Here is a 54,548-nt window from a genome sequence, read left to right as displayed (position 1 = left end):
CGTCGCGACGCTTGATGCGGCCGAGTCCGCTCACGCTTTCCTCCAGTTCGGGCGTTCCGAGGTACTCGACGATTCCCGCGCCCGACAGGCTGACGCGCAGCGACTTCTCGGCGTTCACCACGACGCTGCCGGCACCCGACACGTCGACCCGCGCCGACAGGCTCCGGAGGCGGGCCCCGCGCACGGTGCCCGCGCCCGACAGGCTGATCGACTGCTCGGTCGCACGGCCCGCGAGATCGGCTTCGACGGCGCCCGAACCGACGAGCCGCAGCGATTCGACGTCGAGGGAGTCGATGCGGATGCTCGTGGCGCCCGATGCGTCGATCCTGAACGCGGGCACCGACAGAGCCTTCGCGGTGAACTTCACGGCGCCCGAGAGATCGACCGCCTCGATCGAGGGGGCGCGCACGACGACGCGCAGGTCACGGTCGACCCCGTCCCTGCCCCGGCGCCCGCCCGCCGCCTTGGCCGTGATCCGGAGCGTCCGGCCGGAAACCTCGGTCCGGACGCGGGCCGCCTCGCCGGGGGCGGCCTCGACGACGACTTCGTAGCGGTCGGCCTGGACGATCTCGAGCTTCAGGTGGCCGGAGACGTCGAGCTTCGCGAACTCGCCGACCGCGCGCGTCTCGGCGACCGGCGGCCCCGCCGGTGCCCCGGACGTCGCGCGGAACATCCGCCCGACGACGAGCCATGCGAGCACGGCGGCCACGATCGCGCAGGCGACGACCACGACGGGCAGGGCGGATCGGCGCATCACGAACTCCGGACAGGTCGGACCGAGGTTGGATGCGCCGGGAGCCGGTTCCGGTTTCGCGCGCGACGGGCCGAGGCCGGCAGCGCTGCTGCCGCGCCCGGGCCTCAGCGGTTGGGATCGCGCGGATCGGCCGCGAGGCCCCGGCGGTACCGGGCGCCTTTCTCGACGTAGCCGTCGGCGGCCCGCCGCAGCATCGCGACGTCGTCGTCGGTGAGCGTCCGGACGACCTTCCCCGGACTCCCGAGGACGAGCGAGCGGTCGGGTATCGTCTTGCCCTCCGCGACGAGCGCGTTGGCGCCGATCAGGCACTCGCGACCGATCGTCGCGCCGTTCATCACGACCGCCTTGATGCCGATGAGCGAGCCGTCGCCGATCGTGCAGCCGTGCAGCATCGCCTGATGGCCGACGGTCACGCCGCGCCCGATCGTGAGCGGAAACCCGGGATCGACGTGCAGCACGACGCCGTCCTGGAGGTTGGTCTCGTCGCCGATGACGATCGGTTCGTTGTCGGCGCGCGCGATCGCGCCGAACCAGACGGTCGCCCGGTCTCCCAGGACGACGCGCCCGATCAGTACCGCGCCGGGCGCGACGTAGTGGCCGCCGCCGCGCAGTTCGACGCCTCGATCCTCGAACGAGTAGAGCGGTCCCGCGGACGTCGCATTCATCGCGGAACCCCCCGCCGGGGCCGGGCCGCGCCCCGCCTGGCGTGAACCGTCGACGCGCCGGTGCCGCTGCGGAGCGCGATGGAGACCCGGTTCATGGTGCAGTGAGGGAGATGTCGCCGAACCAGGCTTCCGCGCGCGTTCCGGTGTTGTCCGAGTCCGAGAACGCGGTGATCGACGTGAGCGTGCCGGGGTCCTCGCTGAACGCTTTCCGGTAGTCGTCGCGCAGGTTGCGCTTCACCGACTGCCACTTGCCCGCGTCGCCGTTGCCGCTCGCCACGACGATCATCTTGATGCGTCCGGTGTGCGGATTGGCGATGACGGTACCGACCGGCGCACTGCTCGCCCAGATGTACATCAACGTCGCGTAAGGCAGTTCCTGCGAATAGACGCTGCTCGCGAGCCTCATCGTCGTGCGATCGCCGAACGAGAGCTTGTCCTTGTCGCCGTCGAACGCGAGCACGATGCGCGCCGCTGCGTCCTCCTTGCTCGCGACCGAGTTGTCGGCGCCCTCGACGACGCCCGCGATCTTCCAGCGCCACGCGAGCATCGGCGTCTTCGAGGCGTCGAGCGCGGTGCGCACGCCGATGCCGCTCGCGCCCGCGTCGGACTTCGCGTGCAGCACGACCTTGCCGCCGTCCTCGACCATGTCGAAATCCGTGAGCCTCTTGCGCTCGTTGACCCGGACGATGATCCAGGGCGACTGCGGCGCGCCGACCTTGCCGGCCGAGAACGGGGGGATCGTCGCGGCGTCCTTGATCTCCCGGACCTGTGCCGTCGCGGCGGACGGCGCCGCGAGCGCGAAGCAGAGGACTGCGGTCGAGACGGCGGCGGGACGGCGCATGTCGGACCTCGTTTCGGGCGGTGTCGTGGTCGGGGGGCGGACGCGGCGGCAAGTATGCCGCGCCGCGAGCGCCTTGTCGCGCCCCCGGCGGCGGGAAGTGCCGCCGCTATAATCGGCCGCGCCCCCTCTCGCGAGCCCCTCCGATGAGCCTCGAGTCCGTACCCGCCGGCAAGGACGTCCCGCACGACTGCAACGTGATCGTCGAGATTCCGATGCGCTCGGATCCGATCAAGTACGAGGTCGACAAGGACACGGGCGCGGTGTTCGTCGACCGGCTGATGTGGACGGCGATGCACTATCCGTGCAACTACGGGTACATCCCGCAGACGCTCTCGCTCGACGGCGACCCCTGCGACGTGCTCGTGCTCTCGCCGATGCCGTTCATCACCGGCGTGGTCGTTCGCTGCCGGCCGATCGGCATGCTGAAGCTCGACGACGAGGCGGGCGGCGACGCGAAGATCCTCGCGGTGCCGGTCGACGAGCTGTCGCCGCTCTACACCAACGTGAAGTCGCCGCGCGACCTGCCCGAGGTCCAGATGCGCCAGATCGCGCATTTCTTCGAGCACTACAAGGACCTCGAACCGGGCAAGTGGGTGCGCGTCGGCACCTGGGTCGAGGCGGAGGACGCCCGGCGCGAGATCGTCGAGTCGGTCGAGCGCTACCGCAAGGCGAAGCTCCGCGCGCGCAAGGCCGCGACGAAGGCGCGCTGACCGTGCCTCGGCCCGGCGCGGCCTGGCTGCCCGCGCTGTTCGTGCTCCTGTGGAGCACCGGCTTCGTCGCCGCGAAGCTGGGGCTGCCCGACGCCCCGCCGTTCTCGTTCCTGTTCGTCCGCTTCGTGTGCGTCGCCGCCCTGATGGCGGCGGTGGCGCTCGCGTCGGGTGCGCGCTGGCCGTCGCGCGCGCAGGCGGTGCACGTCGGCATCGCGGCGCTCCTCGTGCACGGGCTCTACCTCGGCGGGGTGTTCCACGCGATCGCCGGCGGCATGCCCGCGGGCACGATCGCGATGCTCGTGGGCCTGCAGCCGATCGTCACGGTGGCCATCGCGCGCTCGTGGCTCGGCGAGGCGGTCGTCCCCCGCCAGTGGATCGGGCTGGTGCTGGGTTTCGTCGGCGTGGGGCTCGTGGTGCGCAACAAGCTCGGCTACGCCGGAGAAGCGAGCGGTCTCGTCGCCGCCGCGATCGCGCTCGCCGGCATCAGTATCGGAACGCTCTACCAGAAGCGCCACGGCGGGGGCGTCGACCTGCGGTCGGGCGCGGTGATCCAGTTCTCGGTGTGCGCGATCGCCTACGCGCCGCTCGCGATGCTCGAGTCGGAGTCGATCCGCTGGACGCCTGCGTTCACCTTCGCGCTCGGGTGGTCGGTGCTCGTGCTGTCGGTCGGCGCGATCAGCCTGCTCTTCGTGCTGCTGCGTCGCGGCGCCGCCGCCGGCGTGGCGGCGCTCTTCTACCTCGTGCCGCCGGTGACCGCATGGATGTCCTGGCAGTTCTTCGGGGAGACGCTCGACGCCGCGGCGCTCGCCGGCATGGTCCTGATCGCGGTCGGCGTCGCGCTCGCCCGCGCCCAGGCGCCCGCCCAACCGGATTGAGAAGCCGTGACGGCTTGTCGCCCTGCGCGAACCCCGTCAGGCGGAAGCCCGGCCCGCATTGACGTGCGGCGCGCCGAACGTCGCACCCAGCGCGGCCGCAGCCTCGCGCAGTGCGGGCACGTGCGCGAGCGCGCGTTCCAGCGGCATGCGTGCGACCGGCGCGTGTACGGCGACGCACGCGACGTTGCGCCCGTCGGGTGAGGCCACCGGCACCGCGACGCACACGAGTCCCGCGAGGTATTCTTCATTGTCGGTCGACAGGTCGTCGCGTCGGATCGCGGCGAGTTCGGCGCACAACGCGTCGCGGTCGGTGATCGTGTGGTCGGTGAAACGCGCCAGCGAGAGTTCCTCGACGATGCGCCGCCTGCGCGCCGCGGGCAGCAGCGCGAGCAGGAGCTTGCCGCTCGCGGTGCAGTGGAGCGGGACGTGCGACCCCGGCTGCAGGGTCATGCGAAGCGGCCACTCGGTCTCGACGCGGTCGAGGTAGACGACCTCGCTGCCGTCGAGCATCGTGAGGTTCACGGTTTCGCCGAGCGTCTCGGCGAGCCGCTTCAGGATCGCGTGCCGCGGGGCGCGCACGGTCTCCGCGAGCTGCACGTCGAGCGCGAAGCGCACGAGCCTCGGTCCCGCCGCGATGCGGCGGCCGTCGGGTTCGCGGGTGACGAGCCCGGCCTCCTCGAGCGTGGCGAGCATCCGGTAGACCGTCGGCTTCGGCAAATCCGCGTCCGAAGCGAGTTCCTGCAAGCCGACCGGACCGTTCGCCCGGGCCACGCGTTCGAGCAGGCCGAACGCCCGGAGCAGCGGCGGAACGCGGTCGCGCTTCGAGGCCATGCGCTGACGATATATCGGAAAATGAAATGTCACAAGCCATTTTTCGATTGAGAGCTTGATGCAGGCACGGAGCTGTGGAACACTTCGACTTCTCGCGCCATTCGCGCGAGTTTCGGAGGATTCGCCATGAACAAGCCCGCCGACCTGCCGACCCCGGTCGCCGCCCCCGTGACCGGCCGCCAGAAGATGACCCCCTCCGAGGCGTTCGTCGAAACGCTCGTCGCGCAGGGCGTGAAGGACGTCTTCGGGATCGTGGGCTCCGCGTACATGGACGCGCTCGACCTGTTTCCGCTCGCCGGCATCCGCTTCATCTCGGTCGCGCACGAACAGGGCGGCGGTCACATGGCCGACGGGTATTCGCGTGTGTCGGGACGTCACGGCGTGTGCATCGCGCAGAACGGTCCCGGCATCACCAACTACGTGACTTCGGTCGCGGCCGCGTACTGGGCGCACTCGCCGGTCGTGTGCATCACGCCGGAGACCGGGTCGATGACGCTCGGGCTCGGGGGCTTCCAGGAAACCGAGCAGTTGCCGATCTTCACCAGGATCACCAAGTACCAGGCGCACGTGAACAACAAGGCGCGCATGGCCGAACTCACCGGCCGCGCGTTCGACCGCGCGCACCTGGAACTCGGACCGACGCAGCTCAACATCCCGCGCGATTTCTTCTACGGCGACATCGAGTGCGAGATCCCGCGCCCGATCGTGATCGAACGCGGCGCGGGCGGCGAGAAGAGTCTGGACGAAGCGGCCGCGCTCCTCGCGTCCGCGAAGTTCCCGGTGATCCTCGCCGGCGGCGGCGTGATCATGGCCAACGGGCAGCGCGAGGCGATCGCGCTCGCCGAACTCCTGCAGGCGCCCGTCGCGGTCTCCTACCTGCACAACGACGCTTTCCCGGCGAAGCACGCGCTGTGGTGCGGGCCGCTGGGCTACCAGGGCAGCAAGGCGGCGATGAAGCTCATCAGCCAGGCCGACGTCGTGCTCGCGCTCGGCACGCGCCTCGGCCCGTTCGGCACGCTGCCGCAGCACGGCATCGACTATTGGCCGAGGCAGGCGAAGATCATCCAGGTCGATGCGGACCCGAAGATGCTGGGCCTCGTGAAGCCGATCACCGTCGGCATCTGCGGCGACGCGAAGGCGGCCTCGCTCGCCCTCGCGGCGCGCCTCGAGGGCAAGTCGCTCGCGTGCCACGCCAACCAGGCGGACCGCCTGGCGAAGGTGAAGGCGGAGAAGGCGGCGTGGGAGTCCGAACTCGACGGCTGGACCCACGAGAAGGACGCCTGGTCGCTCGAGCAGGCGAAGGGGAGCGCGCACATGCACCCGCGCCAGATGCTGCGCGAGCTCGAGCGGGCGATGCCGGAGGGCGCGATGGTGTCGACCGACATCGGCAACATCTGCTCGGTGTCGAACAGCTACCTGCGCTTCGACCGACCGCGCTCGATGTTCGCCGCGATGAGCTTCGGCAACTGCGGCTACGCGTTCCCGACGATCATCGGCGCCAAGGTCGCGGCGCCCGACCGCCCGGCGATCGCTTACGTCGGCGACGGCGCGTGGGGGATGAGCTTCGGCGAGATCCAGACCTGCGTGCGCGAGGCCATCCCGGTCACCGCGGTCGTGTTCAACAACGGCCAGTGGGGCGCCGAGAAGAAGAACCACGTCGACTTCTACGCGAACCGCTTCCTCGGCGTGAACCTCGACAGGCAGCCGTCGTGGGCCGCGGTCGCGAAGGCGATGGGCGCGGAGGGCGTGCGCGTCGAGAAGCTGTCGGATGTGGGGCCCGCGCTGCGAGCTGCGGCCGCCGCGCAGAGGGACGGCAGGACGACCGTGCTCGAGATGATGGTGACGCGCGAGCTGGGCGACCCCTTCCGGCGCGACGCGCTCGCGCTGCCGACGCGCCACCTCGCCAAGTACAAGTCGACCGAGGCTCCGCGGCGCTGACCGGTTGCGGGCCGGCGCTCCCGATCCGCGCCGCGCGCCCCCGCCGGGAGCGTGCGGCGGCGAGGGGTTGACGGGAAGCGCGGCACGGCGATACTCGCCTGCCCCGTCCATGGACAGGAAGCCGCAGTTGGAGGCAAGCCCGCGCAAGACGGGCTCACCGCTGGAGGAGACGTCATGCCAAGGTACCGCCGCACCACCGCCCTCTCGTTCGCGCTCGCGCTCTGCGCAGGCCTCGCACAGGCGCAGGACTGGCCGTCGAAGCCGATCCGGATGATCGTCCCCTATCCGCCGGGAGGCGGGACCGACGTCGTCGCCCGCATCGTCAACGAGAAGCTCTCGCCGGAGCTCGGAGCGCCGATCGTCGTCGACAACAAGGGCGGCGCGGGCGGCAGCGTCGGCACCGAGCTCGCCGCGAAGGCGCCGCCGGACGGCTACACGGTGCTGATGACGCTGTCGTCGCACACGATCAACCCGAAGCTCTACCCGAAGCTCGCCTACGACGTCGAGCGCGACTTCATCCCGGTGAGCCTAGCGGCGATGATCCCGCAGATCGTCGTCGCGCACCCCTCGGTGCCGGCGAGCAACGTCCAGGAGCTCGTGGCGCTCCTGAAGGCGAACCCGGGCAAGTTCAACTACGCATCGGTGGGCATCGGCTCGCCGGGACACGTCGCGGGCGAGCTGTTCAAGCTGAAGACCGGCGTCCAGATGACGCATGTCCCCTACAAGGGAGGCGGCCCGGCGGTCGCCGACACGATCGGCGGTCAGGTGCAGCTCCTGTTCGTGTCGATGCCCGCGGCCTGGCAGCACGTGAAGGCCGGCCGCCTCAAGGCGATCGCGGTGACGAGCGCGAAGCGCAGCATCGCGGCGCCCGACCTGCCGACGATCGCCGAGCAGGGCGTGCCGGACGTCGTCGTCGACTCGTGGTACGGGCTGCTCGTGCCCGCGAAGACGCCGCAGCCGGTCGTCGCCAAGCTCAACGCGACGATGGTCAAGGTGCTGCAGATGCCCGAGGTGCGCGAGAAGCTGCTCGCGCAGGGCGCCGAGGCGGCGTCCAACTCGCCGGCGGAATTCGACGCGCTGATCCGCGACGAGCTGAAGAAGTGGGACTACGTGATCCGCGAGGCGAAGATCACGCCCGAATGAACGGCCGGGATCCGGATGCCGCGCGCGTTCGCGGCGAGGTGGCGGCGCTCGTCGGTCGCGCGCGCGCCGCGCAGCGCGCGATCGACGCCTGCGACCAGTCGCGCGCGGACGAGCTCGCGGTCGCGGCCGCGTGGGCGATCGTCGAGCCGTCGCGCAACCGCGCGCTCGCCGAGCTCGCGGTGCGCGACACCGGCATGGGCGACGTCGACGACAAGATCGCGAAGAACCGGCGCAAGACCATGGGCCTGCTGCGCGACCTCGCGGGCGCGCGCACGGCCGGCGTGATCGCCGAGGATCCCGCGCGGGGCCTGGTCGAGATCGCGAGGCCGGTCGGCGTCGTCGCCGCGATCACGCCGTCGACGAACCCCGGCGCGACGCCCGCCAACAACATCGTCAACGCGCTGAAGGCGCGCAACGCGATCGTCCTCGCGCCGTCGCCGAAGGGCGCCTCGACGCTCGCGCTCCTGATCGGCTTCGTGCACGCCGAGCTCGACCGGATCGGCGCGCCCCGCGACCTGGTGCAGATGCTGCCGATGCCGGTGTCCCGCGAGCACACGCGGGAGCTGATGCGCCAGGCCGACCTCGTCGTGGCGACCGGCTCGCAGAACAACGTGCGCGCCGCGTACGCGAGCGGCACGCCGGCGCTGGGCGTGGGCGCGGGCAACGTGGCGGCGATCGTCGACGAGACGGCCGACGTGGCCGACGCCGCGGAGAAGATCGCGCGCTCGAAGACGTTCGACCACGCGACCAGCTGCTCGTCGGAGAACAGCGTGATCGCGGTCGACGCGGTCGCGGACGCGCTCGTCGCCGCGCTCGCGCGGCACGGCGGCGTCCGGCTCTCGCGCGACGAGTCGGCTCGCCTCGAGCGGGCGATGTTTCCGGACGACAGGCTCGCCCCCGCCTTCGTCGCGCAGTCGGCGCGGGCGATCGCCGCGCTCGCGGGGCTCGACCGGGAGGCCTGCCGGTCGGCGCGGTTCCTCGTCGTCGACGTCGACGGCGTCGGGCCGGACGCGCCGTTCTCCGGCGAGAAGCTCTCGCCGGTGCTCGCGTTCTACCGGGCGCCGACCTTCGACGCGGCTGCCGCGCGGGCGGAGGCGCTCCTGCGCTTCCAGGGCGCCGGTCATTCGGTCGGCCTCCACTCGAAGCTCCCCGAGCGCGCGACGCGGCTCGGGCTCGCGCTGCCGGTGTGCCGCGTCATCGTCAACCAGGCGCACTGCTTCGCGACCGGCGGGAGCTACGACAACGCGCTGCCGTTCTCGCTGTCGATGGGCTGCGGCAGCTGGGGCGGCAACAGTTTCTCGGACAACCTCAACGTCCGCCACTTCATGAACGTCACGCGCGTCGTCCACCCCCTTCCGCCGGAGCGCGTGCGCGAGCCGACCGAGGACGAGCTCTTCGGCGACTACCGGCGCAGGCACGGCATCTAGCCTCGCATCCGTGGACGCCACCGGAGACTTCCGCGCCGTGCTCGAGGCGCGGGCCGCCGCCGCGCCCGACGCGCCGTTCCTGTGCTCGCCCGAGTCCGGCGCGGTGCTCTCCTACGGCGGGCTCGGGGCGAAGGCGGACGCGCTCGCCGCGCGGCTCGACGAGCTCGGTGCGCCCGAAGGCGCGCGCGTCGCTTTCATGCTGCCCAACGGAATCGCGGCGACCGCGGTGTTCGTCGGCACGATGGCGGCGGGCCGCATCGTCGTGCCGGTCAACCTGCTCGCGCAGGACGCGCACCTCGACCACACGCTCGCGCACTCGGAGCCGTCGGTGGTGTTCGCGTCGGAGGAGCACGCCGCGCGCGTGCGCGAGTCGCTGGCCCGCATCGGGTCGTCGCCGGTCCTCGTCGTCGTGGTGGCGGATCGGCTCGACCTGCCGGAATCGCCGCCTCCGGCGCTCGCGAGCCGCGATCCGGCGCGACCGTCGATGCTGATGTACACGTCGGGGACGACCGGCCTCCCCAAGGGCGTGCTGCTGTCCCACGCGAACATGCTGCACGCCGGCCGCACCGTGGCGCGCCACCACGGCCTGCGCGCCCGCGACCGCGTGCTGTCGTCGCTGCCGCTCTACCACATCAACGGGCAGTGCATCTCGACGACCGGCACGCTGTGCTCGGGCGGCAGCATCGTGATGCCGCACCGGTTCTCGGTGTCCCGCTGGTGGCCGATGGTCGCGCAGTGGCGGCCGACCTGGCTCAACCTGGTGCCGACGATCGTCGCCTACCTGCTCAACGCGCCGGACCCGGCGCCCGCCGAGCGCGATGCGATGCGCCGGGTGCGATTCGCCCGCTCGGCCTCGGCGCCGCTGCCGCCCGGGCAGCAGCTGGCGTTCGAGGAGCGTTTCGGCATCCCGATCGTCGAGGCGATGGGCCTCACCGAGTGCGCGTCGGTCGCGTTCTGCAATCCGATGGCGCTGCACGAGCGCCGCGTCGGCAGCCCCGGCCGCCCGCTGGGGATCGAGGCGCGCGTGGTGGACCGAGAGGGGCGCCCGCAGCCGGACGGCGAGCGCGGCGAGATCCAGCTGCGCGGTCCGGGCGTGATGCTGGGCTACTACCGGGCGCCGGAGCTGACGGCGTCGGCGGTGTCCGCCGACGGCTGGCTCTCGACCGGCGACCTCGGTTACCGCGACCCGGACGACTTCTACTACATCACGGGACGCCTCAAGGAGCTCATCATCAAGGGCGGCGAGAACATCGCTCCGCGCGAGATCGACGAGGCGCTGCTCAAGCATCCGGCGGTGCTCGAGGCGGCGGCGGTCGGCGTGCCCGACCGCGACTACGGCCAGGAGATCCTCGCGTGCATCGTCGTCAAGCCCGGGCGGACGCTCACGCGCGACGAGGTGGATCAACACTGCCGGCGCGAGCTCGGGCGCTACAAGGCGCCGCGCTACGTGCGCTTCGTCGACGCGCTGCCCAAGGGGCCGTCCGGCAAGGTGCAACGGATGAAGCTCGCCGAGGGCTTCGCACCCTGACCGTTGCGGCGCGCCGCGCGGCGGCGGGCGGTCACCGTGCTTGCGGTTCGCCCGGCGTCGCCGCGAGCGAGCCCGGGTAGAGTCGGTCGAGCGTCTCGCGCGCCGCACCGGCGAGCCATTCGGCGAGCTCGCCGGCGATGCGCTCGCTGTCGCAGGCGGGCTCCCGCGCCGCCCAGATCGCGTCGAGCGCGGCGCGGCGCTCGCCGACCACCTCGGCGACGAGCGGCGGCCAGAACGGCGGGTACTCGGTCTCGGTCCAGTCGCCGCGCCCCCGGCCGTAGTGCGCGACGGCGAGGTAGCGCAGCAGCGCCGACGCGGCGAGGCCCGACAGGAACGCGTCGTCCCAACGGAGCGACGTTCCCGACTTGCCTCGCGCGAGGTTCACCCCCCGCGCGATGCCGACGCCGCCCAGCGCGCCCAGCACGGCGCCTGCGAGCATGCCCGCGCCGAACGTGAGCCCGCCCGCGGCGAGATCCGCCGCGAGGCCCGTGAGCGCCCCGGACACGACGCCGCCCATCATCGCGGCCTTCCCTTCGTCGACCGGCGCATCGACCGACACGCCCGCGGCGAGGCGCGCGAGCACCTCGCCCTTCGCGCGGCCGTCCAGGCCATGGAGCGCGATCAGCCGGTCGGTGCCTGCGCGCAGCGACTCGTCGAGTCGCGCCGCCAACGCCTGCGACGCGCGGGCCTTCGCGTTCTCGGCGTCGTCGCGGCCGATCCCGAGGCTTCGGCCCAGGCCGCGCAGCGCGCCGCCGAGGCCCGCGTCGGGCAGCGGCTCGCGGTCGCAGGCCGCCTGGGCGATCGGCTCCGCGAGCGCGGCCATCGCCCGCTCGAACTGCGCGAGGCGCCGGGCCTGCCACGCGTCGGCGAGCCGCCGGAACGGCGCGCGACGCTCCGCCGGCAGCGCGTCGCCGACGAGGTCGAACAACGCGATCTCCTGCACCCAGCACCGCGCGAACGCGTCGAGCGTCGTCACGGCGCGGATCATCGGGCGCGCGGGTGTTCGCCCCGAGGCCTGCTGCGCGAGCTTCTCCCTAGCGGGCGCCACGCCTTCGGGACGGCCCGTCAGACGCGGCCCCAGCGCCTCGCGCCAGCGCGCTTCCTCGGCGGCTTCCTCGTCGCGGGGACGCGGTCGGCCGGTCTGGTTGAGCAGCACGATCACCGGCTTGCCGATCCACTCGAGCACGGCCATCTCGGGCGCGAGGTAGCCCGCGTCCTGGGGCGCCTCGGACGCGTTGACGAGGTAGAGCACGACGTCGGCCTGCTCGCGGACGTTGCGCACCGCCATCTGCGAGAGCCAGAACGCGCGGTCGCGGAAGCGGTCCCACACCTGCGTCAGGAACCAGCCGACCGGGTTCCCCTGCTGCGCGAGCCGGCGCGCGAGCCGCGCGCTGTCGCCGAAGCCCGGCGTGTCCCAGAGCACCAGCGCGTCGCCCTCCGGCGTGTCGACGAGCGGGTAGGCGGTGGCCTCCTGCGTCACGTGCTGCGCGTCGCGCACCTCGCCGACGTCGCGCCCCACGAGCGTGCGCGCGAGCGTCGTCTTGCCGGCGTTCGTATGCGAGATCAGCGACAGCGCGATCGCGGCGGCGCTTCCCATGCTCCGGGTCACGTCGACCGATCGCCGATCGCGGCGTCGAGCGCGGCGTCCGTGGCGGCGAGGTCGGGATTCGCGAGGTCGACGAACACGACGGCCACGCCGGCTTCGCCGCACAGCTGGCGCCAGGCGCCCCGCCGCTCCTCGATGCGCGCGGGCTCGCCCGCGAAGCGCGCCGCCCACGCTCCCTCGTCGACGATCGCGAACAGCGCGTCCGCCTCGCTTCGCCGCTTGGCGAGCTCCGCGAGGAACGCGCCGTGGGCCTCGCGCTCCGGCGTCGCTGCGGCGCTGAACAGCGCGACCAGGGTGTTGCCCGCCGCGCCCTCGATGGCGGCGGCGAGCGCCTCGTCCTCGCCGTACGCGAGCGGCGCCGAGACCAGCAGCGCGGCGCTCCCCCCGAACGAGCGCGCGACGATCGCCTCGAGCCCCGCGGCGGCCGGGGCCGGGACCGCGTAGCTGTACGGGATCACCCGCACGCGCGCCGCGCCGCCGCGGTAGCCGCGCAGCAGGCGCTGGAAGTAGGGCTCGTCGAGCCGCAGCGGGAAGCGCGAGGCGCGATGGCGCTCGACGAGCCCGGCGGCGAGCGCGAGCAGCAGACGCGGCAGGATCGCGACGGCCGCCACGGTCGCGGCCATCAGGTGCAGCCAGCGCGCGGCGTTCTCCCCCGCCGGGGCGCGGATCGCCGCGACGTCCTCGACCGACGGCACCGGGATCCCCGTCAACGCCGCCCCCGGCCAATAGGTCCACGAGGCGATCGACCGCACGGCCGCCGCATCGAGGAACGTGCTCTCCCAGCTCGCGCGGTACTCGAGGGCGAGCCCGCGCAGGTAGAGGCCCGCGAGCACGCCGGCGGCGAGCGCCGCGGCGGCGAAGTGCAGGATGCGCGACGCCCGCATCGCGTACAGCGGCGTCGCGCGGCGTGCCCAGTCCTCGCCGAACGCGACGACCGCGTCGTTCACGCCCGCGCTCCCGCGCGGGCGACCGAGGCCGCCGGCGAAGCGCACGATGCCGGCGCGCAGCGGACCCGGCGGCGCCGGCTCGCCGAAGCGGACGACGTAGCCCACGGCGATGGCGACGTAGACCGCGACGTTCCAGACGAGCAGGCCGAGCACCGGCGGGGCGAGGATGTCGACCCGTTGCGCGCCCCCCAGCTGGTCGAGAAACGCGCCGAGGGCGAACGCGAGTCCGACGACCGCGGTGCCGACCCACGGCCGCCACTCTAGCGACCGCAGCGCGCGGGGCAGCGCGGCACCGCGGCCGGCGATCCGCTCGATCGCCAGCGCCGCGCGGCGCGCGAGGAACGCGTCGGGACTCGCGTCGGCGCCCACGGTCTCCGCCGCTGCCCGGCTCGCCCACGCGCGGTCGGCGTCGGTCCAGTGCTTGCGGGCGGCGTCGACGGTCTCGACCGCCCGCACCGCGACGACCTTCATGGCGGCGGATTCGTCCATGGCGCCGCCGATTCTACGCGGCGGGGAGCCCGCCGTGCCCGGATCGGGGCCGGCGTACGGGTCGCCCGCGGCCGGTGCCGGCGCCGCCTGCCTCAGGGCCGCGGCGCGCGATGCAGGGCGGACATGCCGGCAACACGGCGAGGGCTCGCGGGGCGGACCGATGCCGACGACGAGACGTTACGGTGGCGCAAGTGCCTGATCGGAAAGGAGCCGCCGATCCGCCGCCCGGTGCCCGCTGTCATGGCCGGTCACCGCGACGTCACGGTCCTGTCACACGGACCCCCTAGCATTCACGCATCGGCAATCCCTTTGAGGAGCAACCCATGCGATTCAAGCCCCAGATCCTCGCCGTCGCGCTCGCGGCGGCCGTATCCGCGCCCGTCTTCGGCCAGGGCACCCTCGTCAAGATCGACGGATCGTCGACCGTCTATCCGGTCACGGAAGCGGTAGCCGAGGAGTTCCAGAAGGCCGAGAAGAACGCGATCAAGGTCACGGTCGGCATTTCCGGCACCGGCGGCGGCTTCAAGAAGTTCTGTCGCGGCGAGATCGACGTCAGCGGCGCTTCGCGCCCGATCCTCAAGTCGGAAATGGAGCAGTGCGCGAAGGCAGGCATCACCTACTACGAGCTTCCGGTGGCCTTCGACGCGCTGACCGTCGTCGTCAATCCGCAGAACAAGTTCCTCGACAAGGGCATCACGGTCGAGCAGCTGAAGAGGATCTGGGAGCCTGGCGCCCAAGGCAAGGTCACCCGGTGGAACCAGGTCGATCCGTCGTGGCCCGACGCGCCGATCAAGCTGTTCGGCGCGGGCGCCGACTCGGGCACGTTCGACTACTTCACCGAGGCGATCGTCGGGAAGGCGAAGTCCTCGCGCGGCGACTACACGGCGTCCGAGGACGACAACGTCCTGGTGCAGGGCGTCCAGCGCGACGTCAACGCGATCGGCTACTTCGGCTTCGCCTACTACGCGGAGAACCAGGGCAAGCTCAAGGCGGTCCCGATTGTCGAGAAGGCCGGCAGGCCGGCCGTGTCGCCGTCGATGAGCTCGGTGATCGACGGGAGCTACCAGCCGCTCGCGCGCCCGATCTTCATCTACGTCAACGCGAAGTCGCTCGAGCGTCCCGAAGTGAAGAAGTTCGTCGACTACTACCTGACCCACGGCGCGAAGCTCGCGAAGGAGGTCAAGTACGTGCCGCTGCCCGACAAGGCGTACACGCTCAACAGGGAGCACCTCGCCAAGGGCAAGAAGGGGACGGTGTTCGGCGGCGTGGCGGAGGTGGGCGTCAGGATCGACGACCTGCTCGCCCGCGAGGCGAAGCTCTGACCGGCTCGCGGGCGGCGCGGTCCGGCCTCCGCGCCGGTGTCGCGATGGGGACCCGTATAATGGATTCGTCGACAACGCTGCGCGCGCCCGCCGGGGCGTCGTTCACCACCGTGGTCAGCGAGCGCCTCGCGAGGAAGTTCACGCGCAACCTCAAGGAACGCGCGATCGAGGCGGTGCTGCTCCTGGCCGCGCTCGTCTCGGTCGGCACGACGCTCGGGATCGTGTACATCCTCGTGAAGGAGAGCGTCGTCTTCTTCGCGGCCGTGCCGGTCTGGCAGTTCCTCACCGACACGCAGTGGACACCCCTCTTCGACGACGCCCACTTCGGGATCATGGTGCTCCTCTCGGGCACCATCACGAGCTCGCTCGTCGCGCTCGGCGTGGCGATCCCGCTGGGCACGACGATCGCCGTCTACCTGTCCGAATTCGCTTCGCCGAGGGCGCGCGAGATCGCCAAGCCGATTCTGGAGTTGCTCGCCGGGGTCCCGACGATCGTCTACGGCTACTTCGCGCTCCTGTTCGTCACGCCGCTGCTGCAGGCGCTGATCCCGTCGGTGCCGGGCTTCAACCTGCTCTCGGCCGGCATCGTGATGGGCATCATGATCGTTCCCACGGTCGCGTCGATCTCGGAGGACGCGATGCGCGCGGTGCCGATGTCGCTGCGCGAGGGCTCGTTCGCGATGGGCGCGACCCGTCTGCAGACCGCGGTCAACGTCGTCGTCCCGGCGGCGCTCTCGGGCATCGCCGCCGCGTACATCCTCGGCATCTCGCGGGCGGTGGGCGAGACGATGATCCTCGCGGTCGCCGCGGGCATGCAGCCGAACCTGACGTTCAACCCGACGGAGCCGGCGGCGACCATCACCGCCTACATCGTCCAGGTCGCGCTGGGCGACCTGCCGCACGGCAGCGTGGGCTACCAGACGATCTTCGCCGCGGGACTGACGCTGATGCTGCTCACGCTGTTCTTCAACCTGATCGGGTTCTGGATGCGCAGGCGGTTCCGGGAGGCCTACTGACATGGCGGGCAACGCATCCGGGTCGACGCCCCCGGCCGCGCCGGCCGTCAGAGGGGCGACCGGGGACATCCGCAGGCTCATCGCCAGGGCGAAGCGCTGGGACGTGATCTTCATCGTCCTCGGCGTCCTCGCGCTCGGCGTCGGTTTCCTCACGTTCCTCGCCCTGTTCGTCGACATGCTGGTCGACGGCTGGGAGCGTCTGCGGCCCGAGTTCTTCACGCAGTTCCCGTCGAGGCGCGCGGGACAGGCCGGCATCCTGTCCGCGTGGGTCGGCACGACGCTGGTGATGATCGTCACGGCGGCGGTCGCGGTGCCGCTCGGCGTGGCGTCGGGCATCTACCTCGAGGAGTACGCGCCCAGGAACTGGGTCACCGACGTGATCGAGATCAACATCACGAACCTCGCCGGCGTCCCGTCGATCGTCTACGGCCTGCTGGCGCTCGGCCTGTTCGTCTACGCGTTCGGACTGGGACAGAGCGTCCAGACGGCGGGCCTCACGCTCGCCCTGCTGATCCTTCCCATCGTCATCGTCTCGACGCGAGAGGCGATCCGCGCGATCCCGGCGATGATCCGCGAGGGCGCGTACGCGGTCGGCGCGACCCGCTGGCAGACGGTGAGGGACCACATCGTCCCGTACTCGATGCCGGGCATCCTGACCGGCGTGATCATCGGCCTGTCCCGCGCGATCGGCGAAACCGCGCCGATCATCACGATCGGGGCATTGACGTTCATCGCGTTCCTGCCACCCGCGCCGCTGACCGCCGACTTCCCGTTCCTCTCGTTCGAGTGGCTGCGCGCGCCGTTCACGGTGATGCCGATCCAGATGTTCAACTGGACCTCGCGCCCGGACGAGGCGTTCCACGCCAACGCGGCGGCGGCCGGCGCGATCCTCGTCTTCATGACGCTGACGATGAACGGGCTCGCGATCTGGCTGCGCTACCGGTTGCGCAAGAACATCAAATGGTGACCCCGATGGAACCCCGCACGCAGCCCCGATCCCGCGCGACGATGCTCGGTGCCGCGTCCTCCCCCGGGGCCGCGCCCGCGCTCGCCGCGGAGCCCCTGCCGCCGCTCAAGGCCGAGACGCGCGGGCTGCACTTCCACTACGCGAAGTTCCATGCGCTCAAGGGCATCGACATGCCCGTCTACGAGAACAAGGTGACGGCGCTGATCGGTCCTTCGGGCTGCGGCAAGTCGACGCTGCTCCGCTGCTTCAACCGGATGCACGACCTCTACCCCGGCAACCGCTACGAGGGCCAGATCGTCCTGCACCCGGACAACACGAACCTGCTCGCGGACGACGTCGACCCCATCGAGGTCCGGATGCGCGTCTCGATGGTGTTCCAGAAGCCCAACCCGTTCCCGAAGTCGATCTACGAGAACGTCGCGTACGGCCTGCGGGTCCGCGGCGTCAAGGGCAAGAACGCGCTCGACGAGAAGGTCGAGGAGTCGCTCAAGGGCGCGGCGCTGTGGGACGAGGTCAAGCACCGGCTGAACGAGGTCGGCTCGAACCTGTCGGGCGGGCAGCAGCAGCGCCTCTGCATCGCCCGGGCGCTCGCCACGGACCCCGAGATCATGTTGTTCGACGAGCCGACCTCCGCGCTCGACCCGATCGCCACGGCGAGCATCGAGGAGCTCGTCACCGAGCTCAAGAAGAAGGTCACGATCCTGATCGTCACCCACAACATGCAGCAGGCGGCGCGCGTCTCGGACTACACTGCGTACATGTACCTCGGCGAGCTGGTCGAGTTCGGGCAGACCGATCACCTCTTCTTCAAGCCGAAGAAGAAGGAGACGGAGGACTACATCACCGGGCGCTTCGGCTGACGCCGGGCGCGCCGACGGAGACAGGCTGATGAGCGACCACACGTCCAAGCAGTTCGACGCCGAGATGGAGGCGCTGCGCAGCGGCGTGCTCTCGATGGGCGGCCTCGTCGAGAAGCAGCTCGCGCGCGCGATCGAGGCGCTCGGCGAGGACGAGGACCCAAGCCTGATCGACGCCGTAGGCGCGGACGAGCGGGTGATCAACCAGGCCCAGGTCAGCATCGACCAGCTCTGCGCGCAGATCATCGCGCGGCGGCAGCCGACCGCGGTCGACTTGAGGATGGTCCTCACGGTCAGCAAGATCGTGAACGACCTCGAGCGCATCGGCGACGAGGTGAAGAAGGTCGCCTACAAGGCCGCGACGATCCGCGGCAGCGAGCGCCTGGCGCGCACGCGCTACTTCGACGTCGCGCGCATGGCGACCGCCGCGCAAGGCATGCTGCACAAGGCGCTCGACGCGTTCGCGCGGCTGGACGTGAGCGCGGCCGCCGAGGTGGTCGACGAGGACGACGCCATCGACCACGCCTTCAACGCGATCATGCGCCAGCTCATCAGCTTCATGATGGAGGATCCGCGCACGATCTCGAGCGCGCTCGAGGCCGTGTTCATCGCGAAGTCGATCGAGCGCATCGGCGACCACGCGAAGAACGTCGCCGAGTCCGTGGTGCAGGTGGTGAAGGGCAAGGACGTCCGGCACGCGTCGGCGGATCAGATCCGCGCCGAGGTGGCGGGCGAATGATGCCCACGATCCTCGCCGTCGAGGACGAGCCGGCGATTCTCGAGCTGCTCAAGGTGAACCTGCACGACGCCGGCTACGAGGTTCGCACGGCGCCCGACGCCGAGACCGCTCAGCGGCAGCTCCGCGAATCGCTGCCGGACCTGCTGCTGCTCGACTGGATGCTGCCGGGCCAGTCCGGGCTCGCGCTCGCCAAGCAGCTGCGCGCGGACGCGAGGACGCGCGAGCTGCCGATCATCATGGTGACCGCCCGCACCGACGAGGCCGACCGGGTCGCGGGGCTCGAGTCGTGGGTCGACGACTACGTGACCAAGCCGTTCTCGCCTCGCGAGCTCAAGGCGCGGATCAAGTCCGTGCTGAGGCGGCGCGCGCCGGAGGCGGCGCAGGAGCCGCTCCAGGTTGGGGTGCTTGCGATGGATCCGGCGACGCACCGCGTCACGGCCGGCGGGACGCCGGTGGCGCTCGGTCCCACGGAGTTCCGGCTGCTGCGCTTCTTCCTCGCCCGGCCCGAACGCGTCCACTCGCGGGCGCAGATCCTCGACCACGTCTGGGGCGATCACGTCTACATCGAGGAGAGGACCGTGGACGTCCACATTCGCCGGCTGAGGCTCGCGCTCGAGCCGCACGGCCTGGGCTCGATCGTCGAGACCGTACGGGGGAGCGGCTACCGCCTCGCCGTTCCGCGATGATCGCCGCCGGGCCGTCCCAAGGCGGCGACCGACGGGCCGCCCCGAGGTCGCCGTGCCCCCTGGGGGGAGGCGAACGCCGTTCGCTTCGGGGGGATCCCGTCCGCCCTGTCCATCAGGAGGGGGTGTGCGAAGCTGCGAAGCAGGGAGCCTGGGGGAGGTCGTTTTTCGATGCCGCCGGGACGCGCCGAACGCGCGGCGCCCGCCGCGACGAGGCGAGCGATGTTCACGTCGCGGGGATCTCGTCGGCGAGAGAGCCATGGGAGGTTGCCGGGTGACGCACGCGTTCCGGAGCGGGCTCGTCGCGCCGGCCGGCGTCGCAGTCGCCACGCTGGTCGTCTGGGCGGTCGCCGGCCCCGTCTGGGCGCTCGCCGTCCTCGGGGCCGGCGCGCTCGCGATCATCGCCTTCCACCTCTGGAACATCGAGCGGGTGACCGAGTGGGCCCGGGGCCCGCTCGACGCGCTTCCGCCGGAAGGGCGCGGCCCCTGGGCGGAGGTCTGCTCGGCGATCTTCCGCAGGACGCGCCTGCGCACCGCCTACCAGCACGACCTCAAGCTGACGATCGACCGGTTCCGGAAGGCCGCGGAGGCCATTCCCGACGGGGTCATCGTGCTCGACGCCGCCGGGCGCATCGAATGGGCGAATCCCCGCGCCGAGGAGCAACTCGGCATCGACCTCGCGCGCGACCGGGGCCAGCCCGTCGTCAACCTGATCCGCCAGCCCGAGTTCCACCGCTACCTCGAGGCCGGCGACTACGGCGAGAGCGTGCTGGTCGAGTGGTCGCGGGGCGGCGCGCGCCGCGCGCTCGCGCTGCAGGCCGTCCCTTTCGAGATCGACGAGCGCCTGCTGCTGTCGCGCGACGTCACGCAGATCGAGGCGGTCGCGCGCATGCGGCGCGACTTCATCGCGAACGTTTCGCACGAGCTCAAGACGCCGCTCACGGTGATCGCCGGCTTCGTCGAGACGATGCAGGACCTGGACCTCGACGACCGCCAGCGCGCGCGCTACCTCGGCCTCATGCAGGAGCAGGCGCGCAACATGCAGCGGCTCGTCAACGACCTGCTCACGCTGTCGGCGCTCGAGAGCGAGAACAGCCCGGCCGGCGAAGAGCGCTTCGCGGTGCTGCCGCTGCTGCTCGAGGTGTCGGCCGACGCGAAGGCGCTGTCCGGCGGGCGCCACGCGGTCGAGCTCGACGTCGGGGTGCCCGCGACGATCACGGGCAGCCGCGACGAGCTGCGCAGCGCGTTCTCGAACCTCGTGTCGAATGCGATCCGCTACACGCCGTCCGGCGGCCGCGTCGCGCTCTCGTGGCGCGTCGAGGCGTCGGGCTGCGGCGTGTTCGCGGTGGCCGACACCGGCATCGGGATCGCGAACGAGCACCTGCCGCGCCTGACCGAGCGCTTCTACCGCGTCGATCGCTCGCGCTCGCGCGCGACCGGCGGCACGGGGCTCGGGCTCGCGATCGTCAAGCACGTGCTGCTGCGCCACCAGGCCGACCTCGGCATCGAGAGCGTGCCTGGCGAAGGCAGCGCGTTCTCGGTGCGGCTCCCCGCGAAGCGGGTGCGCCCCGAGCCCGTCGGCGACGCGGTCGGGTCCGACGCGGCGGCTACCAGTAGCGCAACGCCGCCCGGAACAGCGTCCTGAGCTCTTCGCGCCCGATGTCGACGGGCGCGTTCTTGATGACCCGGTACTGCGGCTCCGCGCCGGTGGCGAGCGCGTCGACGTGCGACTCGTCGAAGCCGAGCGCGGCGAGGCCGTTCGGCATGCCGGTCGCGCGCATCAGCGAGACGACGCGCGAGGCGAGCGCCTCGCCCGCGAATTCCGGCCCCGCGCCGCGCACGTCGGCGCCGAGGCACTGCGCGCAGTGCAGGTGCCGTTCGGGGCTCGCCGGCGCGGTGTGTCGCCAGACGGACGGGTTGTTGAGCACGACGGCCATGCCGTGCGGCACGAGCGACGCGCCTTCGGGGTAGCCCGGCACGTGCCAGTCCTTCGTGAGCCCCGACACCGCGTAGGAGAGCCCGTGCGGCAGGTGGCAGCCGGCGGCGTTGAACGCGATGCCCGCGAGCATCGCCGCATACATCATCTCGGTGCGCGCCTCGGTGTCGGACGCGTCGCGCACCGCGCGCTCGAGGAACGCGCCGACGAGCTTCAACGCCTCGGTCGCGAGCATGTCGGAGAAGGCGTTCGCGCCTTGCGACACCGGGCGCAGCACGCCCTTCGCCGGATTGAGCCTGCGCGGGAACGCGCGCGCGGTGATCGACTCGAGCGCGTGGCTCATGCAGTCGAAGCCCGTCGCGGCGACCGCGGCGCCCGGCAGCGATCGTGTCACGTCGGGGTCGACGAGGGCCACCGAGGGAATCAGCCGCCGCGAGATGATGCCGGTCTTCGCGTTGATCGAGCGCAACGTGAAGATCGCGATGCCGGTGGTCTCCGAGCCGGTGCCCGCCGTCGTCGGGCAGGCGATGTGCGGACGCACCGCGCCGGGTACGCGGCGTCCCTCGCCGATCGGCGCGTTCACGTAGGCCATGAATTCGGCCGGGTGCTCGGCGTAGAGGTTGGCCACCTTGCAGGTGTCCATCACCGAGCCGCCGCCGACCGACACGTACCCGTCGAAACGCCCGTCGGCCGCGAAACGCGCGGCGTCGCGGAACGAGGCGTCGTCGGGCTCGATCTTCACCGCGTCGTAGACCGCGACGTCGACGCCCGCCGCGGAGAGCGACGCGCGCACCTTCGCGACGTGCTCGCCTCCCGCGAGGCGCGCGTCGGTGTAGAGCGCGACCCGACGCATGCCGAGCTCGAGCGCGTTGTCGCCGGCCTCGGCGAGCACGCCGGACCCGAACGTGAACGTCGGCATTCCGACGGTGAATCCGCGATCGCCGCCCTCGACGAGCGCGAAGTCGGCATGGCAGCAACGCATCGGCCGGTCTCCCGATCCCTGGTGACGGCCCGATTATGCCGTGCGCCCCGCGGGCCGCACGCGCCCGCCGCGGGGGGACGCGCCTCGGCGGCGGCGAGTCGGGTGGCGAAGGGGGCGGACGACACTGGCGGCCGGACCCTCCGCCGGTCGAGTCGGCAACCCCTTGATTGCAAAGGAGACGCTGGCGCGGTGGCCGGCGGCGTCGCGAGTCCGGCGCGGTTTGACGGCCCCCGCGTCCGGCTGCTAGAATTTCGAGTTTCGCGGAGGGGTTCCCGAGCGGTCAAAGGGAGCAGACTGTAAATCTGCCGGCTCTGCCTTCGAAGGTTCGAATCCTTCCCCCTCCACCATTCAGGAGTCAGTTGTCAGTTGGCAGTTGGCAGTAAAGGCGCGGCGGGTCGGCGCCGATTGCCTGGGCTGCGGTGCGCAGTTACTGCCAACTGTCAACTGACAACTGTCAACTGAACCGCGGGTGTAGCTCAATGGCAGAGCAGAAGCCTTCCAAGCTTACGACGAGGGTTCGATTCCCTTCACCCGCTCCAGTCCGCGCAGGCGGGCGCGGAGCGGACCCGGCGAGGTGATGGTCGCCGGCGAAGGAGGATCCCGCCGCGGCGGCGAAGGCAGGACAGGGACGCGCCCCGACGGGCGTGGCGTGCGAGACGACGACACGCCCATGTAGCTCAGTGGCAGAGCACTCCCTTGGTAAGGGAGAGGTCGCGCGTTCAATCCGCGCCATGGGCACCAGGTAGCGCGGCCGGGAGCAAACCCCAGCTTCCGGCCGGGAAAGCCGCCCCGGGGACCGCCGGCGAGGCGCCGCGGGCCCTGGAGAGAGTTCAACGCAGGAGCGAGTCGGAGAGACAGCGATGGCAAAGGGCAAATTCGAGCGTACGAAGCCGCACGTGAACGTGGGGACGATTGGTCACGTGGATCACGGGAAGACGACGTTGACGGCGGCGATGACGCTGGTGCTGTCGAGGAAGTACGGAGGAGAGGTTCGGGCGTACGACCAGATCGACAATGCGCCGGAGGAGAAGGCGCGGGGGATCACGATCAACACGTCGCACGTGGAGTACGAGACGGAGAAGCGGCACTACGCGCACGTGGACTGTCCTGGGCACGCGGACTACATCAAGAACATGATCACGGGTGCGGCGCAGATGGACGGAGCGATTCTGGTGGTGTCGGCGGCGGACGGTCCGATGCCGCAGACGCGGGAGCACATTCTGCTGGCGCGTCAGGTGGGGGTGCCGTACATCATCGTGTACATGAACAAGGCGGACATGGTGGACGACAAGGAGCTGCTGGAGCTTGTCGAGATGGAGGTGAGGGAGCTGTTGTCGAAGTACCAGTTTCCGGGGGACAAGACGCCGATCGTGATTGGTTCGGCGAAGCTGGCGCTGGAAGGGGACAAGGGGGAGATGGGGGAGGGGTCGATCTACAAGCTGGCGGAGGCGCTGGACAGTTACATACCGGAGCCGAAGCGGGCGGTGGACGGTCCGTTTCTGATGCCGGTGGAGGACGTGTTCTCGATTTCGGGCCGCGGGACGGTGGTGACGGGCCGGGTGGAACGCGGGATCGTGAAGGTGGGCGACGAGCTGGAGATCGTGGGGCTGAAGCCGACGGCGAAGACGGTGTGCACGGGGGTGGAGATGTTCCGCAAGCTGCTCGATCAGGGGCAGGCCGGGGACAACGTCGGGGTGCTGCTGAGGGGCACGAAGCGTGAGGAGGTGGAGCGGGGGCAGGTGCTGTCGAAGCCGGGCTCGATCACGCCGCACACGAAGTTCAGCTGCGAGGTGTACGTGCTGTCGAAGGACGAGGGAGGCCGGCACACGCCGTTTTTCCCGGGGTACCGGCCGCAGTTCTATTTCCGGACGACGGACGTGACGGGGAGCTGCGAGCTGCCTGCGGGGACGGAGATGGTGATGCCCGGGGACAACATCGGGATGGTGGTGACGCTGATTGCGCCGATCGCGATGGAGGAGGGGCTGCGCTTCGCGATCCGCGAGGGTGGCCGGACGGTGGGCGCCGGGGTGGTGGCGAAGGTCATCGAGTGACAGTTGGCAGTTGACAGTTGGCAGTTGGCAGCAAGAGCGGCGCAGCGGCGTCGCGACTGACAACCGACAACTGACAACTGGCTCCTGAACAGGCCAGTAGCTCAATTGGCAGAGCGGCGGTCTCCAAAACCGCAGGTTGGGGGTTCGATTCCCTCCTGGCCTGCCACGACGGATGTCAGTTGTCAGTTGACAGTTGACAGCAGTGGGGCAGAGCGAAGCACGGCGTCGGCAAGCGTCGATGGACTGACAACTGACAACTGACAACTGACAACTGACGACTGAATGGACAAGGCAAAGATCGCGCTGGCGTTCGGGTGCGTCGTGCTGGGCGTGTGGGGCTACTACGCGTTCCCGGACCTCGCGCTCGTGCTTCGCGTGCTGATGGTGTTCGCGGGCCTCGCCGCGGCGGCCGGCGTCGCCTGGCTGTCCGCGCCGGGCAAGGCGTTCTTCGCGTTCGCGCAGGAGTCCTGGCAGGAGGCCGGCCGCGTGGCCTGGCCCTCGCGCAAGGAAACGACGCAGATGACGCTGGTCGTGTTCGTCTTCGTCGTCGTCATGGCGCTGTTCCTGTTCTCGGTCGACACGCTGCTCGCGTGGATCGTGAAGCTCGCGACCGGAAGGGGCGCAGGATGAACGCGAGGAAGTGGTACGTGGTGCACGCCTACTCGGGCTTCGAGAAGAGCGTGCAGCGCACGCTGGCCGACCGGATCAAGCGCTCGGAGATCGCCGACCAGTTCGGTCAGATCCTGGTGCCGGTCGAGGAAGTGGTCGAGATGAAGGGCGGCCAGAAGGCGACCTCGGAACGGAAGTTCTTCCCCGGTTACGTGCTCGTCGAGATGGAGATGACCGACGACTCGTGGCACCTCGTGAAGAGCACGCCGAAGGTGACGGGGTTCGTCGGCGGCACGGCCAACCGGCCGACGCCGATCACCCAGAAGGAGGTCGACGCGATCCTGCAGCAGGTGCAGGAGGGCGCCGAGAAGCCGCGTCCGAAGGTGCTGTTCGAGGTCGGCGAGGCGGTGCGCGTGAAGGACGGCCCGTTCACCGACTTCCACGGCAACGTCGAGGACGTGAACTACGAGAAGAGCAAGCTCAAGGTGTCGGTGTCGATCTTCGGCCGGTCTACGCCGGTGGAACTGGATTTCGCGCAAGTGGAAAAGGCGTAAAGGCGGGAAGGGAGAAGAGGGAAGGGAGAAGGGTGCATCGAGTCGGATCGGACACCCTTCCCCCTTCGCTCTTCCCCCTTCTCGGCATCAACCGGGGAGGGCGCGCGTCGCGCCCGCTAGCACCCGCAGGAGACGAAAATGGCGAAGAAAGTCGTCGGATTCATCAAGCTTCAGGTGCCGGCCGGCAAGGCGAACCCCTCGCCGCCGATCGGTCCCGCGCTCGGCCAGCGCGGACTCAACATCATGGAATTCTGCAAGGCGTTCAACGCCCAGACGCAGAAGCTGGAAGCCGGGCTGCCGATCCCGGTCGTGATCACGGCGTACGCGGACAAGAGCTTCACGTTCGTGATGAAGACGCCGCCGGCCACCGTGCTGATCAAGAAGGCCGCCAAGGTCGAGAAGGGCAGTTCCAAGCCCCACATCGACAAGGTCGGCAAGCTGACGCGCGCGCAGGCCGAGGAGATCGCGAAGACGAAGACGCCGGACCTGACCGCCGCCGACCTCGACGCCGCGGTCCGCACGATCGCCGGCAGCGCCCGCTCGATGGGCATCACGGTCGAAGGGGTGAAGTGATCATGGCCGAACAGAAGACTCCGCGCTTGTCGAAGCGCATGAAGGCGGTCCGCGGCAAGGTGGACCGCAGCAAGGCGTATCCGGTCGACGACGCGCTGAAACTCGTCAAGGAGACCGCCGTCGCCAAGTTCGACGAATCGGTGGACGTCGCGGTGAACCTCGGCGTCGACGCGAAGAAGTCCGACCAGACCGTCCGCGGCTCGGTCGTGCTGCCCGCCGGCACCGGCAAGAAGGTGCGCGTGGCGGTGTTCGCGCAGGGCGAGAAGGCGAAGCAGGCGACCGACGCCGGCGCCGACATCGTCGGTTTCGACGACCTCGCCGCGAAGATCAAGGAAGGGTTCATGGATTTCGACGTCGTCATCGCCTCTCCGGACGCGATGAAGGTCGTCGGCCAGCTGGGCCAGATCCTCGGTCCGCGCGGGCTCATGCCGAACCCGAAAGTCGGTACGGTGTCGGCGGACGTCGCCCTGGCCGTGAGGAACGCGAAGGCGGGCCAGGTGCAGTACCGCACCGACAAGGCCGGCATCGTCCAGTGCACGATCGGACGCGCGTCGTTCACGCCCGACCAGCTCAAGACCAACCTGACGGCGCTGATCGACGCCCTGTCCAAGGCGCGCCCGCAGGGGACGAAGGGCATCTACTTCAAGAAGGTCAGCATCAGCTCGACGATGGGCGCCGGCGTGCGGGTCGATCCCGTCAGCCTCAACATCGCGCAGAGCGTGGCGCACTGATCAGGAGTCGGTTGGCAGTTGACAGTTGGCAGTGCATGCGGGCGTCGGTGGTGATGTCGCATGCCTGCGCAGGATTGAGGGAAGGCCGTTTCGACGCTGGAACGGCCTGCCGTCAAAGACCGCCGGGGCGAAAGCTCAAAACGGGACGATGGTGTGGAGGTCGGAGTTTCTGACTCCTGTCCTCTGACTCCTGGCCCGGCGCAGATGGTGCCCTCGCAGAACAGGACATTCCTGGACTCGATGGCCACCGCAACAAGTGCGAGGGCGCTGTTCGCCGAGCACACGGGCCGAAGCCGGCTCGCCATGGAGGCGGGTGGGTTGCAGTGGGTCGTGACTGACCTCTGTTACCTGTTGCCTGTCTCCTGAAACGGAGGTGAACTTGAGTCTCGATCTGCAGAAGAAGGAAGCGGTCGTCGCGGAAGTCGCCGGTCAGGTGGCGAAGGCGCAGGCGATCGTGCTCGCCGAGAATCGCGGCATGCCGGTCTCCGACATGACGCAGCTTCGCGCGAAGGCACGGGCGTCCGGGGTCTACTTCAGGGTGGTCAAGAACACCCTGGTGCGCCGCGCGGTCGCCGGCACGCCGTTCGAGAAGCTGTCCGACAGCATGGTCGGGCCGCTGACCTACGGCATCAGCAGCGACCCGGTCGCCGTGGCGAAGGTGCTGAACGACTTCGCCAAGGGCCACGAGAAGTTCGTGATCACGGCGGGCGCGATGCCGGGCCAGATGATGTCTCCGAAGGACATCACGGCGCTGGCGGCGCTGCCGTCGCGCGACGAGCTGATCGCGAAGCTGATGGGCACGATGCAGGCGCCGGTGGCCAAGCTGGTCCGCACGATGAACGAGGTCCCGGGCAAGTTCGTCCGGACGCTCGCCGCCGTGCGCGACGCGAAGGCCGCGGCCTGACGCCGTCGCTGCGCCGTTTCCACGACATTTTCACGAATCCACGAAAACCAGGAGTCCACGATGTCCGCTGTCCAGACTGAAATCCTCGACAAGATCGCTTCGATGACCGTGCTCGAACTCTCCGAGCTCATCAAGGCGATGGAAGACAAGTTCGGCGTGTCGGCCGCTGCCGCCGTCGCCGTCGCCGCGCCGGGCGCGGGTGGTGCCGCCCCGGCGGCCGCCGCGGAAGAGAAGACCGAGTTCACGGTCGTCCTCACCGCCGCCGGCGAGAACAAGGTCAACGTCATCAAGGCGGTCCGCGAACTGACGAGCCTCGGCCTCAAGGAAGCCAAGGACCTCGTCGACGGCGCGCCGAAGCCGGTCAAGGAAGGCGTCTCGAAGGCCGACGCCGAGGCCGCGAAGAAGAAGCTCGAGGACGCCGGCGGGAAAGTCGAAGTCAAGTAAGAAGGCGCGCAAGGCCTGACGGCCGCGCGCCTTGGAAAAATCACGACGCTGAGAGCCTGACGTAGAGGCTGAAGCGGCGGAATTCGCGGGCGGAACCCGTCGATTTCCGGAGGTACGAAGTACCGGGCGCGGGGCGGGCGGTTCGCCCTGTCGCGCGGTCGGCGCTTTCATGATTGGAGCGTCCCGGGGCTGCCTGCCCGGGATGGAATGGTGGACGGATCGGCCGCATCCAGACCGGTTCGGCGCGTCGCTCCCTCGGTGACGAGGGGGCGAAGCACAGGACGTTCCGCGCGAGCGCCCTGTGCTTCGTCTTCCGACGCGACTGCGGAAGACGGGTTTGGTCGGGCGCGCCTCCCCGGTGCGTCGTCCGCCAGCGGCTGGTAGAGGCCAGCCACCAGGCCAGGGGCGCAACGCCCCCGGACAGTCCGAGCGCGGCCCGGGATGGGCCGTGCGGCATCGCATCTCGAGCAACGACCGCAACCAAGGATCGACCCCGGCCATGGCGACCAACCCGACCCATTCCTACACGTTCACCGAGAAGAAGCGCATCCGCAAGAGCTTCGCGAAGCGCGCGAGCGTGCTCCGCGTCCCGTTCCTGCTGGAGACGCAGCTCGCGTCCTATCGCGCGTTCCTGCAGGAGCACTCGCCGGCGGACGCGCGCAAGGACGAAGGCCTGCAGGCCGCGTTCACGTCGATCTTCCCGATCTCGAGCCACTCGGGCAACGCCCGCCTCGAGTTCGTGAGCTTCTCGCTGCTTCCGCCGGCGTTCGACGTCGTCGAGTGCCAGCAGCGCGGTCTCACCTTCTGCTCGGCGCTGCGCGCCAAGGTGCGCCTGATCCTGCTCGACAAGGACGCGCCGCGGGACGCCGGCAAGGAGGTCGTGAAGGAGGTGAAGGAGCAGGAGGTCTACATGGGCGAGATCCCGCTCATGACCGAGAACGGCTCGTTCATCATCAACGGCACCGAACGCGTGATCGTCTCGCAGCTCCACCGCTCGCCGGGCGTGTTCTTCGAGCACGACCGCGGCAAGACGCACAGCTCGGGCAAGCTCCTGTTCTCCGCCCGCGTGATCCCGTACCGCGGGAGCTGGCTCGACTTCGAGTTCGACCCGAAGGACTTCCTGTTCTTCCGCGTCGACCGTCGCCGCAAGATGCCGGTGACGACGCTGCTCAAGGCGATCGGGCTCAACAACGAGCAGATCCTCGGCACCTTCTTCGACTTCGACACGTTCCACTTCGGCACGCGCGGCATCGAGCTCGACTTCGTGCCCGAGCGCCTGCGCGGCGAAGTCGCGCGCTTCGACGTGCTGGGCAAGGACGGCAAGGTGGTCGTGCAGAAGGACAAGCGGATCACCGCGCGCCACGTGCGCGAGCTCGCCGAAGGCGGGGTGAAGCGCATCCTGGTGCCGGCCGACTACGTCCTGGGCCGAACGCTCGCCACCGACGTCGTCGACAAGTCGACCGGCGAAGTGATCGCCAAGGCCAACGACGAGCTGACCGAGGAGCTCATGAAGAAGCTCGCCGACGCCGGCGTCGCCGAGGTGAGCACGATCTACACCAACGACCTCGGCCAGGGTCCGTTCATCTCGCAGACGCTGCGGAGCGACGACACGCCCGATCCGTACGCGGCGAAGGTCGCGATCTACCGGATGATGCGGCCGGGCGAGCCGCCGACCGAGGACGCGGTCGAGACGCTGTTCCACGGCCTGTTCTTCTCCGAGGAGCGTTACGACCTGTCGGCGGTCGGCCGCATGAAGTTCAATCGCCGCGTCGGCCGCGACGAGCTCAAGGGCCCCGGCACGCTCACCAACGAGGACATCATCGCGGTCATCCGCATCCTCGTCGACCTGCGCAACGGCCGCGGCGAGATCGACGACATCGACCACCTCGGCAACCGCCGCGTGCGTTCGGTCGGCGAGCTGGCGGAGAACCAGTTCCGTTCGGGCCTCGTGCGCGTCGAGCGCGCGGTGAAGGAGCGCCTGGGTCAGGCGGAGAGCGAGAACCTGCTGCCGCACGACCTGATCAACGCCAAGCCGATCTCGGCGGCGATCAAGGAGTTCTTCGGCTCCTCGCAGCTCTCGCAGTTCATGGACCAGACCAACCCGCTCTCCGAGATCACGCACAAGCGCCGCGTCTCGGCGCTCGGGCCGGGCGGCCTGACGCGCGAGCGCGCGGGCTTCGAGGTCCGCGACGTGCACCCGACGCACTACGGGCGCGTCTGCCCGATCGAGACGCCGGAAGGCCCGAACATCGGCCTCATCAACTCGCTCGCGCTCTACGCGCGCACCAACGAGTACGGCTTCCTCGAGACGCCGTACCGCAAGGTGGTCGACAGCCGCGTCACCGACGACATCCAGTTCCTGTCGGCGATCGAGGAGTCGCAGTACGTGATCGCGCAGGCGAACGCGAAGGTCGACGGCAAGGGCAATCTGGTCGACGAGCTGGTCAGCTGCCGCAACCGCAACGAATTCATGCTCGCGACGGCGGACAAGGTCCAGTACATGGACGTGGCCCCCGCGCAGATCGTCTCGGTGGCCGCGTCGCTGATTCCGTTCCTCGAGCACGACGACGCGAACCGCGCGTTGATGGGCTCGAACATGCAGCGCCAGGCGGTTCCATGCCTTCGTCCGGAGAAGCCGCTCGTCGGCACGGGCGTCGAGCGCACGGCCGCGGTCGACTCCGGCACCGCGGTGATGGCGCGCCGCGGCGGCAAGGTCGACTACGTCGACGCCAGCCGCATCGTCGTCCGCGTGAACGACGCGGAGACGGCGGCGGGCGACGTCGGCGTCGACATCTACAACCTGGTCAAGTACAAGCGCAGCAACCAGAACACCAACATCAACCAGCGTCCGCTGGTGGAGATCGGCGACCAGATCGCCCGGCACGACGTCATCGCCGACGGCGCGTCGACCGACCTGGGCGAACTCGCGCTCGGGCAGAACATGCTCGTCGCGTTCATGCCCTGGAACGGCTACAACTACGAGGACTCGATCCTGATCAGCGAGCGCGTGGTCGGCGACGACCGCTACACCTCGATCCACATCGAGGAGCTGTCGATCGTCGCGCGGGACACCAAGCTCGGGCCGGAGGAGATCACGCGGGACATCAGCTCGCTCGGCGAATCTCAGCTCGGCCGCCTCGACGAAGCCGGCATCGTCTACATCGGGGCGGAGGTCGAGGCCGGCGACGTGCTGGTCGGCAAGGTCACGCCGAAGGGCGAGACGCAGCTGACCCCGGAGGAGAAGCTGCTCCGCGCGATCTTCGGCGAGAAGGCCTCCGACGTGAAGGACACCTCGCTGCGGGTACCTTCGGGCATCAGCGGCACGGTCATCGACGTGCAGGTGTTCACGCGCGAGGGCATCGAGCGCGACAAGCGCGCGCAGCAGATCATCGACGACGAGCTCAAGGGCTACCGCAAGGACCTGAACGACCAGCTCCGCATCGTCGAGAACGACCAGTTCGCCCGCATCGAGAAGATGCTCGTCGGCAAGACGGTGAACGGGGGGCCGAAGCGGATCGCCAAGGGCACGAAGATCACGAAGGAGTACCTCGAGGGCGTGAACCGGCATGACTGGTTCGAGATCCGTCTCGCCGGCGAGGACTCGGCACAGCAGCTCGAGGCGATGAAGGACTCGCTCGCGAAGCTGCGCGAGCAGTTCGACGCGATGTTCGAGTTGAAGAAGAAGAAGCTCACGCAGGGCGACGAGCTGCCGCCGGGCGTGCAGAAGATGGTGAAGGTCTACGTCGCGGTGAAACGCCGCCTGCAGCCGGGCGACAAGATGGCGGGCCGCCACGGCAACAAGGGCGTCGTCTCGAAGATCGTGCCGGTCGAGGACATGCCCTACATGGCCGACGGCATGCCGGTGGACATCGTGCTCAACCCGCTCGGCGTGCCGTCGCGGATGAACGTCGGCCAGATCCTCGAGGTGCACCTGGGGTGGGCGGCGAAGGGCCTGGGCCGCAGGATCGACGAGGTGCTGAAGGCGCAGGCGAAGGTGGCCGAGGTCCGCGAGCTCCTCGAGGCGGTCTACAACTCGGAGGGGCGGCACGAGGCGCTCGACGCGCTCGACGACGCCGAGACGATGCGGCTCGCCGCGAACCTGCGCGGCGGAGTGCCCTTCGCGACGCCGGTGTTCGACGGCGCGACCGAGGAGGAGATCAAGTCCATGCTCTCGCTCGCGGGCCTGCCGTCGTCCGGCCAGGTCAGGCTGCACGACGGGCGCACCGGCGAGGCGTTCGACCGCGAGGTGACCGTGGGCTACATGCACATGCTGAAGCTCCATCACCTGGTCGACGACAAGATGCACGCGCGCTCGACCGGCCCGTACAGCCTCGTCACGCAGCAGCCGCTGGGCGGCAAGGCGCAGTTCGGCGGCCAGCGCTTCGGCGAGATGGAGGTCTGGGCGCTGGAGGCCTACGGCGCCGCGTACACGCTGCAGGAGATGCTGACGGTCAAGTCCGACGACGTGAACGGCCGGACCAAGGTCTACGAGAACATCGTCAAGGGCGAGCACAAGATCGAGGCCGGGATGCCGGAGTCGTTCAACGTGCTGGTGAAGGAGATCCGCTCGCTCGCCATCGACGTGGACATGCAGCGCGACTGATACGGCAACGACCAAGGGGAAGGGGGGAGAGGGAAGAGGGAAGGGTGAAGAGGGAAGAGGGAAGGGTGACGCGAATCGGCACGTACACCCTTCTCCCTTCCCCCTTCTCCCTTCCCCGAACTCCTTTCCCCTTCTCCCTTCCCTCCAGGAAACAACGACGAGGTAAGCGCACATGAAAGCACTGCTCGATTTGTTCAAGCAGGTCACGCAGGAAGAGGAATTCGACGCGATCCGGATCGGGCTCGCCTCGCCCGAGAAGATCCGCTCCTGGTCGTACGGCGAGGTCAAGAAGCCGGAGACGATCAACTACCGCACGTTCAAGCCGGAGCGGGACGGACTCTTCTGCGCGAAGATCTTCGGGCCGGTCAAGGACTACGAGTGCCTGTGCGGCAAGTACAAGCGCCTCAAGCACCGCGGCGTGATCTGCGAGAAGTGCGGCGTCGAGGTGACGCTCGCCAAGGTGCGGCGCGAGCGCATGGGCCACATCGAGCTCGCCAGCCCGGTCGCCCACATCTGGTTCCTGAAGAGCCTGCCGTCCCGGATGGGGATGGTGCTCGACATGACGCTGCGCGACATCGAGCGGGTGCTCTACTTCGAGGCGTTCGTCGTGACCGATCCGGGACTCACGCCGCTCAACCGCGGCCAGCTCCTGACCGAGGACGACTACCTCGCGAAACTCGAGCAGCACGGCGACGACTTCCAGGCCTCGATGGGCGCCGAGGGCATCCGCGAGCTCCTGAAGGGCCTCGACGTCAACCACGAGGTGGAGAGGCTGCGCAAGGAGCTCGAGGGCACGACCTCCGACACCAAGATCAAGAAGATCGCGAAGCGCCTCAAGGTCCTCGAGGCGTTCCACAAGTCGGGGATCAAGCCGGAGTGGATGATCCTCGAGGTGCTGCCGGTGCTGCCTCCCGAGCTGCGTCCGCTGGTGCCGCTCGACGGCGGCCGCTTCGCGACCTCGGATCTCAACGACCTCTACCGGCGCGTCATCAACCGCAACAACCGCCTGAAGCGGCTGCTCGAGCTGAAGGCGCCGGACATCATCGTCCGCAACGAGAAGCGGATGCTGCAGGAGGCGGTGGACTCGCTGCTCGACAACGGCCGTCGCGGCAAGGCGATGACCGGCGCGAACAAGCGGCCGCTCAAGTCGCTGGCCGACATGATCAAGGGCAAGGGCGGCCGGTTCCGCCAGAACCTGCTCGGCAAGCGCGTCGACTACTCGGGGCGCTCGGTCATCGTCGTCGGTCCGCAACTGAAGCTCCACCAGTGCGGCCTGCCGAAGCTGATGGCGCTGGAACTCTTCAAGCCGTTCATCTTCAACAAGCTCGAAACGATGGGCCTCGCGACCACGATCAAGGCCGCGAAGAAGATGGTCGAGAGCCAGGAACCGGTGGTCTGGGACATCCTCGAGGACGTGATCCGCGAGCACCCGGTGCTGCTCAACCGCGCGCCGACGCTGCACCGCCTCGGCATCCAGGCCTTCGAGCCGGTGCTGATCGAGGGCAAGGCGATCCAGCTCCACCCGCTGGTCTGCACGGCGTTCAACGCCGACTTCGACGGCGACCAGATGGCGGTGCACGTGCCGCTGTCGCTCGAGGCGCAGATGGAGGCGCGCACGCTGATGCTCGCCTCGAACAACGTGCTGCTGCCGTCGAACGGCGAACCGTGCATCGTGCCGTCGCAGGACATCGTGCTGGGTCTCTACTACGCGACGCGCGAGCGCATCGGCGCCGCGGGCGAGGGCATGCGCTTCTCCGACGTCGCCGAGGTCGCGCGCGCCTACGAGTCGCGCCAGGCCGAGCTGCACGCGAAGATCACGGTGCGCATCCGCGAGGTCGGCAGGCGCATCGACGAGAGCGGCGCGCGCGTCGTGACCACGAAGCGCTACGAGACGACGGTCGGACGGGCGCTCCTGTCCGAGATCCTGCCGCCGGGGCTCGCGTTCGAGAACATCAACAAGCCGCTCAAGAAGAAGGAGATCAGCCGCCTCATCAACGCGAGCTTCCGCCGCTGCGGCCTGCGCGAGACGGTGATCTTCGCCGACAAGCTGATGCAGGCGGGCTACGGGCTCGCGACGCGCGGCGGCATCTCGTTCGCCGCCGACGACATGCTGGTGCCCGCGCAGAAGCACGCGATCATCGAGCAGGCCGAGCGCGAGGTGAAGGAGATCGAGGCGCAGTACACCTCGGGCCTCGTCACCCAGGGCGAGCGCTACAACAAGGTGGTCGACATCTGGGGCCGCGCCGGCGACGACATCGCGAAGGCGATGATGAACCAGCTGGGCGAGATCGAGGTGACCGACCGCGAGGGCAAGGCGGCGCGCCAGGCGTCGTTCAACTCGATCTTCATGATGGCGGACTCGGGCGCGCGGGGCTCGGCGGCGCAGATCCGGCAGCTCGCCGGCATGCGCGGCCTGATGGCGAAGCCGGACGGCTCGATCATCGAGACGCCGATCACCGCGAACTTCCGCGAGGGCCTGAACGTGCTGCAGTACTTCATCAGCACGCACGGCGCGCGCAAGGGTCTCGCCGACACCGCGCTCAAGACGGCGAACTCCGGCTACCTCACGCGCCGGCTGGTCGACGTGACGCAGGACCTCGTCGTCACCGAGGGCGATTGCGGCACCGGCAACGGCGTCGCGATGAAGGCGCTGGTCGAGGGCGGCGAGGTCATCGAGCCGCTGCGCGAGCGCATCCTCGGCCGCGCGGCCGCGGCGGACATCGTGAATCCGGAGACGCAGGAAACGCTGTTCGAGAAGGGCACGCTCCTGGGCGAGGACGAAGTGGATCGCATCGAGGCCCTCGGCATCGACGAGGTCAAGGTGCGCACGCCGCTCACCTGCGACACCCGCTACGGGCTGTGCGCGACCTGCTACGGGCGCGACCTCGGCCGCGGGCACCTGGTCAACGTCGGCGAGGCCGTCGGCGTGATCGCCGCGCAGTCGATCGGGGAGCCGGGCACCCAGCTCACGATGCGCACGTTCCACATCGGCGGCGCGGCGTCGCGCACCGCGGCGGCCTCGCAGATCGAGTCGAAGTCGGCCGGCACGGTGCGCTTCTCGGCGCTGATGCGCTACGTCACCAACGCGAAGGGCGAACTGGTCGTGATCGCGCGCTCGGGCGAGGTGATGATCCACGACGACAGCGGACGCGAGCGGGAGCGCCACAAGCTGCCCTACGGCGCGACGCTGCAGGTGAAGGACGGCGACGTCGTCAAGGCGGGCAGGGTCCTGGCGCAGTGGGACGCCACCGCCCGGCCGATCGTGACCGAGTACGCGGGCCGCGTGAAGTTCGAGAACGTGGAGGAGGGCGTGACCGTCGCCAAGCAGGTCGACGACGTGACCGGGCTGTCGACGCTGGTGGTCATCGATCCGAAGCGCCGGGCCACCGGCTCGGCGCGCGGCGTGCGCCCGCAGGTCAAGCTGCTGGACGACGCCGGCAGCGAGATCATGCTCGCGGGCAGCGACCACGCGGTCAACATCACCTTCCAGCTCGGCTCGATCATCACGGTGAAGGACGGCCAGCAGGTGGCGGTCGGCGAGGTGCTCGCGCGGATCCCGCAGGAGACCTCGAAGACCCGCGACATCACCGGCGGCCTGCCGCGCGTGGCGGAACTCTTCGAGGCGCGCTCGCCGAAGGACGCGGGCATGCTCGCGGAGGTCACCGGCACCGTGTCGTTCGGCAAGGACACGAAGGGCAAGCAGCGCCTGGTCATCACCGACCTCGACGGCCAGCCGCATGAGTTCCTGATCCCGAAGGACAAGCACGTCACGGTCCACGACGGCCAGGTGGTGAACAAGGGCGAGATGATCGTCGACGGCCCGGCGGACCCGCACGACATCCTGCGGCTCCTCGGCGTCGAGCAACTCGCGCGCTACGTGACCGACGAGGTGCAGGACGTCTACCGGCTGCAGGGCGTCAAGATCAACGACAAGCACATCGAGGTGATCGTGCGGCAGATGCTGCGGCGCGTCCAGGTGGACGACGCCGGCGACACGAAGTTCATTCCCGGCGAACAGGTCGAGCGTTCGGACCTCCTCGACGAGAACGATCGCGTGACCGCGGAGGGCAAGCAGCCGGCGACGTTCGAGTACATGCTGCTCGGCATCACCAAGGCCTCGCTGTCGACCGACTCGTTCATCTCGGCGGCCTCGTTCCAGGAGACGACGCGCGTGCTCACCGAGGCGGCGATCATGGGCAAGCGCGACGACCTGCGCGGACTCAAGGAGAACGTGATCGTCGGGCGCCTGATCCCGGCCGGCACCGGCCTCGCGCACCACAACGCTCGCAAGCGCCAGAAATCGCTCGGCCCGGAGGCCGCGCTGATGGAAGCGGCGGCGGAAGCGGAGGCGCAGCAGGCCGCCGCTGCCGCAGCGGAGGCGGCGGCGAACGCGGCCTGACGCGCATTCGATCGACCGGGGGCCGGCGGGCGACCGCCGGCCCCGTTTTTTTCCGAACCTCGCGCCGGGCGGGTTGACTCGCCGGCGCAGCCGACTATCCTTCGCGCTTCGGCCTCGACGCCGGAACGGGAGACGACATGAACTGGTACCTGATGGCGCTTCGGAAGTACGCGCAGTTCTCCGGGCGGTCGCGGCGCAGCGAGTACTGGTATTTCGTGCTGTTCGTCGTGCTGATCGAGATCGTGTTGATGGGTATCGAGCGGATGCTCGGGTTCGGATCGGACGGCGGCTACGGGATGCTCTCCTCGCTCTTCGCGCTCGCGATGTTCATTCCGCATCTCGCGGTCGGCGCGCGGCGCCTGCACGACACCGGCCGCAGCGGCTGGTGGCTCCTGATCGGCTTCGTCCCGATCGTCGGCGCGATCGTGCTGATCTGGTTCTTCGTGCAGGACGGGCAGCCCGGCAGCAACGCCTGGGGGCCGAATCCGAAGGAAGTGCCGGCCTCCGCCTGACGACGGTCAGTCGACGGCCGCGACGCTCGCGGCCGCCGCCGCGCGCGGGGCATCCGGCCAGCCGTCGCGCACCAGTCCCGCGAGCGCCGCGATGGCAGGATCGTCCGCGCGGTCGCGCGGCACGATGAACTGGAGCGTCGTGTCGAGGCGCGCACCCTTCCACGCGACCACGTCGCCGGCGCGCACGGCGGTGTCGGCGAGGTCCTCCCGCATCAGGCCGGCACCCAGTCCGGCCACGACGAGCGAACGCACGACCGTCTCGTTGTCGGCTTCGACGATCGTCTCGGGCACCCGGCCGCGACCCGCGAACAGCGTCTGCGCGAGCGCATGGTGCGAACTGATCGCCGGGGTCATCACCCAGGGGAGCGCGGCGACGCTCTCCCAGTCGTCGTCGCGAACCCGGCTCGCCCAGGCTGCAGGCGCGACGACGATGTAGCTCACCGTGCAGAGCGCGAACGGAGCGACCGCAGGGTGGGCGAGCTCGCCGTAGTAGAAGCTCGCGTCGAGTTCGCCCTCGACCACCTTGCGGAACGCCTCCCCGGTGACTTCATGGCGCAACTCGAGGTGGAGGAGCGGGTGCCGCTCGACCGCGCGCGCGAGCAGGTCAGGCAGGCGCAGGAACTCGGGGTCGGCGAGCGTGCCGACGCGCAGGTGGCCGGCGACCTCGCCGCGCAGCGCCGACGCCCGGCTGCGCAACTCGGTGGCTGCGCCGATGATCCGGGACGCGAGCGGCAGCAGTCGGGCGCCTGCCGGGGTGAGCGCCATGCCGGAAGCACTGCGCTGGAACAGCGCGAGGCCGAGGTCGTCCTCGAGGGCCTTGATCTGGGCTGAGACCGCGGGCTGGCTGACGTGGAGGCGCTCGGCGGCCCGGGTCAGGTGCCCGAGTTCGGCGACCGTGGCGAAGCTTCTGAGCTGATAGAGCTCCATCGGGGGTTCCTGGTGATGGCCCCATGATGAATGCTGCGGCGCAGCAATGCAAGATCCGCCGATCTGAATATTTTATGGAGTTGATCCAAAACGACTATTTGAAATGCCTGTGGCGCGGGGCCATGATCTTCCTGTGCGCTGCGACACGATCGTGGTGCACGTTTTTGGGCCGATCTGGCCGAAAGGACCGTCATGAAGCACTCACTTGTCTCCGATTCGGGCTCCGTCACTTCCCTGTTCGATCTCCTGGCCGCCGGGCTCCTCGCGAACCCCGCGGTGCCGACGTCGACCTCCGGCGCGACCCGTCCGCGCGGCTCGTTCCTCGACCGCCTGGAGACGGCGCACTGGCGCTGGCGCCAGCGCCAGATCGAGCGCCATCTCGCCCATTCCGCCGACATCGCCGATGTCGAACGGCGCCTCCGGGCGCTCGAGCGGCATTCTTTCTTCGCCTGAACGGCGCACTTCGGGGCGGGCTCCCGGCCGCGCTGCGGGGAGCCCCCCGCGTCGCGCATGGACGTTGACGCAGCGCGCAAAATGTCCCTATAATCTCGGTCTTTTCGCCCTCCGGCGGCCGCAAGCCCGGCCGGAAGGCGGCGTACCCGGCGCGCCGGGGCCCCGCGGGAGGTCTCGCGGGGGCCTTCGACCGCTCCGCGGCGCGACGAGGTGGCCCCAGCGGCAGCGGCACGCGCGCTCGGGCCACTTTGATTTGTTGCATGCACGATGAGCCCTGCGCCGTCGCGATTCCCGGCGGACGCACACTCAGGACAACTGGCGGAAGACCTTAGATGCCCACTATCAATCAACTCGTGCGCAAGGGCCGCAAGCCCGCGGTGACGAAGAGCAAGGTTCCGGCGCTCCAGCAGAGCCCGCAGAAGCGCGGCGTGTGCACCCGCGTCTACACGACGACGCCGAAGAAGCCGAACTCCGCGCTCCGCAAGGTGGCGAAGGTTCGCCTCACCAACGGTTTCGAGGTGATCAGCTACATCGGCGGCGAGGGCCACAACCTGCAGGAACACTCGGTCGTGCTGATCCGCGGCGGACGCGTGAAGGACCTGCCGGGCGTCCGCTACCACATGGTGCGCGGCAGCCTCGACACCGCCGGCGTGAAGGACCGCAAGCAGTCGCGCTCGAAGTACGGCGCCAAGCGGCCCAAGGCCGGCTGACCGACGTAGACGAAGGAACGCGGAGACACCATGCCCCGACGCAGAGAAGTCCCCAAGCGCGACATCCTGGCCGACCCCAAGTACGGCTCGGTCGAGGTCGCCAAGTTCATGAACGTGCTGATGACCGCCGGCAAGAAGTCGGTGGCCGAGCGCATCGTCTACGGCGCGTTCGATTCGATCAGCAAGAAGGGCGGCAAGGATCCGCTGGAAGTCTTCACGCAGGCGCTGCAGAACGCCAAGCCGATGGTCGAGGTCAAGAGCCGTCGCGTCGGTGGCGCCAACTTCCAGGTTCCCGTCGAGGTCCGCCCGGTCCGCCGCGTCGCGCTCGCGATGCGCTGGCTGCGCGAGGCCGCGCGCAAGCGCGGCGAGAAGTCGATGGGCGCCCGCCTCGCCGGCGAACTGCTCGACGCTTCCGAGGGCCGCGGCGGCGCGGTGAAGAAGCGCGAGGAAGTCCACCGCATGGCCGAGGCGAACAAGGCGTTCTCGCATTTCCGTTTCTGACCGCCGCGAGCGCGCCTTGCCCTACGACGCCCCGAACGACCGACAACAACAGCCCCCAGCGACAGGACGGCCCGCCGCCCCGCGCAGCAGCACCGCGGAATCCGCGCGCCGGAACACGACAGTGCCAAGAACCACGCCCATCGAGCGGTACCGGAACATCGGCATCAGTGCGCACATCGATGCCGGGAAGACCACGACCACCGAGCGCATCCTGTTCTACACCGGCGTCTCCCACAAGCTGGGCGAGGTCCACGACGGCGCAGCGGTGATGGACTGGATGGAGCAGGAGCGCGAGCGCGGCATCACGATCACGTCGGCCGCGACGACCTGCTTCTGGAAGGGCATGGACGGCAAGTTCCCCGAGCACCGGATCAACATCATCGACACGCCGGGGCACGTCGACTTCACGATCGAGGTCGAGCGCTCGATGCGCGTGCTCGACGGCGCCTGCATGGTGTACGACTCGGTCGGCGGCGTGCAGCCGCAGTCGGAGACCGTCTGGCGCCAGGCGAACAAGTACCGGGTCCCGCGGCTCGCGTTCGTCAACAAGATGGACCGCGTCGGCGCGAACTTCTTCAAGGTCCACGACCAGATGAAGACGCGCCTCAAAGCGAACCCGGTGCCGATCCAGGTGCCGATCGGCGCCGAGGACACGTTCGCCGGCGTCGTCGACCTCGTCCGCATGAAGGCGATCACCTGGGACGAGGCGTCGCAGGGGACGAAGTTCGAGGTGAGCGACATCCCCGCCGATCTCGTCGACGTCGCGAAGGAATGGCGCGAGAAGATGGTGGAGAGCGCCGCCGAGGCGAACGAGGAGCTGATGAACAAGTACCTCGAGTCGGGCGAGCTCTCGGCCGAGGAGATCAAGCTGGGCCTGCGCCTGCGCACGATCGCGAACGAGGTCGTGCCGATGCTGTGCGGCACCGCGTTCAAGAACAAGGGTGTGCAGGCGATGCTCGACGCCGTGATCGACTACCTGCCCGCGCCGAGCGACATCCCGCCGGTCACCGGCGAACTCGAGGACGGCAAGGAGGGCGAGCGCAAGGCCAACGACGCAGATCCGTTCTCCGGACTCGCGTTCAAGATCATGACCGATCCGTACGTCGGGCAGCTCGTGTTCTTCCGCGTCTATTCGGGCGTCGTGAACTCGGGCGACACGATCTACAACCCGGTGAAGGGCCGAAAGGAGCGCATCGGGCGGATCCTGCAGATGCACGCCAACCAGCGCGAGGACATCAAGGAAGTGCGCGCGGGCGACATCGCGGCCGCGGTCGGCCTGAAGGAGGCGACCACCGGCGACACGCTCTGCGACCCGGGCAAGATCATCACGCTCGAGAAGATGGTGTTCCCCGAGCCGGTGATCCACGTCGCCGTGGAGCCGAAGACCAAGGCCGACCAGGAGAAGATGGGCATCGCCCTCAACCGCCTGGCGCAGGAGGACCCGAGCTTCCGCGTTCGCACCGACGAGGAGTCGGGCCAGACGATCATCTCCGGCATGGGCGAGCTGCACCTCGAGATCCTCGTCGACCGCATGAAGCGCGAGTTCGGCGTCGAGGCGAACGTCGGCGCGCCGCAGGTGGCCTACCGCGAGACCATCAGCAGGACGGTCGAGCACGACTACACGCACAAGAAGCAGACCGGCGGCTCCGGCCAGTACGGCAAGGTCGTGGGCTACATGGAGCCGACCGCCGAGGGCGAGCCCGAGATGGTCTACGAGTGGAAGGTCACCGGCGGCAACATCCCGACCGAGTTCACCCCCTCGGTCGAGAAGGGCTTCAAGGCGCAGATGGCCAAGGGTCGCCTCATCGGCTTCCCCGTCGTCAACGTGAAGTTCGTCGTCCTCGACGGCGCGAGCCACGCGGTCGACTCGTCCGACAACGCCTTCCAGGCGGCCGGTCGTGGCGCTTTCCGCCAGGCCTAACCGCAGGCCAAGCCCGTCATCCTCGAGCCCATCATGAAGCTCGCGTGTGAGGGTCCGGGCGAGTTCTCGGGCGCCATCATGCGCACCATCAACCAGCGCCGCGGCATCCTCATCGGCTCCTCGGAAGAGGACGGCTTCGCCCGCGTCGAGGCCGAGGTGCCGCTCTCCGAGATGTTCGGCTACTCGACCGTGCTGCGGTCGGCGACCCAGGGCAAGGCGGAGTTCTCCATGGAGTTCTCCAAGTACGCCCCGGTGCCCCCCGACGTCAGCAAGGTGTTGCGCGAGGAGTTCGGCAGCAAGCTCGCCGTCGAAGACGACGAGTGATCCCTGGGCTTCGCGCGACCTGGCCACCGAGCCAGGCCGCGTGAGCCGCGCTCCGGTTGCCACGACACAAGGCCCGGCTCGAAAGAGTCCGGGCCTTTGTCTTTCGAGGCAACCGGCGGCCGAATAGACCTCCGAACCGGCAACAACCACGGAGTCACGGAGATGGCACGGAGCAGGTCTCCTCGGGGCGCTTACCCCGTGCCCTCCGTGTGACTCCACGCCTCCGTGCTTCCTCGTTTCTCGCCCCCGGGCGCACCGGTGCACCTCGAGGTCCACCACCGCCGTCGTCGCCCTCCGCCCTTCTGTCCTCGAGGCGGCCGCTACGCCTTGACCGACCTCCGCGAGTGCGACGCGTCCAGAGAACGCCTCACCGCGGCGAGCAGCTCGTGGCGCGCGACCGGCTTGACCAGGAAGACCTGGTTCGGGTCGAGCTCGAGCGCAGTCCCGAAGATGTCCGGGCTGTAGCCGCTCGTCATGATGACGGCGAGGCCCGGATCCTGGCTCTGCAAGCGACCCGCGAGGTCGCGGCCCGACAGACCGGCCGGCATCACGAGGTCTGTCAGCTGGCGCTAGACGGGAGATGGGAGGTCGATCTCAAGCTGGCGGAGGCGCTGGACAGTTACATACCGGAGCCGAAGCGGGCGGTGGACGGTCCGTTTCTGATGCCGGTGGAGGACGTGTTCTCGATTTCGGGCCGCGGGACGGTGGTGACGGGCCGGGTGGAACGCGGGATCGTGAAGGTGGGCGACGAGCTGGAGATCGTGGGGCTGAAGCCGACGGCGAAGACGGTGTGCACGGGGTGGAGATGTTCCGCAAGCTGCTCGATCAGGGGCAGGCCGGGGACAACGTCGGGGTGCTGCTGAGGGCACGAAGCGTGAGGAGGTGGAGCGGGGCAGGTGCTGTCGAAGCCGGCTCGATCACGCCGCACACGAAGTTCAGCTGCGAGGTGTACGTGCTGTCGAAGGACGAGGGAGGCCGGCACACGCCGTTTTTCCCGGGGTACCGGCCGCAGTTCTATTTCCGGACGACGGACGTGACGGGGAGCTGCGAGCTGCCTGCGGGGACGGAGATGGTGATGCCCGGGGACAACATCGGGATGGTGGTGACGCTGATTGCGCCGATCGCGATGGAGGAGGGGCTGCGCTTCGCGATCCGCGAGGGTGGCCGGACGGTGGGCGCCGGGGTGGTGGCGAAGGTCATCGAGTGACAGTTGGCAGTTGACAGTTGGCAGTTGGCAGCAAGAGCGGCGCAGCGGCGTCGCGACTGACAACCGACAACTGACTCCTGACTGCTGGCCGAAGGAACACACATGCAGAACCAGAGAATCCGCATCCGTCTCAAGGCGTTCGACTACAAGCTGATCGACCAGTCGGCGCTCGAGATCGTCGAGACGGCGAAGCGTTCGGGCGCGGTCGTGCGCGGCCCGGTGCCGCTGCCGACGAAGATCGAGCGCTTCGACGTCCTGCGCTCGCCGCACGCGAACAAGACCTCGCGCGACCAGTTCGAGATCCGCACGCACCTGCGCCTGATGGACATCATCGACCCGACCGACAAGACGGTCGACCAGTTGATGAAGCTCGACCTGCCGGCGGGGGTGGACGTGGAGATCAAGCTGCAGTGAGGAAGTAAGGGAAGGGAGAAGAGGGAAGGGAGAAGGGTGATCGGCCGGCGCGGCGCACCCTTCCCCCTTCACCCTTCCCCCTTCCCGCCATGACGCCGGCCAATAGCAGCCGGCACCGCCTCCGCGAGGAAGCGGCCAAGACCAAGAGAGGTAATGGACATGTCACTCGGACTCGTCGGACGCAAGGTCGGGATGACCCGCGTGTTCGCGGAGGACGGCACCGCCGTTCCCGTGACCGTGCTGGACGTCGGCGGCAACCGCGTCACCCAGATCAAGAGCCGGGAGACCGACGGCTACGTGGCCGTGCAGGTCGCCTACGGAAAGCGCCGCCCGTCGCGCGTGGCGAAACCGCTGGCGGGACACGTCGCGAAGGCCGGCGTGGAAGCCGGCGAGTTGCTGCGCGAGTTCCCGGTCAGCGCGGACGTCGCCTCGCAGCTCAAACCGGGCGACGTGGTCGGCGCGGACACGTTCTCGGCCGGCCAGCTCGTCGACGTGACCGGCACGACCAAGGGTCGCGGCTTCACCGGCGTGATCCGCCGCCACAACTTCAGCTCGAACCGAGCGTCGCACGGCAACTCGGTGTCGCACAACACGCCGGGCTCGATCAGCATGGCGCAGGATCCGGGCCGCGTGTTCCCGGGCAAGCGGATGGCCGGACAGTACGGCAGCGCGACGCGCACCGTGCAGACGCTGCCTGTCGTCCGTGTCGACAAGGAGCGCGGCCTGCTGCTCGTCCGGGGCTCGGTCCCGGGCGCGGACGGCGGCGCGGTGATCGTGCGTCCCTCGGTGAAGACGCCGGCGAAGAAGGGGGCGTGACGATGGAACTCGAGCTCATCCACCAGGACGGCCAGGCGCCCACGAAGGTCGCCGCCTCCGACGAACTGTTCGGCCGCGCCTACAACGAGGCGCTGATCCACCAGGTCGTCACCGCCTACCGGGCGAACGGCCGGCAGGGCACGCGCGCGCAGAAGTCGCGCGGCCAGGTCAACAAGTCGCACAGGAAGCCGTGGAAGCAGAAGGGCACCGGCCGCGCGCGCGCGGGCCAGGCGAACAGCCCGCTGTGGCGCGGCGGCGGCAGGATCTTCCCGAACCTGCCCGACGAGAACTTCGAGCAGAAGGTCAACCGCAAGATGTACCGCGCCGGAATCGCGTCGATCCTGTCGCAACTCGTGCGCGAGGAGCGCCTGAAGGTGATCGACGCGATCGCCGCCGATTCCCCGAAGACGCGGGCGTTCGCGAAGAAGGTGAAGAGCCTGGGTCTCGAGGGCACGGTACTCGTCGTGACCGACCGGCTCGACGAGAACGTGTTCCTCGCGTCGCGCAACCTGCCGGACGTGCTGGTCCTGGAGGCGCGCGAGGTGGATCCCGTGAGCCTCGTCCGTTTCAACCACGTGCTGCTCACGAAGGCGGCCGTCGGCCAGTTCGAGGAGATGCTCGGATGAACGCGCCCCGCACCACCGCCCCCACGAAGTTCGCGCAGGAGCGGCTGATGACCGTGCTGCTCGCCCCGATCATCTCGGAGAAGGCGACGATGCTCGCGGACAAGCACGAGCAGGTCGTCTTCCGCGTCGCGCAGGACGCGACGAAGCCCGAGGTGAAGGCCGCGGTCGAGCTGATGTTCAAGGTCCAGGTCGACAGCGTCCAGATCAGCAACGTGCGCGGCAAGGAGAAGCGGTTCGGCCGTTTCGTCGGCCGTCGCCGCCACTGGAAGAAGGCGTACGTGTGCCTGAAGGCCGGCCAGGAAATCAACTTCGCGCAGGAGGCCTGAGATGGCACTCGTCAAAGTCAAGCCGACCTCCGCCGGGCGCCGCACGCTCGTCAAGGTCGTCAACCCGGCCCTGCACAAGGGCCGGCCGGTCGACGCGCTCACCGAGTCGCAGAAGCGCGGGTCGGGCCGCAACAACCACGGCCACATCACGACGCGGCACAAGGGCGGCGGACACAAGCACCACTACCGGATCATCGACTTCCGCCGCGACAAGGACGGCATCCCGGCGAAGGTGGAGCGGCTCGAATACGATCCGAACCGCAGCGCGAACATCGCGCTCCTCTGCTACAGGGACGGCGAGCGGCGCTACATCATCGCTCCGCGCGGCGTCGCGGTCGGCACCGAGCTCGTGTCGGGCGGTGAGGCCGGCATCAAGCCGGGCAACGCGCTGCCGCTGCGGAACATCCCGGTCGGCACGACGGTGCACTGCGTCGAGCTGCAGCCGGGCCGCGGCGCCCAGCTCGCGCGCTCGGCCGGCGCGGCGGTGCAGGTGCTCGCCCGCGAAGGCATCCACGCGCAGCTCCGGCTCCGTTCCGGCGAGATCCGCAAGGTCCACGTCGACTGCCGCGCGACCATCGGCGAGGTCGGCAACGAGGAACACAGCCTGCGCTCGATCGGCAAGGCCGGCGCGAACCGCTGGCGCGGCATTCGTCCGACGGTGCGCGGCATCTCGATGAACCCGGTCGACCACCCGATGGGTGGCCGCACCAACGGCGGCGGCGGCTGGCACCACCCGGTCTCGCCGTGGGGCACGCCGGCGAAGGGCTACAAGACGCGCAAGAACAAGCGCACGGACGGCATGATCGTCCGCCGCCGGCACGCGACGAAGGGATAAGCGATGGCACGTTCGATCAAGAAGGGACCGTTCGTCGACCTGCACCTGCAGTCGAAGGTGGAGGCCGCGCGCGCGACCAACGACAAGAAGCCGATCAAGACCTGGTCGCGCCGCTCGACCGTCACGCCCGACTTCGTCGGCCTGACGATCGCCGTGCACAACGGCAAGCAGCACATCCCGGTCTACGTGTCCGAGAACATGGTCGGCCACAAGCTGGGCGAGTTCGCGATGACGCGCACCTTCAAGGGACACTCGTCCGACAAGAAGGTCGCGACGCCCGCGAAGCCGCCGGCGAAGAGGAAGTGAGGGACGCGATGGAAACCCAAGCCACGCTGCGCGGCGTCCGCCTGTCGGCCCAGAAGGGCCGGCTCGTCGCCGACCAGATCCGCGGGATGCCGGTCGGCCGCGCGCTCGATCTCCTCGCGTTCTCGCCGAAGAAGGGCGCGAAGATCATCCGGAAGGTCCTCGAGAGCGCGATCGCGAACGCCGAGCACAACGACGGCGCGGACATCGACGAACTCAAGGTCACGACGATCTACGTCGACCGGGCCGAGACGCGGAAGCGCATGAGCGCCAGGGCCAAGGGCCGCGGCAACACGATCGGCAAGCAGACCTGCCACATCCACGTCGTCGTCGGCGACGGGAAAGCCAAGTAAGGGACCGACATGGGTCAGAAAATCCATCCGACCGGCTTCCGCCTCGCGGTCACGCGCAACTGGTCGTCGCGCTGGTACGCCAACAGCAAGAACTTCGGCGCCACGCTCGGCGAGGACATCCGCGTCCGCGAGTACCTGAAGCGCAAGCTGTCGCACGCCTCCGTCGCGCGCATCACCATCGAGCGTCCGGCCAAGAACGCGCGTATCACCGTCCACAGCGCCCGTCCGGGCGTGGTGATCGGCAAGAAGGGCGAGGACATCGAGACGCTGCGCGCCGACCTGCGCCGCATGATGGGCGGGGACGTGGGCCTCAACATCGAGGAGATCCGCAAGCCCGAGATCGACGCGCAACTCGTCGCGGAGTCGATCGCGCAGCAGCTCGAGAAGCGGATCATGTTCCGCCGCGCGATGAAGCGCGCGATGCAGAACGCCATGCGCCTGGGCGCGCAGGGCATCAAGGTGATGAGCGCCGGGCGGCTCAACGGCGCCGAGATCGCGCGGAGCGAGTGGTACCGCGAGGGACGCGTGCCGCTGCACACGCTGCGCGCCGACATCGACTACGGGTTCGCCGAGGCGCGCACGACCTACGGCAAGATCGGCATCAAGGTCTGGGTGTTCAAGGGCGAGGTGATGGCGCACAACGCGGAACCGGCGGCGGCGCCGGCGCCGGCCCCCGAAGCGCCGAAGCGGCCGCGCCGCGCAGGAGCGAAGAATGCTGCAGCCAGCTAGAAGGAAGTACCGCAAGGAACAGAAGGGCCGCAACACCGGGCTCGCGACGGTCGGCGCCAAGGTGTCGTTCGGCGAGTACGGCCTGAAGGCGACCACCCGAGGCCGTCTCACCGCTCGCCAGATCGAGGCGGCGCGGCGGGCGATGACGCGCCACATCAAGCGCGGCGGCCGCATCTGGATCCGCATCTTCCCGGACAAGCCGGTGTCGAAGAAGCCGGCGGAAGTCCGCATGGGCAACGGCAAGGGCAACCCGGAGTACTGGGTCGCCGAGATCCAGCCCGGCAAGGTGCTCTACGAGATGGACGGCGTCGACGAGGCGCTGGCCCGGGAGGCGTTCGCGCTCGCGGCGGCGAAGCTGCCGCTCCGGACCGCGTTCGTCCACCGCCTGGTGAGCTGACGGAGGCCGACGTGAAGCGATCGGAAGCGAAGAAGGCCCTCAGGGCGAAGTCGGCGGCGGAACTCGCCACCGAGTTGAACGCGCTCTACAGGGAGCAGTTCGGCCTGCGGATGCAGAAGGCGACGCAGCAATTGCAGAACCCGGCGAAGCTCAAGGACGTCCGGCGCGGCATCGCCCGGGTGAAGACTCTCATCGGACAGAAGGCGGGCCAGGCATGAACGACCAGGCGACGCAGGGCGCGGCGCGGAAGACCGGTCACACGCTGACCGGCCGCGTCGTCAGCGACAAGATGAACAAGACGGTCACGGTGCTGGTCGAGCGCCGGGTCCGCCATCCGCTGTACGGCAAGATCATCACGCGTTCGCACAAGTATCACGCGCACGACGAGGGCAACGAGTGCAAGTCGGGCGACCTGGTCGAGATCGAGGCCACCCGCAAGCTCTCGAAGACCAAGGCCTATCGCGTGTCGAAGGTGCTGGAGAAGGGGCAGATCGCCTGATCGGCGGGCGTCTGCGGATCGGGCGGGCGCGGGCCCGCAGGGTCGCCGGGGGCGGGCGCCGCAGGACTTGCGAAACCAGAGGTTCCCTGCCATAATAGCGGATTCTCCGCGCTGGGCGCTGGACGGTCGGCCCCCGGGCGGAATCCTCCCCGTACGGGGTCCAAAACTGGCCGCGCGAGGTCGCCCGCGGGCCGGGCCGGTGCGCCGGCCCCGGCGCCGCGAACGCGGATCAAGTTGGAGAGCGTGTCAGTCATGATCCAGATGCAGACGGTGCTGGACGTCGCCGACAATACGGGCGCGCGTTCGGTCATGTGTATCAAGGTGCTGGGCGGCAGCAAGCGCCGCTACGCGCACATCGGCGACGTGATCAAGGTGAGCGTCAAGGACGCCGCGCCGCGCGGTCGCGTCAAGAAAGGCGAGATCTACAACGCCGTGGTCGTGCGGACGCGCCAGGGCGTGCGCCGCGACGACGGCGCCCGCGTGCGTTTCGACGGCAACGCGGCGGTCCTGCTCAATCCCAAGCTGGAGCCGATCGGCACGCGCATCTTCGGGCCGGTGACGCGCGAGTTGCGCACCGAGCGATTCATGAAGATCGTGTCGCTCGCGCCCGAAGTCCTGTAAGGAGCGTCGCCATGCGCAAGATCAGGAAGGGCGACAACGTCGTCGTGCTCACGGGCCGCGACAAGGGCAAGCGCGGCGACGTCTCGCGCGTCGTCGATGCCTCGCACGTCGTCGTCAACGGCGTCAACACGGTGAAGCGCCACACGCGGCCGAACCCGCTGAAGAACCAGCCGGGCGGCATCGTGACGCGGGAAGTCCCGATCCACGTCTCGAACGTGGCGATCTGGAACCCGGTCACGCAGAAGGCGGACCGCGTGGGCTTCCGTACGCTGGAGGACGGCCGCAAGGTCCGCTTCTTCAAGTCGAACGGCGAGCAGATCGGGGCATGAGGAGAGAACGATGGCCCGCCTGAAGGATTACTACCGCAAGGAAGTCGTGCCCGCGCTGGTCAAGCAGTTCGGCTACGCGTCGGTGATGCAGGTTCCCCGGATCGAGAAGATCGTCCTCAACATGGGCGTCGGCGAGGCGACGGGCGACAAGAAGTTCCTCGAGAACGCGGTCGCCGACATGCAGAAGATCGCCGGCCAGAAGCCGGTGGTGACGAAGGCCCGCAAGGCGATCGCCGGGTTCAAGATCCGCGAGGGCTACCCGATCGGCTGCATGGTGACGCTGCGGCACGACCGCATGTACGAGTTCCTCGACCGGCTGATCTCGATCGCGCTGCCCCGCGTCCGCGACTTCCGCGGCGTGTCGGGGCGCGGCTTCGACGGCCAGGGGAACTACAACATGGGCGTCAAGGAACAGATCATCTTCCCGGAGATCGAGTACGACAAGATCGACACGCTCCGCGGGATGAACATCACGATCACGACGAGCGCGAAGTCCGACGCCGAAGCCAAGGCGCTGCTCTCCGCGTTCCGTTTCCCGTTCAAGAACTGAGAGCCCACGCCATGGCCAAGCTGGCTGTGATCAACCGCAACGAGAAGCGCAAGAAGCTGGTCGCGAAGTACGCGAAGCGGCGGGCCGCCCTCGAGGCGATCGTCGACAACGCCCGCGCCTCCGACGAGGACCGCTACGCGGCGCGCCTGAAGCTGCAGCAACTGCCGCGCAACGCCAACCCGACGCGCGTGCGCAGCCGCTGCTCGCTCACGGGCCGCCCGCGCGGCGTCTACTCGAAGTTCGGCCTCGGCCGCAGCAAGCTGCGCGACTACATCATGCGCGGCGAGGTGCCCGGCGTCGTCAAGGCCAGCTGGTAACGGATGCACGAGGTGAAGCATGAGCATGACTGATCCCATCGCCGACATGCTGACGCGCATCCGCAACGCGCAGATGATCGAGCGGGCCACGGTCGAGATGCCCTCGTCCAAGGTCAAGGTCGCGATCGCGAAGGTCCTCAAGGACGAGGGCTACATCGACGGCTTCAAGCTCGGCGGCGAGGACGCCAAGCCGGTCCTCGAGATCGCGCTGCGCTACCACGCCGGCCGTCCGGTGATCGAGCGCATCGAGCGCGTGAGTTCGCCGGGGCTCCGCGTCTACCGCGGCAAGGACGAGATGCCGCGCGTGATGAACGGGCTCGGCATCGCGATCGTGTCTACCTCGCGCGGCGTGATGACCGACCGCAAGGCGCGGGCCGATGGCGTCGGAGGCGAAGTCCTCTGCATCGTCGCGTAACGGAGCCCCCATGTCCCGCATCGGCAATCAACCCATTGCGCTGCCCGCGAAGGTCGAGGTGACCATCGCCGGCGACGAGATCACCGTGAAGGGTCCGCTGGGCTCGCTGTCGCGCCGCGTCGCGGCCGGCGTCACGGTGCAGAAGGAAGGCGGCTCGATCGTCTGCAAGGCGGCGGGCCCCGAATCGCGGGCGCTGCACGGCACGACGCGCGCCCTCCTCGCCAACATGGTCCGCGGCGTCTCGCAGGGCTTCGAGAAGAAGCTGACGCTGGTCGGCGTCGGCTTCCGGGCGCAGGCCGCGGGCGACAAGCTCAACCTGTCGCTCGGCTTCTCGCATCCGGTGGTGCACGTGCTGCCGAAGGGCGTGAAGGCGGAGACCCCGGCCCAGACCGACATCGTGGTCAAGGGCATCGACCGCCAGCAGGTCGGCCAGGTCGCCGCGGAGATCCGCGCCTATCGCCCGCCCGAGCCGTACAAGGGGAAGGGCGTGCGCTACGCGGACGAGCGCGTCGTGCTCAAGGAAACGAAGAAGAAGTAGAGACCGTCTCGAGGTGCCACGATGAACAAGAAGCAGGCCCGCATCCGCCGCGCGCGCCAGACGCGGATCCGCATCGCCCTCCAGGGCGCGACGCGGCTCGTCGTCAGCCGGTCGAACGCGCACATCTACGCGCAGATCGTGGCGCCGGACGGCGCGCACGTGCTCGCGAGCGCCTCGACGCTCGAGGGCGAGGTGCGCAAGGACCTCGCGAACGGCGGCAACACGGCGGCCGCGACGGTGGTCGGCAGGAAAATCGCGGAGCGCGCGAAGGCGCTCGGCATCGAACAGGTCGCGTTCGACCGCTCGGGCTATCGCTTCCACGGGCGCGTCAAGGCGCTCGCCGAGGCGGCGCGCGAAGGCGGCCTCAAGTTCTAGGAACGAGAATCCATGGCGAACCCACGCAGCAACGCTCCCAGGCAGCAGCAGGCGGACGACCGCGGCGACGGCCTGCGGGAGAAGATGATCAGCATCAACCGCGTCACGAAGGTCGTGAAGGGCGGACGCATCATGGGCTTCGCGGCGCTGACCGTGGTCGGCGACGGTGACGGCCGCGTCGGCATGGGCAAGGGCAAGGCGAAGGAGGTTCCGGTCGCGGTGCAGAAGGCGATGGAGCAGGCCCGCCGCAACATGGTGAAGGTGCGGCTTCGCAAGGGCACGCTGCACCACGCGGTCGAGGGCCGCCACGGCTCGACGCGCGTCTACATGCAGCCGGCTTCCGACGGCACCGGCGTGATCGCCGGGGGTGCGATGCGCGCCGTGTGCGACGTCGTGGGCGTCACCAACGTGCTCGCCAAGTGCCATGGGCCCACCAACCCGTACAACGTGGTGCGCGCGACGCTGAACGCGCTCGAGTCGATCAGCTCCCCGGCCGACATCGCCGCGAAGCGAGGCAAGACGGTCGAAGAGATCCTGGAGGCGTGAGGATGAGCGCGAAGAAGACGATGAAGGTCACGCTGGTGCGCGCCACGCCGCGCACGCGCGCCGACCATCGCGCCACCGTGCGGGGGCTGGGCCTCAAGTGGACCAACCACACGGTCGAGGTCGAGGACACGCCGTCGGTGCGCGGCATGGTGAACAAGGTGAGCTACCTCGTGAAGATCACGGGGTAGGACGAGCGAGCGGAGCGAAGCATGCGTCTCAACACGATCAAGCCGGCGGCGGGCAGCAACAAGCCGCGCAAGCGCGTGGCGCGGGGGATCGGCTCGGGCTCGGGCAAGACCGCCGGCCGCGGCCACAAGGGGCAGTCGTCCCGCTCGGGCGGCTTCCACAAGGTCGGGTTCGAGGGCGGCCAGATGCCGCTGCAGCGGCGCCTGCCGAAGCGCGGCTTCGTGTCGATGTCGCGCGACGACACCGCCGAGGTGAGGCTGTCCGAACTCGCGCGGCTGCCGGTAGCCGACATCGACCTCCTCGCGCTCAAGGCGGCGGGCATCGTCCCGGCGACCGCGAAGGCGGCGAAGGTGATCCGGACGGGCAAGCTCGAGAAGGCGGTGAAGCTCTCGGGCGTGCTGGTGACCAAGGGTGCCCGGGCGGCGATCGAAGCCGCCGGCGGCAGCGTCGAATAGGCCGGGCGGGACGAGCGACGACGTGGCGACGACGGTCAATCCTGCGCTGAAGGGCGGCTCGCGGTACGCCGATCTCAAGCGGCGGCTGTGGTTCCTGCTCGGGGCGATGGTCGTCTACCGGATCGGGACGCACATTCCGGTGCCGGGCATCAATGCGCAGGTGCTCGAGGACCTGTTCCGCTCGCAGCAGGACGGCATCCTCGGCCTGTTCAACGTCTTCTCCGGGGGTGCGCTGTCGCGCTTCTCGATCTTCGCGCTCGGGATCATGCCGTACATCTCGGCGTCGATCATCATGCAGCTCTGCACGGTGGTCGTCCCGTCGCTCGAGGCCTTGCGGAAGGAAGGGGAGGCGGGCCGGCGCAAGATCACGCAGTACACGCGCTACGGGACGCTCGGGCTGTCGTTCTTCCAGGCGCTCGGCATCTCGCTCGCGCTCGAATCGCAGGCGGGCCTCGTGCTCGACCCGGGACTGGGGTTCCGGGTGATTTCGGCCGTCACGCTCGTCACCGGCACGATGTTCCTGATGTGGCTCGGCGAGCAGATCACGGAGCGCGGGCTGGGCAACGGCATTTCGCTCATCATCTTCGCGGGCATCGCCGCGGGGCTCCCCAACGCGATCGGGCTGACGCTCGAGCAGGCGCGGACCGGCGCGTACTCGATCCCGCTGGTGCTGGGCATCGCCGCGCTGGTGGTGCTCGTCACCGCGTTCGTCGTGTACGTCGAGCGGGCGCAGCGCAAGATCCTGGTCAACTACGCCAAGCGCCAGGTCGGCAACCGCGTCTACCAGGGCCAGAGTTCGCACCTGCCGCTCAAGCTCAACATGGCCGGGGTGATCCCGCCGATCTTCGCGTCGTCGATCATCCTGTTCCCGGCCACGCTGGCGCAGTGGTTCGGCACCGGGGAAGGGACGATCTGGCTGCGCGACGTGGCCGCGGTGCTGAGCCCCGGCCAGCCGGTCCACGAGATCCTGTACGCGGCGGCGATCATCTTCTTCTGCTTCTTCTACACCGGGTTGCAGTACAACCCGAAGGAGACGGCGGACAACCTGAAGAAGAGCGGCGCGTTCATCCCGGGCTACCGGCCGGGCGAGCAGACCGCGAAGTACATCGAGAAGATCACGATGCGCCTGACGCTCATCGGCTCGCTCTACCTCGTGATCGTGTGCTTCATCCCGAACTTCCTGATCGCCTGGAAGAACGTGCCGTTCTACTTCGGAGGCACGTCGCTCCTGATCATCGT

Annotated in this window: 57 protein-coding genes, 4 tRNA genes and 2 pseudogenes (2 of these 63 running past the window's edge); 54 read left to right on the top strand and 9 right to left on the bottom strand. The window is 69.3% G+C overall.

What is annotated here, in order from left to right; translation table 11 throughout:
- From HS109_15490 to HS109_15480, 3 genes are all read right to left on the bottom strand, one after another.
- Window positions 1–754, bottom strand: partial view of a DUF2807 domain-containing protein gene (locus HS109_15490; protein MBE7523766.1) — the 5' portion only. Its footprint begins 44 nt before the window's first position; 754 of the gene's 798 nt are visible here — the first part of the coding sequence; the start codon lies at window positions 752–754; the stop codon falls past the left edge of the window.
- 104 nt (window positions 755–858) lie between these two features.
- Entirely contained in the window at window positions 859–1,419 is a 561-nt protein-coding gene (locus HS109_15485; protein MBE7523765.1) for a gamma carbonic anhydrase family protein, read from the bottom strand.
- 91 nt (window positions 1,420–1,510) lie between these two features.
- Window positions 1,511–2,260 (bottom strand): DUF3047 domain-containing protein, encoded by a 750-nt coding sequence (locus HS109_15480; GenBank protein MBE7523764.1) that lies wholly within the window; start codon window positions 2,258–2,260, stop codon window positions 1,511–1,513.
- 143 nt (window positions 2,261–2,403) lie between these two features.
- Here HS109_15480 and ppa point away from each other — a divergent pair, with 143 nt between their 5' ends.
- Window positions 2,404–2,970: an inorganic diphosphatase gene (gene ppa, locus HS109_15475; protein ID MBE7523763.1), complete on the top strand. Its 567-nt coding sequence runs from the start codon at window positions 2,404–2,406 to the stop codon at window positions 2,968–2,970.
- A gap of 26 nt (window positions 2,971–2,996) precedes the next feature.
- On the top strand, window positions 2,997–3,845 hold the full coding sequence (locus tag HS109_15470; GenBank protein ID MBE7523762.1) for a DMT family transporter: 849 nt from the start codon (window positions 2,997–2,999) through the stop codon (window positions 3,843–3,845).
- Between the two features lie 36 nt (window positions 3,846–3,881).
- Here HS109_15470 and HS109_15465 read toward each other — a convergent pair whose 3' ends face one another.
- Window positions 3,882–4,676, bottom strand: coding sequence for an IclR family transcriptional regulator (locus tag HS109_15465; GenBank protein ID MBE7523761.1), 795 nt, complete (start codon window positions 4,674–4,676; stop codon window positions 3,882–3,884).
- A 186-nt stretch (window positions 4,677–4,862) separates the two neighbouring features.
- Here HS109_15465 and xsc point away from each other — a divergent pair, with 186 nt between their 5' ends.
- From xsc to HS109_15445, 4 genes are all read left to right on the top strand, one after another.
- Entirely contained in the window at window positions 4,863–6,614 is a 1,752-nt protein-coding gene (xsc, locus tag HS109_15460; GenBank protein MBE7523760.1) for a sulfoacetaldehyde acetyltransferase, read from the top strand.
- Window positions 6,615–6,788: 174 nt separating this feature from the next.
- Complete coding sequence (locus tag HS109_15455) at window positions 6,789–7,757, top strand: tripartite tricarboxylate transporter substrate binding protein (GenBank protein MBE7523759.1); 969 nt, start codon at window positions 6,789–6,791, stop codon at window positions 7,755–7,757.
- Window positions 7,754–9,184: an aldehyde dehydrogenase family protein gene (locus tag HS109_15450; protein MBE7523758.1), complete on the top strand. Its 1,431-nt coding sequence runs from the start codon at window positions 7,754–7,756 to the stop codon at window positions 9,182–9,184. Before HS109_15455 ends, HS109_15450 begins: the two co-directional genes overlap by 4 nt.
- A gap of 10 nt (window positions 9,185–9,194) precedes the next feature.
- A complete protein-coding gene (locus HS109_15445) occupies window positions 9,195–10,712 on the top strand; it encodes an AMP-binding protein (protein MBE7523757.1) in 1,518 nt (505 codons plus the stop codon).
- 31 nt (window positions 10,713–10,743) lie between these two features.
- Here the strand turns inward: HS109_15445 and HS109_15440 are convergent, their stop codons facing one another.
- Together HS109_15440 and HS109_15435 are read right to left on the bottom strand one after the other, a co-directional pair.
- Window positions 10,744–12,309 (bottom strand): DUF3482 domain-containing protein, encoded by a 1,566-nt coding sequence (locus HS109_15440; GenBank protein ID MBE7523756.1) that lies wholly within the window; start codon window positions 12,307–12,309, stop codon window positions 10,744–10,746.
- 8 nt (window positions 12,310–12,317) lie between these two features.
- On the bottom strand, window positions 12,318–13,754 hold the full coding sequence (locus tag HS109_15435; GenBank protein ID MBE7523755.1) for a DUF2868 domain-containing protein: 1,437 nt from the start codon (window positions 13,752–13,754) through the stop codon (window positions 12,318–12,320).
- A gap of 323 nt (window positions 13,755–14,077) precedes the next feature.
- On the opposite strand from HS109_15435, the gene HS109_15430 reads away from it, so the two are divergent.
- From HS109_15430 to phoR, 7 genes are all read left to right on the top strand, one after another.
- The gene (locus tag HS109_15430) at window positions 14,078–15,076 is read left to right on the top strand and encodes a PstS family phosphate ABC transporter substrate-binding protein (protein MBE7523754.1); all 999 of its coding nucleotides are present in this window, start codon (window positions 14,078–14,080) and stop codon (window positions 15,074–15,076) included.
- Between the two features lie 59 nt (window positions 15,077–15,135).
- Window positions 15,136–16,092, top strand: coding sequence for a phosphate ABC transporter permease subunit PstC (pstC, locus tag HS109_15425; protein ID MBE7523753.1), 957 nt, complete (start codon window positions 15,136–15,138; stop codon window positions 16,090–16,092).
- Window position 16,093: 1 nt separating this feature from the next.
- Window positions 16,094–17,059 (top strand): phosphate ABC transporter permease PstA, encoded by a 966-nt coding sequence (gene pstA, locus HS109_15420; protein MBE7523752.1) that lies wholly within the window; start codon window positions 16,094–16,096, stop codon window positions 17,057–17,059.
- Window positions 17,060–17,100: 41 nt separating this feature from the next.
- Window positions 17,101–17,919, top strand: coding sequence for a phosphate ABC transporter ATP-binding protein (gene pstB, locus HS109_15415; GenBank protein MBE7523751.1), 819 nt, complete (start codon window positions 17,101–17,103; stop codon window positions 17,917–17,919).
- Between the two features lie 28 nt (window positions 17,920–17,947).
- Window positions 17,948–18,655 carry a phosphate signaling complex protein PhoU gene (phoU, locus tag HS109_15410; GenBank protein ID MBE7523750.1) on the top strand — a complete coding sequence of 236 codons (708 nt, stop codon included), beginning with the start codon at window positions 17,948–17,950 and terminating at the stop codon, window positions 18,653–18,655.
- Window positions 18,652–19,341: a phosphate regulon transcriptional regulator PhoB gene (gene phoB / locus HS109_15405; GenBank protein MBE7523749.1), complete on the top strand. Its 690-nt coding sequence runs from the start codon at window positions 18,652–18,654 to the stop codon at window positions 19,339–19,341. The genes phoU and phoB overlap by 4 nt, the downstream gene beginning before the upstream one ends.
- Before the next feature lie 256 nt (window positions 19,342–19,597).
- A complete protein-coding gene (phoR, locus tag HS109_15400) occupies window positions 19,598–20,983 on the top strand; it encodes a phosphate regulon sensor histidine kinase PhoR (GenBank protein MBE7523748.1) in 1,386 nt (461 codons plus the stop codon).
- Here phoR and HS109_15395 read toward each other — a convergent pair.
- A complete protein-coding gene (locus HS109_15395; GenBank protein MBE7523747.1) occupies window positions 20,946–22,256 on the bottom strand; it encodes an iron-containing alcohol dehydrogenase in 1,311 nt (436 codons plus the stop codon). The genes phoR and HS109_15395 overlap by 38 nt on opposite strands.
- Window positions 22,257–22,518: 262 nt before the next feature.
- Between HS109_15395 and HS109_15390 the strand changes: the two genes are divergently transcribed.
- The 14 genes from HS109_15390 to HS109_15325 all read left to right on the top strand — a co-directional run bounded on the left by HS109_15390 (window position 22,519) and on the right by HS109_15325 (window position 37,636).
- A tRNA-Tyr gene (locus tag HS109_15390) sits at window positions 22,519–22,603 on the top strand.
- Between the two features lie 118 nt (window positions 22,604–22,721).
- A tRNA-Gly gene (locus HS109_15385) sits at window positions 22,722–22,795 on the top strand.
- A 127-nt stretch (window positions 22,796–22,922) separates the two neighbouring features.
- A tRNA-Thr gene (locus HS109_15380) sits at window positions 22,923–22,997 on the top strand.
- Between the two features lie 119 nt (window positions 22,998–23,116).
- Window positions 23,117–24,307 carry an elongation factor Tu gene (gene tuf / locus HS109_15375; protein ID MBE7523746.1) on the top strand — a complete coding sequence of 397 codons (1,191 nt, stop codon included), beginning with the start codon at window positions 23,117–23,119 and terminating at the stop codon, window positions 24,305–24,307.
- Between the two features lie 90 nt (window positions 24,308–24,397).
- Window positions 24,398–24,473, top strand: a tRNA-Trp gene (locus HS109_15370).
- A gap of 116 nt (window positions 24,474–24,589) precedes the next feature.
- Entirely contained in the window at window positions 24,590–24,937 is a 348-nt protein-coding gene (secE, locus tag HS109_15365) for a preprotein translocase subunit SecE (GenBank protein ID MBE7523745.1), read from the top strand.
- A complete protein-coding gene (nusG, locus tag HS109_15360; GenBank protein MBE7523744.1) occupies window positions 24,934–25,470 on the top strand; it encodes a transcription termination/antitermination protein NusG in 537 nt (178 codons plus the stop codon). Before secE ends, nusG begins: the two co-directional genes overlap by 4 nt.
- A 138-nt stretch (window positions 25,471–25,608) precedes the next feature.
- The gene (rplK, locus tag HS109_15355) at window positions 25,609–26,043 is read left to right on the top strand and encodes a 50S ribosomal protein L11 (protein ID MBE7523743.1); all 435 of its coding nucleotides are present in this window, start codon (window positions 25,609–25,611) and stop codon (window positions 26,041–26,043) included.
- Between the two features lie 2 nt (window positions 26,044–26,045).
- Complete coding sequence (rplA, locus tag HS109_15350) at window positions 26,046–26,774, top strand: 50S ribosomal protein L1 (GenBank protein MBE7523742.1); 729 nt, start codon at window positions 26,046–26,048, stop codon at window positions 26,772–26,774.
- A gap of 379 nt (window positions 26,775–27,153) precedes the next feature.
- Window positions 27,154–27,678 carry a 50S ribosomal protein L10 gene (gene rplJ / locus HS109_15345; protein MBE7523741.1) on the top strand — a complete coding sequence of 175 codons (525 nt, stop codon included), beginning with the start codon at window positions 27,154–27,156 and terminating at the stop codon, window positions 27,676–27,678.
- Window positions 27,679–27,738: 60 nt separating this feature from the next.
- Window positions 27,739–28,122, top strand: a complete 384-nt coding sequence (gene rplL, locus HS109_15340; protein ID MBE7523740.1) for a 50S ribosomal protein L7/L12 — start codon at window positions 27,739–27,741, stop codon at window positions 28,120–28,122.
- A 499-nt stretch (window positions 28,123–28,621) separates the two neighbouring features.
- A complete protein-coding gene (gene rpoB / locus HS109_15335) occupies window positions 28,622–32,725 on the top strand; it encodes a DNA-directed RNA polymerase subunit beta (GenBank protein MBE7523739.1) in 4,104 nt (1,367 codons plus the stop codon).
- A 172-nt stretch (window positions 32,726–32,897) separates the two neighbouring features.
- Window positions 32,898–37,124 carry a DNA-directed RNA polymerase subunit beta' gene (gene rpoC, locus HS109_15330; GenBank protein ID MBE7523738.1) on the top strand — a complete coding sequence of 1,409 codons (4,227 nt, stop codon included), beginning with the start codon at window positions 32,898–32,900 and terminating at the stop codon, window positions 37,122–37,124.
- 137 nt (window positions 37,125–37,261) lie between these two features.
- On the top strand, window positions 37,262–37,636 hold the full coding sequence (locus HS109_15325) for a DUF805 domain-containing protein (GenBank protein ID MBE7523737.1): 375 nt from the start codon (window positions 37,262–37,264) through the stop codon (window positions 37,634–37,636).
- Window positions 37,637–37,642: 6 nt separating this feature from the next.
- Here HS109_15325 and HS109_15320 read toward each other — a convergent pair whose 3' ends face one another.
- Complete coding sequence (locus HS109_15320) at window positions 37,643–38,563, bottom strand: LysR family transcriptional regulator (GenBank protein MBE7523736.1); 921 nt, start codon at window positions 38,561–38,563, stop codon at window positions 37,643–37,645.
- A gap of 192 nt (window positions 38,564–38,755) precedes the next feature.
- Here HS109_15320 and HS109_15315 point away from each other — a divergent pair, with 192 nt between their 5' ends.
- The 4 genes and pseudogenes from HS109_15315 (at window position 38,756) to fusA (ending at window position 42,472) form a co-directional block, all read left to right on the top strand.
- Window positions 38,756–39,016 carry a hypothetical protein gene (locus HS109_15315; GenBank protein MBE7523735.1) on the top strand — a complete coding sequence of 87 codons (261 nt, stop codon included), beginning with the start codon at window positions 38,756–38,758 and terminating at the stop codon, window positions 39,014–39,016.
- 332 nt (window positions 39,017–39,348) lie between these two features.
- Complete coding sequence (gene rpsL / locus HS109_15310; GenBank protein ID MBE7523734.1) at window positions 39,349–39,726, top strand: 30S ribosomal protein S12; 378 nt, start codon at window positions 39,349–39,351, stop codon at window positions 39,724–39,726.
- 30 nt (window positions 39,727–39,756) lie between these two features.
- Window positions 39,757–40,227 carry a 30S ribosomal protein S7 gene (gene rpsG, locus HS109_15305; protein MBE7523733.1) on the top strand — a complete coding sequence of 157 codons (471 nt, stop codon included), beginning with the start codon at window positions 39,757–39,759 and terminating at the stop codon, window positions 40,225–40,227.
- A gap of 121 nt (window positions 40,228–40,348) precedes the next feature.
- A pseudogene (fusA, locus tag HS109_15300) lies at window positions 40,349–42,472 on the top strand (elongation factor G).
- Between the two features lie 320 nt (window positions 42,473–42,792).
- Here fusA and HS109_15295 read toward each other — a convergent pair.
- A complete protein-coding gene (locus HS109_15295) occupies window positions 42,793–43,020 on the bottom strand; it encodes a hypothetical protein (GenBank protein MBE7523732.1) in 228 nt (75 codons plus the stop codon).
- A 15-nt stretch (window positions 43,021–43,035) separates the two neighbouring features.
- Between HS109_15295 and HS109_15290 the strand changes: the two are divergent.
- The 23 genes and pseudogenes from HS109_15290 to secY all read left to right on the top strand — a co-directional run.
- A pseudogene (locus tag HS109_15290) lies at window positions 43,036–43,679 on the top strand (hypothetical protein).
- Window positions 43,680–43,781: 102 nt separating this feature from the next.
- Window positions 43,782–44,093 (top strand): 30S ribosomal protein S10, encoded by a 312-nt coding sequence (gene rpsJ / locus HS109_15285; GenBank protein MBE7523731.1) that lies wholly within the window; start codon window positions 43,782–43,784, stop codon window positions 44,091–44,093.
- A 159-nt stretch (window positions 44,094–44,252) separates the two neighbouring features.
- A complete protein-coding gene (rplC, locus tag HS109_15280) occupies window positions 44,253–44,909 on the top strand; it encodes a 50S ribosomal protein L3 (GenBank protein MBE7523730.1) in 657 nt (218 codons plus the stop codon).
- A 2-nt stretch (window positions 44,910–44,911) separates the two neighbouring features.
- Window positions 44,912–45,535: a 50S ribosomal protein L4 gene (rplD, locus tag HS109_15275; protein ID MBE7523729.1), complete on the top strand. Its 624-nt coding sequence runs from the start codon at window positions 44,912–44,914 to the stop codon at window positions 45,533–45,535.
- Complete coding sequence (rplW, locus tag HS109_15270) at window positions 45,532–45,861, top strand: 50S ribosomal protein L23 (protein MBE7523728.1); 330 nt, start codon at window positions 45,532–45,534, stop codon at window positions 45,859–45,861. The genes rplD and rplW overlap by 4 nt, the downstream gene beginning before the upstream one ends.
- Before the next feature lies 1 nt (window position 45,862).
- The gene (rplB, locus tag HS109_15265) at window positions 45,863–46,696 is read left to right on the top strand and encodes a 50S ribosomal protein L2 (GenBank protein ID MBE7523727.1); all 834 of its coding nucleotides are present in this window, start codon (window positions 45,863–45,865) and stop codon (window positions 46,694–46,696) included.
- A 3-nt stretch (window positions 46,697–46,699) separates the two neighbouring features.
- The gene (rpsS, locus tag HS109_15260) at window positions 46,700–47,002 is read left to right on the top strand and encodes a 30S ribosomal protein S19 (GenBank protein MBE7523726.1); all 303 of its coding nucleotides are present in this window, start codon (window positions 46,700–46,702) and stop codon (window positions 47,000–47,002) included.
- A gap of 8 nt (window positions 47,003–47,010) precedes the next feature.
- Window positions 47,011–47,352, top strand: a complete 342-nt coding sequence (gene rplV / locus HS109_15255) for a 50S ribosomal protein L22 (protein ID MBE7523725.1) — start codon at window positions 47,011–47,013, stop codon at window positions 47,350–47,352.
- Window positions 47,353–47,361: 9 nt separating this feature from the next.
- A complete protein-coding gene (gene rpsC / locus HS109_15250; GenBank protein MBE7523724.1) occupies window positions 47,362–48,081 on the top strand; it encodes a 30S ribosomal protein S3 in 720 nt (239 codons plus the stop codon).
- The gene (gene rplP / locus HS109_15245; protein ID MBE7523723.1) at window positions 48,065–48,478 is read left to right on the top strand and encodes a 50S ribosomal protein L16; all 414 of its coding nucleotides are present in this window, start codon (window positions 48,065–48,067) and stop codon (window positions 48,476–48,478) included. Before rpsC ends, rplP begins: the two co-directional genes overlap by 17 nt.
- A gap of 11 nt (window positions 48,479–48,489) precedes the next feature.
- Complete coding sequence (gene rpmC, locus HS109_15240; GenBank protein MBE7523722.1) at window positions 48,490–48,696, top strand: 50S ribosomal protein L29; 207 nt, start codon at window positions 48,490–48,492, stop codon at window positions 48,694–48,696.
- Window positions 48,693–48,977, top strand: coding sequence for a 30S ribosomal protein S17 (gene rpsQ, locus HS109_15235; GenBank protein MBE7523721.1), 285 nt, complete (start codon window positions 48,693–48,695; stop codon window positions 48,975–48,977). The genes rpmC and rpsQ overlap by 4 nt, the downstream gene beginning before the upstream one ends.
- A gap of 252 nt (window positions 48,978–49,229) precedes the next feature.
- Window positions 49,230–49,598 carry a 50S ribosomal protein L14 gene (gene rplN / locus HS109_15230; GenBank protein MBE7523720.1) on the top strand — a complete coding sequence of 123 codons (369 nt, stop codon included), beginning with the start codon at window positions 49,230–49,232 and terminating at the stop codon, window positions 49,596–49,598.
- Window positions 49,599–49,609: 11 nt separating this feature from the next.
- Window positions 49,610–49,927, top strand: coding sequence for a 50S ribosomal protein L24 (gene rplX, locus HS109_15225; GenBank protein MBE7523719.1), 318 nt, complete (start codon window positions 49,610–49,612; stop codon window positions 49,925–49,927).
- 10 nt (window positions 49,928–49,937) lie between these two features.
- The gene (rplE, locus tag HS109_15220) at window positions 49,938–50,477 is read left to right on the top strand and encodes a 50S ribosomal protein L5 (protein MBE7523718.1); all 540 of its coding nucleotides are present in this window, start codon (window positions 49,938–49,940) and stop codon (window positions 50,475–50,477) included.
- 11 nt (window positions 50,478–50,488) lie between these two features.
- Entirely contained in the window at window positions 50,489–50,794 is a 306-nt protein-coding gene (gene rpsN / locus HS109_15215; GenBank protein MBE7523717.1) for a 30S ribosomal protein S14, read from the top strand.
- Window positions 50,795–50,813: 19 nt separating this feature from the next.
- On the top strand, window positions 50,814–51,209 hold the full coding sequence (rpsH, locus tag HS109_15210) for a 30S ribosomal protein S8 (GenBank protein ID MBE7523716.1): 396 nt from the start codon (window positions 50,814–50,816) through the stop codon (window positions 51,207–51,209).
- Between the two features lie 10 nt (window positions 51,210–51,219).
- Window positions 51,220–51,747, top strand: a complete 528-nt coding sequence (gene rplF, locus HS109_15205) for a 50S ribosomal protein L6 (GenBank protein MBE7523715.1) — start codon at window positions 51,220–51,222, stop codon at window positions 51,745–51,747.
- A gap of 21 nt (window positions 51,748–51,768) precedes the next feature.
- Window positions 51,769–52,122, top strand: a complete 354-nt coding sequence (gene rplR / locus HS109_15200) for a 50S ribosomal protein L18 (protein MBE7523714.1) — start codon at window positions 51,769–51,771, stop codon at window positions 52,120–52,122.
- A 12-nt stretch (window positions 52,123–52,134) separates the two neighbouring features.
- Window positions 52,135–52,668: a 30S ribosomal protein S5 gene (gene rpsE / locus HS109_15195; protein ID MBE7523713.1), complete on the top strand. Its 534-nt coding sequence runs from the start codon at window positions 52,135–52,137 to the stop codon at window positions 52,666–52,668.
- A gap of 2 nt (window positions 52,669–52,670) precedes the next feature.
- Entirely contained in the window at window positions 52,671–52,856 is a 186-nt protein-coding gene (gene rpmD, locus HS109_15190) for a 50S ribosomal protein L30 (protein ID MBE7523712.1), read from the top strand.
- 21 nt (window positions 52,857–52,877) lie between these two features.
- Window positions 52,878–53,309, top strand: a complete 432-nt coding sequence (gene rplO / locus HS109_15185) for a 50S ribosomal protein L15 (protein MBE7523711.1) — start codon at window positions 52,878–52,880, stop codon at window positions 53,307–53,309.
- Window positions 53,310–53,331: 22 nt separating this feature from the next.
- Window positions 53,332–54,548, top strand: partial view of a preprotein translocase subunit SecY gene (gene secY, locus HS109_15180; GenBank protein MBE7523710.1) — the 5' portion only. Its footprint extends 109 nt past the window's final position; the window shows 1,217 of its 1,326 coding nt (coding positions 1–1,217); it begins with the start codon at window positions 53,332–53,334; its stop codon lies beyond the right edge, outside the window.

It is taken from the genome of Burkholderiales bacterium, assembly GCA_015075645.1.
GTDB lineage: Bacteria > Pseudomonadota > Gammaproteobacteria > Burkholderiales > Casimicrobiaceae > VBCG01.
The sequence above is the reverse complement of the archived record's forward strand: the minus strand, read 5'-3'. Positions and strand labels throughout refer to the sequence as shown.

Excerpts from the sequence above, each read along its gene's own strand:
- rpsL (MBE7523734.1), top strand. The coding sequence starts at position 39,349 with ATGCCCACTATCAATCAACTCGTGCGCAAGGGCCGCAAGCCCGCGGTG.
- ppa (MBE7523763.1), top strand. The coding sequence starts at position 2,404 with ATGAGCCTCGAGTCCGTACCCGCCGGCAAGGACGTCCCGCACGACTGC.
- rplB (MBE7523727.1), top strand. The coding sequence starts at position 45,863 with ATGGCACTCGTCAAAGTCAAGCCGACCTCCGCCGGGCGCCGCACGCTC.
- HS109_15295 (MBE7523732.1), bottom strand. The coding sequence starts at position 43,020 with ATGCCGGCCGGTCTGTCGGGCCGCGACCTCGCGGGTCGCTTGCAGAGC.
- rplX (MBE7523719.1), top strand. The coding sequence starts at position 49,610 with ATGCGCAAGATCAGGAAGGGCGACAACGTCGTCGTGCTCACGGGCCGC.
- tuf (MBE7523746.1), top strand. The coding sequence starts at position 23,117 with ATGGCAAAGGGCAAATTCGAGCGTACGAAGCCGCACGTGAACGTGGGG.
- pstB (MBE7523751.1), top strand. The coding sequence starts at position 17,101 with ATGCTCGGTGCCGCGTCCTCCCCCGGGGCCGCGCCCGCGCTCGCCGCG.
- phoB (MBE7523749.1), top strand. The coding sequence starts at position 18,652 with ATGATGCCCACGATCCTCGCCGTCGAGGACGAGCCGGCGATTCTCGAG.
- rpsH (MBE7523716.1), top strand. The coding sequence starts at position 50,814 with ATGAGCATGACTGATCCCATCGCCGACATGCTGACGCGCATCCGCAAC.
- rplO (MBE7523711.1), top strand. The coding sequence starts at position 52,878 with ATGCGTCTCAACACGATCAAGCCGGCGGCGGGCAGCAACAAGCCGCGC.
- rplC (MBE7523730.1), top strand. The coding sequence starts at position 44,253 with ATGTCACTCGGACTCGTCGGACGCAAGGTCGGGATGACCCGCGTGTTC.
- rpsJ (MBE7523731.1), top strand. The coding sequence starts at position 43,782 with ATGCAGAACCAGAGAATCCGCATCCGTCTCAAGGCGTTCGACTACAAG.
- rpsE (MBE7523713.1), top strand. The coding sequence starts at position 52,135 with ATGGCGAACCCACGCAGCAACGCTCCCAGGCAGCAGCAGGCGGACGAC.
- rplL (MBE7523740.1), top strand. The coding sequence starts at position 27,739 with ATGTCCGCTGTCCAGACTGAAATCCTCGACAAGATCGCTTCGATGACC.
- rplA (MBE7523742.1), top strand. The coding sequence starts at position 26,046 with ATGGCCGAACAGAAGACTCCGCGCTTGTCGAAGCGCATGAAGGCGGTC.
- rplE (MBE7523718.1), top strand. The coding sequence starts at position 49,938 with ATGGCCCGCCTGAAGGATTACTACCGCAAGGAAGTCGTGCCCGCGCTG.
- phoU (MBE7523750.1), top strand. The coding sequence starts at position 17,948 with ATGAGCGACCACACGTCCAAGCAGTTCGACGCCGAGATGGAGGCGCTG.
- HS109_15315 (MBE7523735.1), top strand. The coding sequence starts at position 38,756 with ATGAAGCACTCACTTGTCTCCGATTCGGGCTCCGTCACTTCCCTGTTC.
- rplK (MBE7523743.1), top strand. The coding sequence starts at position 25,609 with ATGGCGAAGAAAGTCGTCGGATTCATCAAGCTTCAGGTGCCGGCCGGC.
- rpoB (MBE7523739.1), top strand. The coding sequence starts at position 28,622 with ATGGCGACCAACCCGACCCATTCCTACACGTTCACCGAGAAGAAGCGC.
- rplN (MBE7523720.1), top strand. The coding sequence starts at position 49,230 with ATGATCCAGATGCAGACGGTGCTGGACGTCGCCGACAATACGGGCGCG.
- rplV (MBE7523725.1), top strand. The coding sequence starts at position 47,011 with ATGGAAACCCAAGCCACGCTGCGCGGCGTCCGCCTGTCGGCCCAGAAG.
- rpoC (MBE7523738.1), top strand. The coding sequence starts at position 32,898 with ATGAAAGCACTGCTCGATTTGTTCAAGCAGGTCACGCAGGAAGAGGAA.
- HS109_15450 (MBE7523758.1), top strand. The coding sequence starts at position 7,754 with ATGAACGGCCGGGATCCGGATGCCGCGCGCGTTCGCGGCGAGGTGGCG.
- phoR (MBE7523748.1), top strand. The coding sequence starts at position 19,598 with ATGGGAGGTTGCCGGGTGACGCACGCGTTCCGGAGCGGGCTCGTCGCG.
- HS109_15325 (MBE7523737.1), top strand. The coding sequence starts at position 37,262 with ATGAACTGGTACCTGATGGCGCTTCGGAAGTACGCGCAGTTCTCCGGG.
- rpmD (MBE7523712.1), top strand. The coding sequence starts at position 52,671 with ATGAGCGCGAAGAAGACGATGAAGGTCACGCTGGTGCGCGCCACGCCG.
- rplF (MBE7523715.1), top strand. The coding sequence starts at position 51,220 with ATGTCCCGCATCGGCAATCAACCCATTGCGCTGCCCGCGAAGGTCGAG.
- rpsS (MBE7523726.1), top strand. The coding sequence starts at position 46,700 with ATGGCACGTTCGATCAAGAAGGGACCGTTCGTCGACCTGCACCTGCAG.
- HS109_15485 (MBE7523765.1), bottom strand. The coding sequence starts at position 1,419 with ATGAATGCGACGTCCGCGGGACCGCTCTACTCGTTCGAGGATCGAGGC.
- HS109_15480 (MBE7523764.1), bottom strand. The coding sequence starts at position 2,260 with ATGCGCCGTCCCGCCGCCGTCTCGACCGCAGTCCTCTGCTTCGCGCTC.
- pstC (MBE7523753.1), top strand. The coding sequence starts at position 15,136 with ATGGATTCGTCGACAACGCTGCGCGCGCCCGCCGGGGCGTCGTTCACC.
- HS109_15455 (MBE7523759.1), top strand. The coding sequence starts at position 6,789 with ATGCCAAGGTACCGCCGCACCACCGCCCTCTCGTTCGCGCTCGCGCTC.
- HS109_15320 (MBE7523736.1), bottom strand. The coding sequence starts at position 38,563 with ATGGAGCTCTATCAGCTCAGAAGCTTCGCCACGGTCGCCGAACTCGGG.
- HS109_15395 (MBE7523747.1), bottom strand. The coding sequence starts at position 22,256 with ATGCGTTGCTGCCATGCCGACTTCGCGCTCGTCGAGGGCGGCGATCGC.
- HS109_15465 (MBE7523761.1), bottom strand. The coding sequence starts at position 4,676 with ATGGCCTCGAAGCGCGACCGCGTTCCGCCGCTGCTCCGGGCGTTCGGC.
- xsc (MBE7523760.1), top strand. The coding sequence starts at position 4,863 with ATGACCCCCTCCGAGGCGTTCGTCGAAACGCTCGTCGCGCAGGGCGTG.
- rpsC (MBE7523724.1), top strand. The coding sequence starts at position 47,362 with ATGGGTCAGAAAATCCATCCGACCGGCTTCCGCCTCGCGGTCACGCGC.
- secE (MBE7523745.1), top strand. The coding sequence starts at position 24,590 with ATGGACAAGGCAAAGATCGCGCTGGCGTTCGGGTGCGTCGTGCTGGGC.
- nusG (MBE7523744.1), top strand. The coding sequence starts at position 24,934 with ATGAACGCGAGGAAGTGGTACGTGGTGCACGCCTACTCGGGCTTCGAG.
- rplP (MBE7523723.1), top strand. The coding sequence starts at position 48,065 with ATGCTGCAGCCAGCTAGAAGGAAGTACCGCAAGGAACAGAAGGGCCGC.
- HS109_15435 (MBE7523755.1), bottom strand. The coding sequence starts at position 13,754 with ATGGACGAATCCGCCGCCATGAAGGTCGTCGCGGTGCGGGCGGTCGAG.
- rpsG (MBE7523733.1), top strand. The coding sequence starts at position 39,757 with ATGCCCCGACGCAGAGAAGTCCCCAAGCGCGACATCCTGGCCGACCCC.
- rplW (MBE7523728.1), top strand. The coding sequence starts at position 45,532 with ATGAACGCGCCCCGCACCACCGCCCCCACGAAGTTCGCGCAGGAGCGG.
- HS109_15440 (MBE7523756.1), bottom strand. The coding sequence starts at position 12,309 with ATGGGAAGCGCCGCCGCGATCGCGCTGTCGCTGATCTCGCATACGAAC.
- rpsQ (MBE7523721.1), top strand. The coding sequence starts at position 48,693 with ATGAACGACCAGGCGACGCAGGGCGCGGCGCGGAAGACCGGTCACACG.
- rplR (MBE7523714.1), top strand. The coding sequence starts at position 51,769 with ATGAACAAGAAGCAGGCCCGCATCCGCCGCGCGCGCCAGACGCGGATC.
- HS109_15430 (MBE7523754.1), top strand. The coding sequence starts at position 14,078 with ATGCGATTCAAGCCCCAGATCCTCGCCGTCGCGCTCGCGGCGGCCGTA.
- rpsN (MBE7523717.1), top strand. The coding sequence starts at position 50,489 with ATGGCCAAGCTGGCTGTGATCAACCGCAACGAGAAGCGCAAGAAGCTG.
- rplD (MBE7523729.1), top strand. The coding sequence starts at position 44,912 with ATGGAACTCGAGCTCATCCACCAGGACGGCCAGGCGCCCACGAAGGTC.
- pstA (MBE7523752.1), top strand. The coding sequence starts at position 16,094 with ATGGCGGGCAACGCATCCGGGTCGACGCCCCCGGCCGCGCCGGCCGTC.